Source organism: Haladaptatus cibarius D43 (assembly GCF_000710615.1).
Taxonomy (GTDB): domain Archaea; phylum Halobacteriota; class Halobacteria; order Halobacteriales; family Haladaptataceae; genus Haladaptatus; species Haladaptatus cibarius.
Genome location: NZ_JDTH01000013.1, coordinates 1 through 57671, shown reverse-complemented (window position 1 = coordinate 57671; position 57671 = coordinate 1). Strand labels below are relative to the sequence as shown.

Here is a 57671-nt window from a genome sequence, read left to right as displayed (position 1 = left end):
CCAAGCGAACATTTCGACTGGCGACGGCAAGCAAATCGCACCGCAGACGAACAACATCACCGTCATTGCGACCGACTCGAACACGTGGTTCGGCAAAGCGGGCGACGGCCCCCGCGCTCGCGCCGAACTGGTGGCGTTCAATTCGAACGGGACTGTTCTCTACTACAATGACTCGCACACGCGCTATTGGGACGTTGACCCGGTAGAGGGGACAGAGACGACCGTCGAGTTCCTTTACGCCGACCACCTGAACAAGTCGGAGTGTGGCACCGAGGTTTGTACTCGAAACGGAGTCGAGCGCGTCAACCTCTCTACGGGGGCGGTAACCGACGTTTACAGTCGCATCACACCCGGAAAACACTCGACTCGATGGCACGACGGCGACCGAATCAACGACTCGACCTACGCCATCGCCGATATTGCTCAAGACCGGGTTTTCGTCGTCAACACGACGACGGGGCTGCTTGAGTGGTCGTGGGAGGCCCAAAACGACTTCGAACCGACGAACAGCGGCGGGCCGTATCCCGAGGATTGGACGCATATCAACGATGTGGAAGTCCTCGAAGACGGTCGGTTGATGGTTAGCCTTCGCAATCACGACCAGATCGCCTTCCTCGACCGTGAAACCGGTTTAGTCGAGAACTGGACGCTCGGAACCGACGACCAACACGACATCATCTACGAACAGCACAACCCCGATTACATTCCCGAATCGCAGGGCGGCCCTGCCGTTCTCATCGGTGACTCCGAGAGCAATCGCGTGGTCGAGTACCAACGCGAAAACGGCGAGTGGAATCGGACGTGGATGTGGCAAGACGCGCAGATGCAGTGGCCTCGTGATGCAGATCGCCTTCCGAACGGTCATACCCTCATCACGGACTCGAACGGCAATCGGGTCTTTGAGGTAAATCAACAGGGAGACGTCGTCTGGTCGGTCGATATTGCGTTCCCGTACGAAGCGGAGCGTCTCGAAACCGGTGACGAGAGTTCAGGTGGCCAGAGTGCCAGCGCGCTCGGCCTCGTTTCGAAATCCACGGGCGAAAGTAGCGCAGTTGATACTGGTAAGCAAAACGGCCAGAAAGAAAGTATAGTTGGAAGCGCCTGGATAGAGATAAAGAATATCGTCCCGGGACGCTACATGAATGGATTCATGTACGTTCTGCCTGCGTGGATGGGTTCGACCGAAGTGTTTGCTCTCCTTGCACTCGTTTTTGGGTTGCTGGCGTGGGCAGTCACCGAATGGCGCTGGTCGTCTCGGTCGCTCACTATCCCGTGGACGGTTCACATCGAGCGGAGGGGATGACCATGTATGGACGAACTGCGGGTCAAACCGTGAAACGGGGAGATCTCTGATGTCGCACGGTATTACTGAACGACGAGAGTGGAGTCTCACAGCCAAGCTGACCGAACTGGCCAGTGACGAGCGAGCGTGGCTCGCGACGGCGATAGGAACCGCACTGCTCGTTCACTTCGTCTACCTGACAACACATCCCTATCCTGCTTACGGTGCCGGGTTGTATCTCCAGATTGCCGAAGAAATCAGCGCCCACGGCTACGGACTCCCGGAGCGCATTCCGCTCTACACGCGCGATGGCATTCCGTTCGCCTATCCGCCGTTGATGTACTACGTTTCGGCTGTAATAATGGACGTAACGGGTGTTGACCCGATTACGCTGAGCCGACTGCTCCCCGGATTCGTGACGGTGTTGTATCTCATTCCGTTCTACTATCTTGCACGCGAGGTGCTCGAATCAACGCCGCGGGCAGGCTTTGCGACGGTCGTCCTCGCGGTGACCCCCCCTGTCCTCCAATGGCATCTTTCGGCGGGTGGCGTCGTGCGGGCACCAGCGTTCCTCTTCGCCCTGACCGGCGCGTACACCGGTATAAGGATGTTCAAAACCGGAGAAACGAAATGGCTCGTCTCTTCGACCGTGTTGTTCGGGATGACGATTCTCACGCATCCAGTGTACACCGTCTTTTTCGGAACGACGTATCTCGTCATGTTCGCCTGCTTCAGTCGAACGCCGCGCGGCCTCGTCCGCGGGGCCATCGTCGCTAGCGGTGGTATCCTGTTGGCCTCGCCTTGGTGGCTCCAAATCGTCGCCACGCACGGTGCAGGAATTTTCACGGCGGCGTCCGGAACCCACACTGGTCTTGGCGGCGGCATGGGCCGTCTCCTCAACCAGTTCGTCTACTCGCTCGACCCGGAACTCCCCGTCATTTTCTTCATCGGGTCGTTTGCGGGGGCAGTGTATCTGGTCGCAAAGCGGCGGCCGTTCCTTCCACTGTGGCTGGTGGCCGCGGCGTTCATGCTCGGCAAACTACGCTTCCAGTTCCCCGCCGGAGCGATGATGCTGTCCATTCTGGTCTTCGAGGTCATCGTCCCGCGGGTTCGAAATTTGTCGGCGCGGACGCGCTACTCTCGGTCGGCACCATTGGTCGTCGTCATGGTCATCGTGCTGATTGTTTCCAGCGTCGGCGTCTCGTTCGCCGCAAGTGGTCTTAACTCCCATCACGACAGCACCACACAACCGGCGTTCATGGACGACGACGACATGGCGACGATGGAGTGGGTGCAGGAAAACACCGCATCCGGCTCCGAATTCGTCGTTCTCGGTGACGCCGCCGAGTGGTTCCCGCTCATGACCGACCGTCCGATTCTCGTCGGCCCGTGGGGCGTTGAGTGGGAAGGTCACGACAACTATCGGCATCATCTCGGCTTGTACAAGCGCATGTCGCGTTGTCCCGGAAAGGCCTGTCTGACGAAGAAAATGATAGGGAACGACGTTGACCCGAACTACATCTACGTGCCGAAGGGCCATTACACGGTGCGCGGTATCGACGAATACCAAAAGCCGTGGATGCGCGGCCATCTCGTTGACTCCGACCGCTACCATCTCGTCTACGAGAACGAGGGCGCGATGGTGTTCCGCGTCGACGAACCAATGAAACCGGTCGAGGTGCCGGAACACGGTCCGCAACCGGTGTGATTTTCTGACGGCTAGCGAACGTTCCTCGCGGAACCGAGCGTGCGTAATTTTCGCACGAAAGCAACCCTTTTGCCCGCCCCGGATGACATACGACCAATGTTCGGTACCAGCGGAATCCGCGGACCTGTCGGTGAAGTCGTCACGGGTGACCTCGCGCTGGCGGTCGGTCGCGCACTCGCTTCGACGGGCGTAGAGCGCGTCGTCGTCGGGCGTGACCCTCGTGATAGCGGACGATTTCTTTCGGATGCGCTTTCGGCTGGCTTGCGAGAGTGCGGAACTGATGTCGTACATCTCGGCCTCGCCGCAACGCCCACGGTTGCCCGGAGCGTCGAATGGCAGCACGCCGATGCAGGCGTCTCGATTACCGCGTCTCACAACCCTGAGACGGACAACGGCATCAAACTCTGGAATCCGTCCGGACAGGCGTTCGACGCAGACCAGCGCGAGGAAGTCACCCGCAGAATCGAGGAAGAGGACTTCAACCTCGCTGGATGGGACGAAACCGGCGACAAAACGCACTGGGACGGCGCACACGACCGACACGTCGAAACCCTCGTCGATGCCGTCGAACCGGCAGACCTCTCCGTCGTCGTAGACGTTGGAAATGGTGCAGGCGGAGCAACCGCCGACGCACTCTACGAACTCGGTTGTGACGTGGAGACGCTGAACGGACAGCCCGACGGCCGATTCCCGGCACGGCCGAGCGAACCCACTTCGGAGAACTGTCAATCGCTCTGCGACCACGTCATTGCAACCGGCGCAGACCTCGGTATTGCCCACGATGGCGATGCAGACCGTATGATGGCCGTGGACGAAAACGGCGAGTTCCTTCCGGGCGACGTTTTGCTCACGCTGTTCGCTCGTCAGCGGACGGGTGGAGGCGAGACGATTGCGACACCGGTGGACACCAGCCTCATCGTCGAGGACGTGCTTGCGGAGCAGGGTGCCGACGTGGTTCGAACCCAAGTCGGCGACGTGTACGTCGCCGAGCGCGCGACCGAACCGGGCGTCGTCTTCGGGGGCGAGCAGTCTGGTGCGTGGATTTGGCCCGACCAGACGCTCTGTCCGGACGGCTCGCTCGCGGCTTGCCGACTCGCGGAACTCGTCGCCGAAACGGGGTCGCTGTCGGAACTCGCCGCCGATGTCGGTGAATATCCGATTCGACGGAAGAACATCGAAGTAGAGGACAAAGTCGGTCTGATGGCCGCCCTCTCGGAATCGGTAACCGAGCGGTACGACGACGCCAACACCATTGACGGCGTGCGCGTTTCACTGGACGAAGGCTGGTTCCTGATTCGCGCCAGCGGAACGCAACCGCTGGTTCGCATCGCGGCGGAGGCCCGCGACCCGGCGGCGGCGAATGAAGTGTTCGAAACGGCGGATGCGTTCGTCGCAGACTACATGGAGTAGCTGTCTTAATCTCCGACTCTCGCGCTTTGTACTGTCTTTTTGCCCATTTCCACACAACGACCGACGTTTTGGTTCCGAATCGAATTTTAGTTGATACGTACCGTTCAGTGCTCTCGAATACGTTGCGCAGAAGGAAGTGGATGACAGCGTCCCTGTCGGCGACTGCCACGGCGACGACGGGACGTTTCTTACTACGGCCTCTGGTTAGTAATAATTTTCGGCTCGGTCGAAACCGGCACTTTCAGGCAAAATCACATGTCTGAATTTATTTTCTTTTCCGGGATGTTCTGTTTTTCTCAATTCCATGCTAGTATTTAGCATGACTATTTTGAGCAGCGACGAGGTGACCGTTCTCTATCTTAAATAATTATTCATGCTGTGTATGACGTTATATTATGCAATAGGATTTTATATGTATGCTTGACTTCGTTGTGCAAAACAGTGCTCGCACTGGTTCGTGCCCGTGAATTTCGAAAACTGCCACTCCTATAAAAAGCACCCGGCGACCACCCATGCCGGTTACTCGACTCCGCCTTTCGCGGTTATTCGACGGTCACACTCTTTGCCAGATTTCGCGGCTTGTCGATAGGCCGTCCGAGGTTTCGGGCGGCGTGGTAGGACACCAACTGGAGTTGGACGTTCGCCAGCAGTCCCGACCACATTGGGTGCGTCTCGGGAATTTCGAGGAACGAATCCGCGATATCCGCCGACGCGTGGTTTTTGCTCGCCACTGCGACGATTGGCGCACCACGTGCCTGCGCTTCCTCTGCGTTTTGCAATGTTTTCTTGTCGTTCTCACCGTTGAACAGCGCGAATATCGGTGTGTCCGGCGTTACGAGTGCCAGCGGCCCGTGTTTCAATTCGCCGGAGGCGAATCCTTCGGCGTGTTCGTATGTGATTTCCTTGAACTTCAGCGCGCCTTCTTTCGCGACGGCGTTGTTCAACCCTCTGCCGATGAAGAAGAACGACTCGCTCCCGGTGTACCGGCTGGCGATACGTTTCCCTTCCGTGGAGTCGAGTACCTTCTCGACGTTCTCCGGTAGTGCTTTCAGACTTTGGAGGAGGTCAGCTTTATCCTCCGGTGGGGTTGCAGTTTCGATGTCCTCGGCGAGGCGAATGGCGAGCATGGAGAGCGTCACTGCCTGCGAGGAGAACGTCTTCGTCGCGGCGACACCGATTTCCGGCCCAGCCCGAATGAACAGCGCGTCGTCGGCCTCGCGGGCCGCCGTCGAACCCATCACGTTCGTCACAGTGACGACGTGAGCGCCCTGCGATTTCGCTTGTTTGAGCGCACCGAGAGTGTCCGCCGTTTCGCCACTCTGTGTAACCGCGATGGTGAGTGTGCTTTCGGAAACCGGCCCGGGGTTGGAATCGACGTACTCGCTGGCGCGGAACGCCTGTGCTCGGATTCCCGCTCGGTTGAGCATCTGCTGGCCGTACAGCGCGGCGTGGTACGAAGTGCCGCAGGCGACGAAATGAACGTCGTCGATGCCGCTGAACGTGCCTTTGGGGAACTCTTCGAGATTGATTTCCCCATCCTGTACGCGGCCCTCGATGGTGTTCGAGAGGGCGTTCGGCTGGGTGTGTATCTCCTTGAGCATGTAATGCTCGTAGCCACCCTTTCCAGCGTCTTCCGGGTTCCAGTCGATATGTTCGACGTCGCGGTTGACCATGTTACCTTCGAGGTCGGTCATGGTGACGCCGTTCGGTTCGAGGATGGCGACGTCGCCGTCCTCGAAGTAGACCACTCTGTCGGTGTGGTCGAGGAAGGCGGGAACGTCGCTTGCCAGATAATATTCGTCGTTGTCCAGTCCGAGGATGAGCGGCGAGCCTTGTCGGGCCGCGTAGATGGCGTGAACGCCATCGACGAGTGCGGCGACCGCATAGCTTCCTTCGAGGTCACCGATGGTTTTTCGGAAGGCATCCTCGATGGTCGCCTCTTCTTCGAGATGTTGTTCGAAGAGGTGCGGAATGACCTCGGTGTCGGTGTCGCTCGTAAACTCGTGACCCTCCGATTCGAGGCGTTCTTTGAGTTCGGTGTAGTTCTCGATGATGCCGTTGTGAACGACGGCGACGTTTTCGGTTTCGCTCGTGTGAGGGTGGGCGTTCTCGTCGGTTGGTGGGCCGTGGGTACTCCAGCGAGTGTGGCCGATGCCGACGTTCCCTTTCGGAACGCTTCCGACGATGGTGTCTTTCAGTTCCGAAATCTGGCCGGAGCGTTTGTAGACCGAAATTCCGGAGCCGTTCTGGACGGCGACGCCAGCCGAGTCGTAGCCTCGGTACTCCAGATTTTCGAGGCCCGTGACGAGCTTCGTAATCGCGTCACCTTCGCCGATGCGCGCGATAATTCCACACATCTACGTCTCCTCCGTTTGAACTGCGGTCTGCTCGTCATGTGTTTTCGGGACGACTTGCCTCGTGATTGGGCGAGCCGTTCCGGAGCGAGCCGCCGCACGTCCGTTGCTAGTTGGGTGGTTCATGGGTGTGTCCTGTAGCCGCGTCGCACCGACCCGACTGCCGGGGCGACGACTGGCTCTTGTCTTCGACATTTCACCCTAACCCCATTACTATAGACTGATTAAGGGGGTTCCTTAGCAGGGCTGTAAACCATATTCCCGACCTCTCAGCACTGTTTCATTGAGTTTTAATGTAGTTAAAACAACAGCTATGGGGTTTGGTACTGTCTACAATTTAGGAAAATTAGAGCTCGAAACGATATTTATTGTTTTTCTCCCGTCGAAGAACCCATATTCCCTGGTTCCTGTCCATAGAGGATGACGATGTTCTTCCGACCGATGTTGATTTTGCTGATCTGCTGTTTGTCTTCCATCTTCGATAGCAGTCGGCTCACTTTCGACTTCGACCACCCGGTTTTTTCGATTATGTCGCTCTGTGGAAGTCGACCCCCGTTCTCTCGCAGGAGAGAGAGGACGCGGTCGGCGTCGGTCACCACGTCGTTGGTTTGTGTCTGTTCCGACTTCGGTTCTACCTCTTCGCCGTCAAGTGCTCCGGAGAGCCACTCCGTCCCATTTCGTTGGAACAGCACCGCACCGCCGATGAGTAGGCTCAGCAAGACGAGATACAACCCGCCTGCGATGATAGGGCTTTTCGGATTCGTTCCGAATCGATGCTCGAACCCGTCGCCGAGTCCGTCATCGTCGGTATCTCCGTCGAGTGGGTCTGTACCGATTTCGACCTCTTTCCCATCGTTCAGGCCATCACCGTCCGAATCCGCCGCGAGCGGGTCTGTCCCCAGTTCTTTTTCCTCCCCGTCATCGAGTCCGTCGCCGTCGGTGTCCGCTTCGGCCGGATCCGTTCTCGCCTCAAGTTCTTTGGCATCGCTCAGACCATCGCCGTCCGTGTCAGGTTTCGTCGGGTCGGTACTGACGTTTAGCTCCGCAACGTCAGTTAGCCCGTCATTGTCGGTATCTGCGGCGCTCGCGTTCGTTCCGACTTCCCGTTCTCGCCCGTCGAGCAATCCGTCGGCATCAGTGTCGGGGCGGTTCGGATCCGTCCCTAGCTGTATCTCCTCTGCGTCTCGAAGCCCATCGTCGTCCGTATCCGCCTTTGCCGGGTTGGTTTCGTACGTGTTTATTTCTTCGCCGTCACCGAGGCCGTCCTTATCGGAATCGGAGGCCGTGGCGTTGGTTCCGAGCTCTATTTCCCTCTCGTTTAGCAGTCCGTCGTCGTCCTCGTCACCGGACTTCGACATGATATATACCGGCATCGTCTCCCGTGCGACAACGTTTCCGCCGTCCTCTACAGTGACAGTCGCAATCCGCTCGCCGCTCATATTCGGAGCTGAGCCGAACGTGAAGTTGACGCGCTGTGTCGAATTAGAACTGAACGACACATCTTTGCACGCGACCGTATCCGTGGTGTTGTTTTCTGGCGCTCGGTATCCTGTGCAGACGTTGTAATTACCGGAACGATTTCCGGTGTAGACGTTCACTGTCAGATTGTGCGGCTCTGACTGCCAGAGATATGTATTGTTCTCGCCAGTCTCGGCAACGCCCGCCCCCGCGTACGTGACACTTTGAATGACGAATTGATTACCCGATGTCTGTGCGACTGTCGCCGCGGGTGTTACGGTGGCGAACAGAAGTAGGCACGTATAGAATATTACGAATGGCCTGTTTGTCATGTTCATTTCGAGGTCGGTGTACCGGTTTCAGAGTGTGAACCGTCCTGTGTTTGGTATCTCTGCAACGAGTATTTTTCCTTTGGGGTTGAATTTCTATTGTATATATTTTTTGGATTTAGTCAGGTCTTTTGAGCTATCTACGACCATTCACGCTTCTACTCATGAAAATCACCGGTACGGAACCTGTATCAATCTCTTTTTATATACGTGTTAGTTGGGAACTAACACGATATTCGGGACTATTTATCGACCCACTAGGGTTCGAACTCACGCAAATCGCTGGCCGACAGTCAACGACCAGAACATTCCGAGGATGAGAAATCCGAGCGCGCTTTGTGGAAGAAGCGCAAACGGCGTGACGCCGAGCGTCGTTCCAGCGAGGACGGTTGCGCCGAGTCCGGACGCACCGAGGTAATATCGCTCCCAGTGGGTGTCCTCGTCGTCTTCTACTTCTTCGTCAGTGGTCGGCTGGGTCGGTTCGAGGTAATCGTACAGTTTGTCCGCGAGGGGGGTTTTTCGAACCGTACCGCGACTCTGGTCGTACTCAATGACGCCTTCCTCGTCGAGTTTCGGGAGATGAGACTGATACAGAGGGATGTAAACTCGTTGGCGCTCGCTGGACGAGAGGGTCTGCACCGTGATGTCGTTTTCCCACGCCGCGACCTGCTCCGCGATGTCACGCATCGAAACCTGTTCGTCCGCATCGTGTAGATACCGGAGGACGTTGCGGCGTCGTTCGTTCTGAAGGAGATGATAAATCTGATCTTCGCTCAACTCTACGTGCGCGTCCTCGTCCGTGGGCGTCTCGGACTGGTTCCCAACCTGTTGTGTCGTCGTGCTCATGTTTCGTGAGTTACTGGGACGGATAATAAAGCGGGAACCCCCTCCCGGACGTTGCAAGCTCTTTCCCGCATCGTTCTTTCCAGTTCGATTACCTTTCGAACCGTTGTACCGAGTTTATCTCCGCGCAGTCTATCGATTTCTAACCTACACTTATTTTCATACTATAGTGGACATCGGATTCCTATTGAGGTGGTCAGAATGCGCTTCTTTGTACTGCTTCCGTGTCATCTGTTCGAATTTAATTATTGTTGATGTATCAAACTATGGTACTGACAACCATGTGGTTATCCACCACGAAAAATAATTGGCGAAACACGCGTTTTCGGGCGTGAGGGGCTTAGCCACTGTATAATAAAGCCTACAGGGTTTCATGGATTGAAGTGAGGCTCGCGTCCGACCGGACTATAGGGTACCACACCTCCGAACGCCCTACTACCGGTCGCTTCGGTGCCTGAAAACGGCGTCGAAGAGCGAACGACGGAGGAACATCATCATGAACTCGACGATAGGAGACATCGACAGCCAGCCGGACCATGCTGGAACCGAGGAGAGCGACGCGAAAGACAGTCGAGACGCGACGATTTGTGTTGTCGGTCTTGGCTACGTTGGCCTTCCACTGGCGGTCGGCTTTGACCAGGAAGGATACAGCGTCGTCGGTTTCGACATCGACGACGGAAAAGTCGAAACCCTTCGCGGTGGCACCGACACGACGGGCGACCTCGGTGACGACACGATTGCCGAGAGCGAAATCACGTACACGACCGACGAGGCGGACATCGCCAACGCGGACTACGTGATGATTACGGTTCCCACGCCCGTTGACCAGAACGAACAACCCAACCTCGATTTCGTCGAGAGCGCCGGACGCACTGTGGGCGAACACATGTCCCCCGGAACGACGGTCATCCTCGAATCGACCGTCTTCCCGGGTGCGACCCGCGAAGTACTTGTCCCCGCAATCGAAGCCGCTTCCGGGCTGACGTGCGGCGAGGACTTCTACGTCGGCTACTCACCCGAACGCGCGACGCCGGGTGACCCGGAACACGGACTGCGCGACGTGGTGAAAGTCGTCGGTGGCATGAACGACGAAGTTCGTGACGACGTCGCAGACCTCTACGAGACGGTCATCGACGCGGGTGTCCACAAGGCCGCCTCGCTGGAAGTTGCGGAGGCGAGCAAAGTCGTCGAAAACGTCCAGCGCGACCTGAATATCGCCCTCGTGAACGAACTTGCGATGGCGTTCGACGGTATGGACATGGACATCGACACGCGTGCAGTACTCGAAGCGTCGGGCACGAAGTGGAATTTCCACAACTACCGCCCCGGACTGGTCGGCGGTCACTGCATCCCAGTTGACCCGTACTTCTTCATCCACCGTTCCAAGCAGGCTGGCTACGCGCCACACCTCATCGAACAGAGTCGAAACGTGAACGAGGCGATGCCCGCACACGTCTCCAACATGATGATAAAGGAGCTGAATCGTGCGGGCAAGACGCTCCGAGACAGTCGTGTCCTCGTTCTCGGACTCACCTACAAGCCCGACGTGGCCGACATTCGCACCTCGAAAGTGGACGGAATCATCCGACAACTCCACGAATACGACATCGAGACGATTGGCTACGACCCACACGGGGACAACGACCTAATGCGCGACCAGTTTGGTATCTCGGTGCAGGACACGGACGAACCGGAGTTCGAGAAATTTGACGGCATCGTCCTCGCTACGCCGCACCACGAGTTCTACGACCTCGATTTGGAGGCGATTGCAGGCCGGATGAACGAGAAGCCTGCTTTCGTGGACGTAACCGGTGCATTCGACGAGGAAGCGGTTTCTGAAGCCGGATTCTCCTACCGGAGGGTGTAGGATGTACGAAGGGCACACGATAGGCGTCGTCGTGCCCGCGTACAACGAAGAAGGGTTCGTCGGCGATGTCCTCGATTCGCTTCCCGACTTCGTAGACCGCGTCTACGCTGTAGACGACGCCTCGACTGACGGTACGTGGGACGAGATTCGTGAGTACGCTGCGGTCGAGCGCGCGCCGCGCGCTGGCGTGAGTGACGACACCGACGGACAGGTCGTCGCTATCCGGCACAACCAGAACCGCGGTGCTGGCGGGGCCATCAAGACCGGCTACCTCGCCGCGCGCGACGATGGAACCGACGTGACGGTCACCATCGACGCGGACGGTCAGATGGATCCCTCGATGATGACGCGATTCCTAGACCCTATCGTGGCCGGTGAGGCCGACTACACCAAAGGAAACCGACTCTCGAACTCCGAGTTCCGGAGCGCGATGCCGCGGTTCCGCCTGCTCGGCAACTGGTTGTTGACCGGATTGACGCGAATCGCCAGCGGCTACTGGGATATTACTGACCCGCAGAACGGCTACACGGCCATCTCGATTTCGGCACTGGAGGCAATCGACCTCGAAGAGATGTATGAGTACTACGGCTACTGCAACGACATCCTCGTCAAGCTGAATGTGGCGGGAATGCGAGTCGCCGACGTGGACATGCCTGCGGCCTACGGCGATGAAGAGAGTAGCATCGAGTACGGCGACTACATCCCGAAGGTGTCGCTCATGCTGTTGGGCAACTTCTTCTGGCGATTGGGTTCGCGCTACCGCACCCACCCGCTTGGAGTCGCCTACGCACTTGGTATCATCGCGGCGCTTGCTGGCGTCGTTCACGGGTTCAGAGCAGTCGGCTCCGCCGTCACGGGAGCGGAGAACGACGACGCGCAGAAGTCGCTCACGTCGCTCGTGCTCGGCGTGGTCGGCATCGTCGCCGGAGTCGTCCTCGACAGGAGGGAGAACCGATGAGGGTGTTCGTGACGATTCAACATCCGGCGCACGTCCACTTCTTCCGGAACGCGATTTCGGAGTTGGAGAGCGAAGGCCACGACGTTCACGTCTTCGCCCGCGAGAAGGAGATGGCGGTGGAACTGCTTCAGCGATACGACATTTCACACGAAGTGTTGGCTGGCACTGCGTCCGGACTGTCACAGTTGGCGCGCGTGCAGGCGACCTACGAGGCGCGCTTGCTCCGCCGAGCAGTGCAGTTGAAACCCGACGTGATAACCGCTATTGGCGGGGTCGCGGCGGCCCACATCGCAAAAGTCGTCGGCGCGCGGAGCGCCATCTTTTACGACACGGAACACGCGAAACTCATCCAAAACCTCGCGTTCCCGTTCGCTGATGCCGTTTATACCCCCGACTGCTACACGCGAAGCATCGGGCCGAAACAGGTTCGATACCCCGGTTACCACGAACTCGCGTATCTCCACCCGAACCGCTTTACGCCCGACTCGACCGTCGTCTCCGACCTCGGACTCGACCCAGACGACAAATTCGTCGTGCTTCGACTCATCGAGTGGGGCGCGTCCCACGACGTTGGGCAAGGTGGTTTCGGCGACGTACAAGACGTGGTCGAACGACTCGAAAACGCGGGTGCCGAGGTGCTCATTACCTCGGAGCGTTCGCTTCCATCGGAACTCGAATCGTATCGTGCGACGGTCGAACCCCATCGAATGCACGACCTGCTGGCGTATGCCGACCTCTTTATCGGCGAAGGTGCGACGATGGCGGCCGAAAGCGCAGTTCTCGGCACGCCGGCCATCTACGTCAACACCCTCACGATGGGCTACACGAACGAATTGGACGAACGCTACGGACTGCTGTTCAACTATCAAGACGACGACCGCCACGCATTAGCCCTCGACAAAGCAGTCTCTATCCTCGAAGGTGACGAGGACTGGGACGAACATCGAGCGCGTCTGCTCGACGATAAGGTCGATACGACCGACGTAATTTTGCGTGCGGTTACAGGCCGCTCTCGGCAAACGGACGGCCAAACTCACACATCTGGCGCAGAGGTTTAAGTACTATGACGGAACTACGAATCGACGGACGGAGGCAATAAGATGTTCGGACGAGTGGCTGGCTGGCTGCAAAAGCGGCGATTCGACGTGGATGCCGCGATTATCGGCTTCATAATCGCACTGGGGCTGTTACCACTGCGGTTTTTCGCTTCCCAGATTTACATCCAAACGATTCCAATCGTCCTCGGACTGGGCTGTGGACTCTACCTTCTCGCAGTTCGGAATGGCCGCGAGTCGATGGATGTATTCCCGTCACTTTCACGCCCAGTCGCACAGTTACTACCGAGTTTCGTCTTCGTGACGACAGCGGCGATGGTCGCCGTCGCGCTCTACTCGGGCGAGCGGTCGTTGCTCTTTCACGGCCTCTCCGGCTTCGCGGGGACGCTCATCGTACTCCAAATCCTGTTCACCGACGATGAGGATTTCCTGCCAGCCCTGCTGCTCACCCAAATTCTCGTCCTCGCGTTCGTCATCCGATTTATGGCGGTGTACACCACGCCGACGTACATCGGAATCGACATCTGGACACACGTGGCGGATTTGTCGCAGGGTATCCTCGACGAGCGTTCGCTCGCTTCGATGGAAGGGAACAAACACATCGCCGCACCGCTGTACCACGTACTCGTCGCGTCGGCGGCGATGCTGTACGATGTGTCGCTCCGCAACGCGCTCTATCTCTCCGTCGGCATCGCAATGCCGATGATAATTCTGTTCGTGTACGGGGCGACTAAACTGCTCGTTCCGGCGCGGTGGGCCGTGTTCGCGGCCATGCTCTACTCGATTGGCGACTACGTCATCGAGTGGGGTATCCACATCATCCCAACGAGTCACGGCCTGCTGTTCTTCGCCGGTATCCTCTACGCTCTCATGCGTATCATGGAACTGGAATACAACGCGCGAGATTTCGGTCTGCTCGTGTTCCTTTCCATCGCCATCATCCTGACACACCAAGTTTCGACGTTCATCATGCTCGTCGTGCTGTTTTCGGGATTGGCCGCGCAGTTCATTCTACGACTCGGCATCTTCCGACAGACGACGGCGCGGAGGCCGGGCGTCTACCGAAAAATCGAACCGGTCAACCTCGCGGGACTGTTGGCGTTCGACATCGGCCTCATCACGTTCATGTGGTCGTTCACGCCGTACAACGGGGATTCGTTCCTCGAAACCGTCCTGTTGTACCTCGGGCAAACCATGCGAGAGAGCTTCGGATTTATGAATCTCGTAAATCCGGGCGACAGCGCCGCTGGTATCGCACTGCCGCCGCCGACGTTCATGGACAACGTGGCGACGTACACCGAGACGATAGGCTTCTTGGTGCTGTTCGGCCTGACCGTCGTGGGCTGTCTGTACGTCCTCCGGCGCAAACGCATCTCACACTCCGTGTTCACCCTGTTGTTCGCAACCGTGGTGATGACCGGGTTCACGCTCGGTCTGCCGCTGTTCGGTATCCGAAACTTCATCCCGCAACGGTGGTTCGCGTTCCTCTACGCGCCGATGGCTATCCTTGCCGCGCTGGGCGTGGCCTACCTCGTCTACAACCTCAACCGGAACGTCGCCGTGGCTACTCTGCTCGTCGTCGCCCTCATCTATCCGGGCGTGATGGTGATTTCGGGTCACGGGACGCTCGACAGTCCCGTCTTCGAGCAGGAGCAGACACGGTTGACGTACACTGAACAGGAGGTCGCCGCCGTCTCGACTATCGGGACGATGACCGGGTCGCCGGACTCCTCGAACATCCTACCGCGGCAGGTGCTTCGCACTGACCATCCGTATCAGACGGTGTTCGCCAGAACAGGGGCGTATCCAGCGGCTCCGTTCAACGTCTCGGTAGATGGGGGGCCGACTGACCATCCCATCACCGTCTATCGGACGTATCAGTCTACAGGTGCGCCGAACTACCGTCTCGTCAACGAGAGCGAGAACGCAAGTGTTCCGATCAGCCGAACGATTCCGAGAGAGGATGTCTGTCGTCCGAGCCAGAGTGTGCTCTACAACAACGGCGATGTGACGATGTGTGCGAATCAGACGATCTGATTCGCTAACGATGTAAATTCTTTTCTCGCACCCGAGAAGACGGAAAGCCATGCAGGGACAACGCGTTCTCGTGACCGGTAATACCGGATTCATCAGGTCGAACCTCGCTAATCATCTCGCAGAAGCGAACGACGTTGTCGCCGGAGACGATGGCTATCTTGGAACCGACGTGGAACCCGAATACGTGGAAAATCCGATTTTGGGGTTTTGTTTGGCTTCTGTTTTTTCCGCACTGGTGTCGAGAGTACGTTTCGGACTGCGCGCATACACACCGGATTTCCGCTGCTTTTAGTCGAACCTGTACCACTAGCGAAATTCAAAAACTTCATTCTTTAATCTCTGACAGAGTATATAGAATACAGAGTAATTTTATCTTAGTAGTTATAGATTTTCCATTATCGATCGTCTATTTTGGCACGATACACTCGGTCAACGAAAAGCAGAGGAAATCCGGTGTGTTCCTCTCCGCAGCTATATCATCACCCCATTCGTGTTATCTTTGACAAACCATCGCATCTACTGTGTCTTCTGTCTCTCTCTATCCGGAATACACACACCCCACTCTGTCCAGTGTCTCGATGATACTGTTTCGACTTTTCATTCTTCTTCCCTACCCTCACGCCAGAAGACACTGGACACGATGGGGTGTGTGTGAGAAGCCACAGAAGACACTGGACAAAGTGGGGTGTGGTACAACAAAACCAATCCGTCTTCGTCGCATCTAGAACACTTCGTCTATTACCCGCTCAAACCGTTCGAACTAAGCGACGAGAAGAAACCGTCGTCGGTCGTCGTGGTAGTCGTTTCTCCGGGTTGAGTCGTTCCACCCGTCTCGGTCGTGGTGGTTCCCGGCTGTGTCGTCCCAGCCGAGGTCGTGGTTCCCGGTGCCGATGTCGTGGTGGTAGTGCCGGTTTCCGGCGGTTGCGTCGTCTGCTCGCCGCCATTGCCGTTGCCAGCATTCCCGTCACCATCTCCTGCACCACCGTTCCCTGCGTCACCATCGTTGCCGTTCTGATTGTCTCCGCTGTTGCCGTCACTCTGGCCGTCTCCGTTCCCACTTCCGCTGTTTCCTTCGTTCTGGTTCTCGTCCGAGCCGTCTCCCGTGTCGGAGTTCCCTTGCTGTGGTGGACTCTGCTCCGAGAGCCATACTGGATTCGTTAGGTATGGTTCCCCGGACGGATTTCCTTTGTAGAGTTGGAGGAGAATCCGGACGTTGTCGCCGGAGATGGACTGGTCGCCGGTGAGTGTCACTTGCCCCCTCGCTCCATCGGCGACCGTCACCTGCTGTTCGTCGAACTGGGACTGTTCCGTGACACTGCCATCCTCGACGCGCTGAAGCACTGCGACGACGGTGTACTGGGTTCGTTCATTTTCGTGGTTGATGACGTTGGCCGTCACACCATCGTTCCCGAGGTCGGCCTGATACAGCGTATTCGTATTGCTGTCTATGTTCTGTGTGTCCACGTAGAACTCGGTGAACTGCTCTCCCTGCGGTGGGTTCAGCACTGCAAATCCGAGGCTCGACGCGACCAACAGGAAGCTAATGACGATGCCGATGTTCAAAATCGTCATCGTCCGACCTCCCGAACGTCTCCCCGACGAACTAAACAGCAGACCCGGCAGTCCGGGAGTGTACCGTCGCTCTGTCGGAACGCGCACCCGTCGAGCGAGCGCGACGAGCGTAAAGAAAGCCGTGAAGGCGAGCACTCCCACCAAAATCGGTCGCAGTCGAATCCCCCACGGCGTGAAGTTCGCTATCGCGGCGACGATTGGAACCACGGCAACGCTTATCGTTACGGCGAGTCCGACCCGTTCGGGGCCACCGAGCGCGTATGCGGCATCGTTTTTGTCGTTCCCGAACGTTCGGCCATCTGACTTCCCGCCTTCGGGAAAGAGCGCCGAAATAAAGACGTACCCTGGAAGAAAGACGACGAGCGGGAGAACCAGCGCGACCTGCGCTCGACCGCCAATTCCGGCGTACGCCGCGAAACCTCCGATACCGGTCAGAACGAGGGCTAGTAGGAGGTCTGCGAACCACCAGCGGCTATTCGTACTCATTGTAATCTCAGTAGCGTGAAACGGGTTTTATTATACGGCTCCTAATCAGTTCTCGGATCGAATTTCGTCCGCTCCGCCGTCTTCGCTGGGCATATAGAGGACGTCAGTCGGGTTGACTGCCGTCTCCGAGCACTGTGCGACCCAGCCGACCATATCGTTGATTCGGAGTTTGTGGCGCGAGGGCAGCTCGTGAATCGTCTCGTGTTTCGGGAACAACCGCTGGTCTAAGTTGTATCGGTCGTATATCTGTTGTCTGTCCGGCCACGCCGGCTCGAACGACTGCACGAACGGGAGCTTTCGCCGTGCGAATCGCTCCATCTCCGACAGGAGCGTGGACATGTACGGTCGGTCTGGTGGCCGATGGCGGAAAAGTCCATCATCTAACTGTCGAATTGCGCGGATGAACGTCGCCGTGGTTCGGTATCTCGGCGGCGTCTGCAGGTGCCATTCGAGCAGTTCCGTATCTGCCGCGATGAACGATTCGAGGTAGTTGTCCGCGAGATGCGTCCGGAACGGAATCGTTGGCTGGTTGCTGATGCTGAACAGCGACAGCGCGTTCTGCACCGAGTCGGTACGTCCCCAACAGCGGTCGAATTCGCTTGCGATGGCGTTGCGCACGAACTCTCCGGCCGCATCCGAATCGTCCGCATACTGCTCTGCAACTTTCCGGCTTCGGTTGGGAAGGAACCCAAAGTTGTCGAGTGAGGCTTCGACGGGGTCTGGGTCGTCTTCCATCCGCTTCAGCGGAAGCGTCTTGCCGAGTAGTTCGAATTCGCTTCGTTTGTGGCCGAATCCGCGCAGAAGCGTGTCGAACAGCAGTCCGTGGTACATCGTGTCCACTTCGATGTCGTTGTTGTAACCCGCGTGGTGGATGTGAATGGACTCTTTGATACCATTCGTATCCCGCACTTTCTGCTCGCCGGGCATGATGTAGCGGTCGTTCGTCACCAGCGTCGTGTGGTCTACGTTGTACTGTTTAGCCAGTCTGCGAGCGACTTTCACTTCCTGTGCGTCGGGCATTCCGACCGTGTAGCAGTGTTCGATTTCGGGGAATTGCGACAACAGCGTCCGCGAATCGTACCCCGCCGACAGCAGCAGTCCTTTCTTGCCGGGCTGACGGGAACGCCGTCGAATCGCCCGTTGCATGCGGTCTGCAAGCTCGCCCGCGTAGTCCATCTCCTGTTCGTCGTAGACGAACCGGTCTAAGTCACCGACCTCGTCGGCCGTCAGATAGCCGTCGAAGGAGGTGCGGTGGAGTTCGTGAAACAGCGTCTTGTTTCCGAGAATGACGCCCATATGGAGGAACTCGCCGACCGACTGCCTGCGCATGGTCGGGTTATCGACGGTTTTCGCCACTTCCGCCGCGTCGGAGCCGAACACCCGAACGCCGGGGTCGTCCGTGTAGAAACATTCCCACGAACGAATCATGTCGGTGAGAACCACCGCATCGCCCTCGTGTTCGATGAACGCGAGGTACGACCCGTTAAGCGCCTTGATGGCGTCTTTTCCTTTCTCCGAATACTGTTCTAGCAACCAGCGAGCAGGCTCCGTCCAGCCACGCTTGTTTGGATATGCCTCTCCCCAGATAACACACGAACCGAGTTTGCCGGAGTAGGAGGCACTTCGTCCGGGAATACCGAGTCCGGTATCCCGAATCCCGACGGTCGCAACGTCGCTCGTTACGACATCGTCGAACTCGCGCTCCGAACGAAATCGCTCGAACTCGTCCCGGTCACCGAAGACGCCGAATATTTCTTTATTCATCGTTCACACACCTCAGTCGCCACCGTTTGGTGGTCGTCCCGTGCCACGGCGGCACGTAATCGTCCGCCGATTCCGTCTCACGTCAGTTGTCTGCGCTCGTGTCACGGTTGGCTCTATTTCTGCTATCGTGTCTATGGCGGTTAACTATACACAGTATAACATCAGGAAGATTGTGTTTAGGAACATCTGAAACAGTGCTCGGTATCCGACAGCAGCCGAAACGCCCCCGAAGAACATCCTCGGATGGTGTTCTCTCCTCTTTTTCTGCTTTCAATCCTACTTCTCCGCTATCGGACTCCTCCGTTCGAATCCGTGTCGAGAACACGGTGTCGTGGACGATGGAACGACCTGTCGGAAAGTCGGAAACTGGCTTGCTCATCAATCCGGCTGATTTTTCGCCTGTCGTCCTGCGCTACTATCCGGTCGTTCGTCCTCCGTACCAACCGTTTCGCACTGTTATGCGCCTGCTAAAACGGGTTCTACTCGCTTTCCCTCGCCGCTTATCCGTGATATATATTTATGCCTCGCCTCCTGTGATTTCTCATATGCTTGATTTGGAGCGCCGGGCCGCCCGAAGTCACCTGTGGAACTTCTGTAAACGGGTGGGTATCGCGCCAGTTCTCGCAACCGGTTATTGGCACACCAAGCTCGCGCTCCATCTCTGGTCCGCATCGGTCACTGTTGGTGGATATACGGCGGAATTTGCCGCGGACACGCGAACCGAGTATCAGCGCGCTACCTCTCTCGTCGGCGAACGCGCTGTCGTGGAGTCACTGCTCTCGGACGTTCAGGAGTCCGATGTGTTGTACGACATCGGTGCCAACATCGGAACTCACACCTGTTTCGCCGGGAAACGGCTGGAAAGCGGCACGGTCGTCGCATTCGAACCCATGCCGACCAACTCGGTTCGACTTCGGCACAACCTTTCTGCTAACCTCCCGACGAGTCGGTGGCAGGTCGCGGAACTCGCACTCTCGAACGAGGACGGTTCCGGTACGCTCGCAGTGGAAAGTGAGAATTACGGCGAGGGGCGACACGCTCTCTCGGCGGACGGCGAACTCGAAATCGACGTCGTTCGGGGTGAAACGCTGATAGAAGAGGGCCGCTACCCTGCACCGGATATTCTCAAAATCGACGTTGAGGGGGCGGAACTCCAAGTTCTCGAAGGATTCGATGATCGACTGGCAGACGTCCGTCTCGTCTACGCGGAACTCCACCACAACCTGAGTGCGGAGTACGGAACCTCGACGGAAGAAATCGAAGCATATCTCCGTGACTACGGATTCGAAGTCGAGCGACTCGGCGAGCGTCCGGACGCCTATCACATCCGCGCCGTCAAATCGCAAAACTAGTCTACCGCGCCGAAATGCTATCGCAGGGATGTCGGTACAGCGATGTGAAACACTGGAATGGAGTTAGAAGTCGTTGCCCCAGCCGTCATAACCGTCCGAACTGTTGTCCTCGATTCCGTTTTCGATGTTGCTCTTTTTGACGTAGATGTCTTTGGCATCGTCCGTGATGCGAAGTCCCTCGTTGCCGCTTCGTGAGCGTGCCGAGACGCCCTCAATCCACGTTCCCGCCCCGTCGTCAACGATTGCGTTATCTTCGGAGACGTAGTCGCCTTCGTAGATGAGACAGTCCTTTCCTCGGTTCGCCAGTGCACGCCGACCCCAACCGCCGCCGTGGTTGACGTTTACACTGCGGAATTCACAGCCATCACGCTTGTTTTCGATGGCCGCTCGGGTTCCCGTCGTCGGTGCGTCTCCGGTGATGGTGACGTCTTCGAGGTACACTGGGTCGTCGCCGTCCTGAATTTTGATGGCTGGGCCGCCACCTACCTCGTGTTCGATGTTCGTCCGCTTGATGCGGGTTTGGCCTGCGGAATCGCGGATGGAAATCGCTGGAGTTGGGTCGTCCGTCCGCGCCGTCACTGTCGAGTCGGTGACGTAGCAGTATCGTGCACCGTGTCCGATCCAAATCGCGGGGCTTTCGCCGACGCTCGTTTGGAAATCGACGTTCCGTGCGACGAGGAGAGTTCCTTCCTCCATGCGGAGTCCACGTTGGGCAATGCCGTTCGAGTCGTCGAGGTCAACGACAATCGTTGCGTCCTGAATGTAGCTGTTGTTTCCGCCGAGTCGAACGTTTGCGCCCGTGCTGTTCTGGAATCGTCCACCCTGTATCTGGATGGAGCCGGAACCGTTTGCGGCGTACAGACCGTTGTCCGGGAAACTTCCGAGATGACAGTCACGGAAGGTCATCGTCCCTTCGTTCTGATTGCAAAGGATACCGGTTGGGCCACGCCAGAGGGCATCACTCGGCGTGTCGCCCGACCAGTCTGCACCGTCCGGTGCTTCGAATCCCTCGACCAGTCCCTCTCCGTCCGGGTCGGTGACGGCGAACCGTCCCGGCCCGAACGTTCCGCTGTCGTGTCGGCCGATGATTTCGATGTCGCGTACCATCAGCCCGTCGTCTACTTCGGCTTCGATAACGCGGATACCAGTGTCGTCCCTCGTCTGGTCAACCGTGAATCCTTCCACGCGCAGGGCGTGTCCGGGGTCATAGTGAACTCCCAGTCGGAAGAGGCGGTAGTTTCCATCTCCCCCATCGTCGAAGTCGTGGTAGTTCGCGGGAACGAGTTCCGCGTCGTCGCCGACGAGTCCGAAGTTGTCGAAGCCGGTGAAGCGGAACTGCTCGTCCATGTAGTATCGTCCCGGCGGGAAGTAGAGGAGCGTATCGTCGTCCGCGTGCTCCCGGAGAATCGGTGTAATGGATTCGTCTCCATCGTTGTCCGCCCCCACATCCGTCACGTCGATGACGGTCCCGTAATTGTCTTCATATTCTGAAGGATTTGCCGACGCGGTCCCCATAACCGCCGTCGATGCAGCAACCGCACCAGTGAGCTTGAGATAAGTTCTGCGAGTCGTTGCGTTTCGATTACGCTTGTCTGACGCCATCAAAATCTGCAAAACGACCGTATATATTAATTATCTGGTGCCTAGTTCATTCCCTCCCCGTTTTCCCTCTGTTGGAAACGTTGTAAACGGTCTCTCGCCCGGGAATTTTCCGTGTGTATAATTGTTTACGTCCGGTTCTTAAGCGCCATATAAGAAAATACCTATGACTGTTCTGGTAAAGTAGCGATGAAACGACAGACACGACGTACGTTCCTGACGACGGTCGGAGCGGCCGGTACTCTTGGTCTTGCTGGCTGTTCCGGTATCGGTGACTCCGGCGGCGATACGACCTCTCCTGACGGTACCGACGGCAACGGAACGTCCTCCACGACCGATGGTAAGAACCCCTCCAATGGGGACGATCCGCAGAGCGGGCCACAGACGTTCGAGAACTTCGAAAAGCTCGGCCCGTGGAAGGCGGTTGACGGCCACGGGAGCCTCAAAAAGAGTACGAAGCAGAAAGTCGAAGGCTCGCAGTCGGCCCACGTCGTCGGTAGCCAGGACACCAAACAGGGACAGATTCACCGCATCAACTTCGGTGGCAACCCAGCTGATTTCAGCAACAAGAATCTCTCTCTCGCTTTCAAGTGTACGACGCACGACTTCATGAAAGTCGCCGTCCAGTTGTATGCACCCGACCGTGGTCACATCGTCGAGATGAAGCGAACGCTCTACGGCCCGAAAGGAAAGTGGGTTCGCGTTAATCTCGGCGTTACCGGCCATAATGACCCGAAGAACATCGACCTCTCGAAGGTGTATGAGGTTCGTATCATCGGCCGCCCGAGCGACCCCAACACGAGTACGCCGATCGAGTTCTTCGTGGACGACCTCAAAACGGTGCCCGCCCCGAAAAAGGGGATGGTGATGCTGACCTTCGACGACGGCCTCGAATCGCAGTACACGAAGGCGTACAAGATGATGAAGGAGTACGACTTCCCGGGAGTGGACGCCGTCATCACCGACGCCGTCTACGACGACGGGTTCCTCACTCGAATCCAGATGAACGAGATGGTCGAGGACGGATGGGATATGATCGCTCATCCGAACACGCAGGCAACTCCGTTAGACCAGCGCTCGAAAAAGGAGCAGGAAAGTCTGATGAAGGAGTCAAAGCAGTGGCTCAAACAGTACGGCTACGACGGCCACAAATTCATGGCCGTCCCGAAAAACGTCGTCGGGCCGAACACCTTCGACCTCGCAAAGAAACACTTCGATGTGACGATGTCGTTCGGTGCGTCGCCCAACGCACTCCCTGCCATCAAGAAGAACACCATCATCTCGCGGATGTACGGTGAAAACAACATGCAAGCGACCAAGGAGTCTATCGACTTCGCGGCGAAATATAAGCAGTTGTCGCCGCTTATCTTCCACAAAATCGGTGGCGATGGTCTGGCCGAGAACAAGTTCAAGGAAATCCTCAAATACATCAACAAGAAAAACGTCGAAGTCGTCACCCTCTCCGACTTGGAAAAGAAGGGTATGCTCATCTAAGCGCGTCGTCCCGTAACCTACGTCGTGCTTTCTCCGCCCACTCCCCGAACAGCAGTGCGTCGATGCTGCGCTTTCTACCGTTTTTTCGCTGTCCTACTGTTTCTCCGCTCGGACGAAATACTCCACTCCGCGGTCGTGTATCGTTTCGACTGTGAACCCGCACTCTTCCAGTGCTGTCAGAACGTCGTCTTCGTCCGCTCCGTATTCGTCGAGGAACGTCGGATGGACTTCGCAGTACACCAGCCGACATTCGGGTCGTGAGAGCGTCGCTTCGAGGCCGCGAATCGCGTCTAGTTCTGCACCCTCCACGTCGAGTTTGATGACTGTCGGTGGTGGCACTTCACCCGTTTCAACCAACTCGTCGCCATTTTTGAGAACGACCTGTTCGGTTCCGGTTTCCGAAATCTGCGCGACTCCGTCCGTTGAAAACGTCGCTTCACCGTTTTCGTCCGAAAGTGCTTCCAGTCGCACGTCGGCCTGCAAACCGTTGCGTGTGAGATTTGCTTCGATGTGCATCGCCTTCTCCCTTCGCGGTTCGAACGTCACGACCTCCCCCTCGGAGAGCGCCGTCGCGGCGAGACAGGTGTAGCTACCGATGTACGCGCCGACGTCGTAGAACACGTCGTCCGGCTCCAATCGGGAGAGGAGGTCAGCGAGGACGGGACGTTCGTCTACCAGCGTCCGATAGTGACGAAAGTCGTCTGCCGTCGAAGCGTGAAAGGTTGTGCTGACGCTACCCACTTGCTGTGTGTGCGTTCCTCCACTGGTTCGAAAGAGCAACTGCCAGTAGGCACGAGAGAGTGTCGATTGGAGTCCGAGACGTTCGATAACGCTTCGGGCGGGCGGCGTCGAGAGCGCACGTCTGCCCATCTGAACCATTCCCGTAGTAATCTTTTTCGAAGACATCGCTTTCCCGTGAATTATCAGCCGAGACTGATATATCCCTGGGCCGATACTGGACTTCGATTCCGTATCGTCCGACCTTCAGTTCATGCTCCGTTAGTTCATATTCCGGTAGTCGAACGCGAGAAAAATGAGTCCGCAGTCATCCGATGAACTGCCTTGTCCATCACAGTCTAACGCTAAACCAACCGTCGTCGGTCGTGTTTGTCTGCGTGGTCGCCGTACTCGACGTGATTTCCGTACCTAACGTCATCGTGGTCGATTGCGTGGTTTCTGTGTTCGTCTGTGCCGTTCCGGTTTGCGTCGTTTCGGTCTGCGTCAGACTGTTGGACTGTGTCGTCGAGTTCGTTCCCGCCGTGTCCGTCGTGGTTGTGGTAGTCGTCTGTTCCGTCGTGGTGGACGTTGTCGTACTCGTTGTGGATGACGTGGTGCTGGTCGTCGTTTCCGCCGGTGTCGTACTCGTTGTCGTCGGTGGTTCGCTAGTCGTGCTTGGTGGCGCCGTGCTCGTCGTTTCCGGCGGTTCACTGGTCGTACTCGGTGGGGCCGACGTACTCGTCGTGGACGGTGGGTCGGACGGCTCTTCCGTCTCCTCCGTCGTCTCGTCGGGTGCTTCCTCCGTGGTTTCCTCCGGTGGTGTCGTAGACGGCGGTTTCGTCGTACTCTCCGGCGTCGTCTCTTCTTCTGTCGTCGAGTCCGTCGGAGTCGTTCCGTCCGTCGTCTCGGTGACTGTCGTTGTTTCCGGCGGTTCCGTGGTCATTTGCGGTTCATTGTCGGAATCGTCGCCGAGCACTCCCAGTCCGGGGTCGAGGAACGCATACCCAATTCCGGAGACGAAGAGCAGGACGCCGACGACGACCATCATTTGCTGCATTGAGTTGGATGACATCTTTTTAACCTTGTTTCGAAGCATTTCAGTGCGCGAACAGATGGGTTCTGGAAGGGACGAAAGCATATCAAACACTTCGTCGAAATCGAGTGCTCCCGTCCCGAAGGCGAAAAACAGGAACACTGCGAGGCCGAGCGGTGGCACGATAAGTATCGACAGCGGGAACTCGGTTCCCAGCAGGTTCAGGCGCACGTCCAGTAGCCGGGAGAACAAGAATACGGGTGGGAAAGAGAGCACTGTCGCAGCGAAAACGCGTCCGAGACGAGCGTCCGACAGTGGGTCGAAACCGACTTTCCGAGCACTCCAGAGGTGGAACACGAACATCAGGCCGTAGCCGATGCTCGTGGAAATCGCGGCACCGTGCATCCCATATCGTGGAATGAGGAGGGCGTTCAATGCGAGGTTGATAGTTGCCGCGGTTCCTGTGGCCGCAATCGGATATTTGAGGTTCCCTTTCCCCTGTGCGATGGCGAGGATGGGTCGCGCGACCGCGAACCCGAGCGCACCCGGGAGGAGCAAGAGTAGGGGAATCACTGCGGGCATGTACTGCGAACCGAAGTACACTGGGACGGCAATGTCCGCGAGCACCGCCAAACCGAGCGCCATGATAGCTGTGAGAAGGAACGTGTATCGCGTCGTCCGCGCTGCGAGGTCGGAAATCTTCTCGGTTCTGTCGTTCGACCACAGTTCCGAGGTCGAGTGGACGAAGACCGTTTGAAGCGCCAGCGGAACGAACCACAGGAACTCCGCAAGCTTGAGCGCCGCCCGATAGTAGCCGACCTGCACGTTGTCCGCGAGCGCCTGCAACATTAGAATGTCCACGTGGTAGAGCGACATCAGGAGGAAGATCAGCACGATAGACAGCGAATTGAATGTCAGCATCGTGCGTCGCGGGAAATCCTCCGGCGTCGGGCGAAGGAGGCTTCGCAGGGAAACGCGCCGGAAGATGAGATAGAACCCGATGACTGCGACCGCGGTCGCGGCCGCAATTTTTCCGACGAGTGCACCAGCAACCGCGATTTCGAGCAGGCCGCGGTCTTTCATCACGTAAACGAGTGGAAGTGCGACGACGACGAACGCAACTCGCTGAACCACTTTTAACGGCTCGGAGTAACGTTCCAAGCCGAAGCCCATCAGCGTCCGGCGGCTGTACGCCCGGAGTTGGCTCGCAATGGTCATCACCGTGAGCAGGTAGAAGTACAACTCGTACTGTTGTCCGAATATCCGCCCGACGACGCCGCTCCAGGTTGCGAGCGCGAGAATCCCGGACCCGACGACCGCAAGGAGGAGCGCGAGTCGGAAGTAGAATCCGACGACGTACTCCTCCCAACAGTCCATGTCACGTTCTTCGGCGATGAACTTCCGAACGCCGTCGGTTACCCCGGAACTGACGAGAATCATGAACAGCGAGAACACCGAGATGACGGTCGTGTACACACCGACACCTGCTGGTTCCAGCAATCGATACAGAATCGGAGTCGTAAGGATGCCGATAACGAGCGTGAGCACTTTCGTCCCGGCAACCGAGATGACGCCACTTAGAATACTTCGTTGCACAAAATCACCGTCAGTGCGCTACTCATCGTAACAGCACCTATCATCACAGTATCTCTATGGGGACTTTATTATGAATCTGCTAGTCGCTCAGGCGTAGCCGAGATCCTGAAGACGTTGCTCGACATCGACCGATACCTCGTCCATATCTTCCCCTTCCTCCCCTGTCGTAATAGTCCGTCGGTCGCCGTTTTGATGGACGAGCCACGGAACCGTCGTCAGTTGTGGGATGTAAATACCGTTCGGGTGGCCGTACTCGGCCATCGGAAGCGGCCACGACCGTTCGCCGAACGCTTCGCCGTGGTCTGCGGTGACGACCGTCTTTCCTTTGAACGTGTTCAACAACTGCTCGACGTGAGGGTACACCATTTCCAAGTTCTCCTCGTATGCCTTGTAGAGAACGTCGATAGGGACATCGACCTCGCCAGCCATGACGCGGTTCCAAAAGTCGAGCGAGTCGAGGTCGAGGTATTTCTTCCCAGTCGGCCCGATGAACGGGTAGTGTGGCTGAATAAAGTGGACGACGATTCGCTTGTTTGGGAACTCCTCGGCGGCTTGTTCCGCGATTTCAGTGACCGTCTCCGGGCGAACCGTTCTAAACTCTTCGTCCCAACCCTCGTCTTGCCAGATGTTGATAACTTTGTGGAGTTTCACATCGACTCTGTCACGCTTGCGATACAACTGCGGGTTAGCAGTCACGTAAACCGTATCACGAAGGTCTGCACCGTCGAAATACGTGTAGAGGAAGTCAGGAGTTGAACTCGAATTGGTCTGTCTCGACTGGAGTTCCCCGGGGAGTTTGTGTGTTTTCTCGAACGTATCGTATCTACACGCATCGAGAATAATGAGGTTGTCCCAGTCTTCGTCGAAGAACTCGACCCCGTCTTCGTCGGGACCTTTCTGCTGGTAGTAGTACTTATTCAGTTCTCGAACGACCAGATGTGGTTCCCTGAGACCACGACGAACACGTCGAACCGTATCAGAGATATTCATGTATCTCTGAGCAAGATACGTTTCTATATTATTATACGTCTCTTAAGCCCTGTCTACCTGCAATCGCGGAAAGTTAGAGGCTAAAGTTATTCCCCCAGCCGCTTGCTTCGCCGCTATCGTCGCGGATTCCGTTGACGATGTTGTTCTTTTTGATGTATGCGTTATCGGACGAACTCGACAGTTTGAGTCCGGGGAGATCTCGTTCGGAGCGGGAGTAGATTCCTTCTATCCACACGTCGTTGCCGTGGTCGATGATGGGATATTCGCGGGAGCGGTAGTCACCTTCGTAAATCAGCACGTCGGAAGCCGTGTTCACCAATGCTCGGCGTCGTGACGTGCCCATCTGTTCGACCGCAACGTTTCTGAACTGCGTTCCGTCGCGCTCACAGCGAATCGCGGCACGCGCGCTCTCGTGACCGCCCTCTCCTTTAAACACGCAATTTTCGATGTAGGCAGGCTCGTCGCTGGGTTCTATCCAGAGTGAAAATCCGCCGTCTGCTTCGTGGACGAATTTCGAGTTCTTGATTCGCGCTTTTTTGTTCTTCGATTGGAGAACGAGTCCGTGAACGACGTCGCTTCCAGACGTTCGAAGTTCGACGCCGTCGAAGACGAGAATATCCACGTCCATCGTTTTGATGGCATCGCCGTTGGGGTCGCTGACTTCGATGTCACAATTTTCTATGCGGAGGTAGTTACTGCTCTCGACGCGAAGCGCGTGTTGATTTCCGCGGCCGCTGCTGTCGTCCACGATTATCTTCGCGTTTTTCACGACGCTGTTGTTGCCACCGACACGGACGCTCGCGGTCTGGCTGTTTTTGTAGAGACCACCGTCAACGATGACTTTCCCGGAACCGTTTGCGGCGTACAGACCGTTGTCCGGAAACGCACCGAGTGAGCAGTCTTTGAACGCTATCGTCCCTCTGTTCCCGTTGTTACAGATGATACCCGTCGGGCCGCGCCAGAGCTTATCTCCCGGTGTGTTTTCCGACCAGTCGCCGCCGTCCGGCGCGTTGAAGTTCTCCACGACGCCGCTTCCGTCGGGGTCGGTGACGACGAAACGTCCCGGACCCCATGCTCCGCTGTCGTGTTCGCCGTGGACGTTGACGTTTCGAACCGTCAAATCGTCCTCGACGGCGGCCTCAAGAACACGAACACCGGTGTCGTCTGCGGTTTGGTCGATGTTGATGTCCTCGAACAGGAGGTCACGTCCGGGGTTGTAGTCGATTCCGAGTCGGAAGAGGCGGTAGTTCCAGTCACCGCCGTCGTCGAAGTCGTGGTAGTTGTCAGGGACAATGGTGACGTTGTACTGGCCAACGATGGCAAAGTGCTCGAATCCGGTGAAACGGAACTGCCGGTTCATGCGGTAGCGTCCCGGCGGGAAGAGAAGCATCGTGTCGTCGTCTGCATACTCTTCTAGCAGGTCGTTGATGGGTTCGTCACCGTTCGGGTCGGCACCGGCGTCTTCGACCATATTGACGACCGTTCCGTAGTCGTCCAAATATCCGTGGTGTGCACTCACTCGGTCGGACATCGCTTGCGTGCCCGCGGCGCACAGCCCTGCGGCGCTTACGCCTTTCAAGAAGGTTCGTCGAGTCGTTCCCTTGTTCGATTCCGTGTTGTCAGTGCAGTTTGCGTCCCGTGTGTCGATTTTGTGAGTCATTCTGTCTCCCAGCGCGTTAGTGACAACCGTCGAGCGAGTGGCACGCCGTGGCGACGTACCGAAATATCCGCACCCTGTGGGTCCTGACGGTCTTCGAATAAACATACTAGAACCTTTCGGCCAAAGTCTGTGCCTTAGTATTTCCACCCTTTAAGTTCTATCACCATGACAACATCTATCATAGTGGCTGTTCACTTGTAGAATAGTCAGTAGTGATTCACTCCACTACTGTCCATCATGTCGGGGAAAATAGATTTTTGGCTACAGTTCGAGCAGTTCGGCGTAGAGATGCGCAATGTCTACACAGACGCGCTCCCACGTGAACTGTTCTGCGTGTGCTTCGATTCCATCGCGGTTCCAATCCTTCTGAAGCGCGCGCACGACAGCATCCGCGAGTGCGTTGTGATCTTCCGGGCTGTCGATGAGGAAGCCGTGGTCTTCTGAGGTGACGACTTCTTCGCTTCCACCGTTTATCGTCGAGACGACGGGTGACCCGCAGGCCATCGCTTCCAACTGCACGAGGCCGAAACTCTCGCTGTAACTCGGCAGGACGAAGGCGTCGCTGGCACTCATCCAGTATTTCAAGTCCTCGTTCGACACGTAGCCAAGCAGACGGACGCGATCGTCGAGTCCTAACTCCTCGATTCTTGCTTCGAGGTCGGCCCGCATTCCGCCGTGACCGCCGATTGCACAGACGACTTCACCCTCTGCTTCGACGATTTCGGGCATCACGTTGATGAGATGCTGGAACCCCTTCCGTTCTTTTAGATGGCCGAGCGCGAACAGTAGTCTCGTATCCTCCGGGACACCGATTTCCGCCTTCGCCTCGGCCTGCGGCACTCGGCGAAGGCGGTCTTGGCTGAAGCCGTTCGAGATGTAGTACACGTCGTCGTTGAACCGTCGAAGCGTGTCTTGGTCTTGCTGATTCACGCGAACGATGGCGTCGGCGTCCCGCCACGTTCGATTTATTTTGTCGTTCGAGGATTCGAGTTGCTCCACGAACAGGTCATGATTCTCATGAACTGTGAGAACTGACGGAATACCGAGTTGCTTCCCGAGGACGGTTCCGGCGTAGCCAGCAGTCCACGTTAGATGGGAATGAATCACGTCGAACTCGACGGCGAGGTTGGCGAGCGTCCGCTTTAACTTCAACACGTGTTGGTCGCCGAGATATCGGCGGTGAAGGTCGATAGGGAGATAAAGCAGTGGTGTGCTGACGACCGTCACGTTGGCCGGTTTGTCTTCGACGTTGATTTTCGCGCTCTTGCTGAACGGTTTCGCGTAGTCGATGGGGAGATATTCGGCGACGTCCGCGAACCGGTTGTATCGGACGAGAACGTACACTTCGTTGAAATAGTCGGCGAGCACGTCCACCTGCCCCTTGACGAAATGGTTGTAGCTGTGCGAGACGATGAGCAGGTTTTTGTCCGCCAGTCCGTCCAAATCGTGATTTCGCGGTACCTCACCTTTTTTGAGTGCATCCTCCGTTCGTGGCACGTCCCCCGCGTCTGGCGGTTCGGTGACCTGCGCGTGCGTGTCGCTCGACATACTAGATGGGAAGCGTCCGTCGATGTTTATTATCGGGTGGCTAAGCGTGCGGGTTCTTCTCAGCGATAGACACCGCCTGAAACCGAACGAAACGGTCGTTCGTTCGGTGTACTGGTACGCCTACTGAAACTTTACGAGGTCTATAATTAACCGGGAAAGGGGTGATAGACTATTCATGTTACCGGTGGAACAGGGCGGCCGACCACCGACAGGGACGGACTTGTATGAATACGGATAGACTCCTCACGGCCGGAATCGCGCTGTGTTGTATCTTTGCTATCGGCACCTCCGCTTCGACGCTGGGGTCGTCGGTGGACACCAACCCCGACGATGTCATCGATGTCAATTACGAGTCGCTTCCGATCAATCCGGACGATGCAGGGGAGCTGAAACAGGAAGCACAATCGAAGGGCGAACCGCAGTCGGCGAAGTCACAAAACGACCAACAGCAGTCACAATCGAATCAGAAACAGCAGTCGAGCGCGACCAAACAGCAACAGAAGCAAAAGCAGTCCGAAAAGAACGCTTCGAAAGAGCCGTTGGATTTCCTCGACCGGCTCATGGAACTGCTTCAACAGCTTCTGCAACTGCTCATTTGGGTCGTTCCGTTCGTCGCAGTTGCCGGAGGGATCGCACTCGGCGTGCGGTTCGGCGGTCGGCTGTTTGACTCCCCGACCGAACCGAATAGTTCGGCTCGGTCGCGCAGGCCGCCACCGCCGGAGCCGAATCCGTCGAACGAAATCGAACGGGCGTGGTGGTCGATGGTCAAACGGTTCGGCGTCGAGCAACCACACACCAAGACGCCGGGCGAGTGCGCCCGCGAGGCAGTCGATGCTGGTGCGGACAGAACCGCCGCAGAAACGCTGACGCAAACCTTCGAGGAGGTGCGGTACGGCGGTGCGCCGATCACCGACGACCGCCTCAGCCAAACTCGAAATCAGTCCGACAGACTGGGAGGCGGACAATGAATGGTCGTCGTATCCTGTTCGGACTCTCCGGAGCAGTTGCAGTTCTGATGGCGGTCGCTGGCGGCCCCGGAACGCTTCCGGTTCGAGCACTATTGTCGCTCCTCGGCAACGACTATCTGCTCGTCGTCGCCATCGGCGGATTCGGCCTCCTCGTCGCAATTCCGGTACTCGCGTCGGGACGAGATGGAAATCTGGTTCAAGCCGAAATGCCCGCCCCGGAGGAACCGGTGACGGTTCCGTCCGCGGGATACACGTTCGACGAAACCGTCGGGTCGTGGCGGTATCGCCTGCCGCTCGTGGGTCGAAGCCAGCGAAAAAACGTCCGCGAACGGCTTCGAACCGCGGCCATCGAGACGCTCATGCGGGCCGAAAACTGCTCCCGTGAGGAGGCTCGCGGGCTGGTAGATTCCGGAGAATGGACGGACGACCCCGCCGTGGCGTCCTATATCGGCGATTCCACGGTTTCGGGCGCTGGCGTCGGCACTCGTTCCGCCGTACTCCTGCGGGGACGGACGTGGAACCAACACTGCGCCCGAAGAACCGCCGAAACCATCGCCAAAACGGGTGAAATGGCATGACGGAAACGCACCGCTGGCGCGGCGTCATCGCGCTGTCGCTGGCCGCGGGCGCAGTCGGACTCGCCATAGACCGCCCGTCGATGCTCCTGCTTTCGGTTATCGGCGTTGTCTTCGCCGCGTATCCCCACGTTCTCTCGGAACCAACGCCGAAACTCCGCATCGAGCGACGACTGAGCAATAGCACGCCTCGCCCCGGCGACGAGGTGACGGTCACCGTCACGGTGACCAACGAAGGCGGGTTTCTTCCCGACGTTCGAATTGTAGACGGCGTACCCGCGCTACTCTCCGTTTCCGTCGGTTCGCCGCGAAAAGGCGCAGTTTTCTGGCCGGGGCGGTCGGTCAGCTTTTCGTACCGTGTCGGCACCAAACACGGAAAACATCCGTTCGAACCCGCCACGGTCGTCGCGCGCGACATCAGTGGCGCATGGGAGGTCGAGACGACCATCTCCGCTGACACCGAACTCGACTGCACCGCAACCGAGGCAGACGGCCCACTACGCGATCAAACCCTCGACCAAGTCGGACGAATCGTCGCGCAAAAAGGTGGCAGTGGTATCGAATTCTACCGCACCCGGGAGTACCGTGCTGGTGATGCCATGCACCGAATCGACTGGAATCGGTACGCCCGAACTGGCGACCTGACGACCGTCGAATACCGCGAGGAGAACGCGGCAACCGTCGTGCTGTTGGTCGACGCGCGCGCCGTCGCATATCGGGCCGCAACCGACGAACCGCACGCTGTAGCGTACAGCGTCTCCGCCGCCGAACAGTTGCTTGGTTCACTCCACCGCGACAGAAATCTCGTCGGCCTTGCCGCGTTCGGGCGGGAAGCCTGTTGGCTCGAACCCGGTGCAGGACGAAGCCATCGCGCGAAGGCACAACGACTGTTGGCAACCCATTCCGCCTTCGCCTCGATACCGCCGACGGAGGAGCCAGAACACGAAGAACAGGTCGAACAGCTTCGGATGCGGCTTTCGAGCACGACACAGGTCGTCCTCCTGTCGCCGCTTTCCGACGACGCAATCGTCGAAACGGCCCGGCGACTGGACGCCTACGGCCACCGGGTGAGCGTCATCAGTCCGGACGTGACCGGCGAGGAAAGCGTCGGGCAGCGTCTCGCCGGTGTCGAACGAGAAAATCGACTCAGTGCGCTCCGGAAGTCCGGTGTGCCGGTGGTCGAATGGAAATCCGAAACGCCGCTCGCCGCGGCGCTGATGAACCGGCCACGGAAGGTGAACGCATGAGTACAGCAATCGCAACCCGGCGACCGACTCGGCTGGCCAGCGCGCTCGCGGTCTGTGTCGCGCTGGCCGCGATGTGGAAACTGAACGCATCAACAACCGCGTTGGCGCTCGAAGCGGTCGGCGTGACCGCACTCACCGGAGGTTTCGGCCTCTGGCGACGCGACTGGAAAATCGCCGGTGCGTTGGTCGGAACGCTCGGCCTCGCAGGATTCGCTGGTGCGGTCGGCGTCGCGTTTTCGGGAGTCGTCGGAATGAGTGGAATCATTCGATTGATTCCGGGGCTGTTCGGCATCTTCGTCCTCGCGCTCGCGCTCGTCCCCGTGCGCGGAACCGGGTCACGGACGCTCGTGAAAGTTGGCACGGGACTCGTCTTCGTCGCCGTCCTCGCGTCCGGCATCTTCAACGCGGTTTCGCTCGGGGCGCTCTTACTGGCGGGGGCCGCAACCGTCGTTGCGTGGGATGCCGGAGAACACGCGATTAACGTCGGCGAGCATCTCGGCCGTGGTCGGGAAACGCGCGAGACGGAACTCGTGCATATCGCCGGGACGGGACTCGTCGCACTGCTTGCGGTCGAAACCGCGAAATTTTCCGGTGGGGTCGGCCCGTCCGGACTTTCGCTGGGCTCGCTGGTACTCCTACTCGTCGCCGTCGTCCTGCTCGCGGTGGCGCTTCACGATTAGGAAGTCGATAATAAAGCCCCGAGGAGACGGACGTTGGAGCAACGAATGGCCCCGACTGTGAGCGTTATCGTGCCGACGTACAACCGGGCACATTCCCTGCCCCGAACCGTAGAGAGCGTCCTTTCGCAGACGCTCGAAAAGCTAGAACTCATCATCGTGGACGACGCTTCTGACGACGACACGGCAGACGTCGTCGCATCCTACGACGACGAGCGAATCCGCTTTTTCGAACACGAAGAAAATCAGGGTGCGAGTGCTGCGCGAAATACGGGAATCGAACACGCCGAAGGAGAGTACATGGCGTTTCTCGATTCGGACGACGTCTGGCTTCCGACCAAACTCGAAAAGCAAGTTCTCACTCTACAACTGCGGTCGGACGACTGGATTGCGGCCTACTGTAAAGCGGAAACCGTCTATCCCGACGGGCAGAATCCGATTATGAAGTGGGCGACACAACTGATTTCGCGGCGGAACAAAACCGAAGGTGCGGAAGGTGGCAAGGAACTCATTGGGCCACTGCTAAGCGACAGTCTTCACACCAGCGCCGGTTCCACCCTCATCGTGGAAAGCGACATTGCGCGAAAAATCGACGGCTTCGACGAGTCGTTCGACCGGTTTCAAGACCCCGAGTTCCTCATCCGCGTCCTCAAACACGGCAAACTCGCCTGCGTGAACGAACCACTGCTTCTCCGGTACGAAACCGGGTCACCACCGGCAGATGCGGTGGCGAAGGCGGACGAACACTACCGACGAACCTTCGCCGAGGAAGTCGAGCGTCTCGAACAGCAGGGTATCGACGTCACGGGTGCACACAACTACATCCTCGCCAGACACTATCTGGACGAAGGGCAGTTCCGTACCGGGTTCCGGTATCTACGACGGTCGAAACGACCTGAACTGCGCCAAGTTCCGGGACTCATGATGAACCTGTACTCTGGCGCCAGAGCGAACATCGGATGACGACACACGAGCCACGGTACGCTCACTACTATCTCGGGCTGTCAGTAGTTTCGACACTACTGTTCGGTTGCACCGTGCTCAACCTCGGGCCACTCGAACATCTCACGATGATGCAATCAACGGGCGTCGTCATCGCGTTGTTCACTGCGCTGACAGTCGCTCAATCGCTATGGGGAAGTTAGACACTCCCTAACATCTGTCGTATTCCATGACTCAGTTAGAAACCAGTATGAATTTTGAGTAATATTTTGCTTCGTTCAAATCGTACAATCGCAAGACGTAAACGGAATGCAACGGCTCGCAAGGAAGCGAGAGGGTCGGTTTGCTTTATGTGCTATCCATGTCTGCCCTGTATCAAGACAATGAGCGCTACGACGCAGACTCTCTCTGACGGCCCGTCGTTGCCGAACGACGACGACCCGGACGAACTCTCGAAGGACAAAATTTTCCACATCCTCCAGACACAGCGCAGACGCCATGCGCTTCGCTACCTGAAAGAACACGACGGCGCGGTCGAAATGCGCGACCTCGCGGAACAGGTCGCCGCGTGGGAGAACGACACGACCCTCCAAGCGCTCGCCTCGGACGAGCGCCAGCGCGTGTACATTGCCCTCTACCAGTCGCATCTCCCAAAACTCGACAACGAGGGCATCATCGAGTACAACCAAAGCCGCGGCATCGTCGAACGCGGCCCGTTGGCAGACCAGTTCGACCCGTACCTCGACACGACGACGGTCGGCAGTACCAACGTGGACGATGCGGCCGATGCCGAATCCGAAATGGACGATGACCGCTGGTTTAGCTACTATCGCTGGGCAACCGCGGCGAGCGCCGGAACCTTCGCCGCCGCGTGGTTGAACGCCCCGCTTCTCTCTGCCGCTCCGACACACGTCCTCGGGGCCTTCGTCGTCTGTCTCTACGCCGCTATTTCGAGTGCCCAGTTTGCGCTTCGATAGTCACGGGTTCCGTTGTTTCAGATTCACCGCTTCTAACGTTTCCAACCCCAACACAGTCCCGAGACGACTACGAACAGCCTCCGGCTTTCTACTTAGGTGGTAGTCGAATGGTTCTACCGTTCAGAGACGGAAATCGAACGTATAAAAATACATACATGTTTTAATAAATTCAGATTTTAATGCGTTAGTTTTGTCTGACACAGAACTAAATGCCGAAGGTACTAAACCTCGCTCTACGTACTCGAAAAAAATGTATCTCGGCTTCGGGAACCGTGACCGGTGGACGCTCTATGCCGTGTTTGTCGTCGTTCTCGTCGTTGCCGGTTTCGCTTCGGTTCCGATGTCCGTGGGTGGGCAATCCGAATCGGATGTCGGTCGTATCGTCACCGTCAACCAAACTGGAACGGCCGTCGTTGCAACGACAGCTGACACGACATATGTTTGGCAATCCGAACCGTACACCGCCAACGTCACGTTTCAAATAAACGCCAGCGAAGACCAGTACGCGGTCTGTCTGTACGAGCGTCGGGGGAGTGGTAACGCCGAAGAACTCGACTGTCGAAGCACGAAAATCGGAAATGGTTCGACCGCAACCGTCGAACTCAACGGCTCGACAGCGGTTGAACCGGGCGAGCGAACGATTTTCTTCCGCGTCAGACCGACGTTCAACAACGATGCGCCTACGATAGACAACCGCAGTATCAACCAAACCGTCATCACGAAGAGCGGTGACGTGGACAACGACGGACTGGAAAACGAGTTCGAGGTCAATCAGAGTGAAACGGGATGGAACGAAACCGCGTTCCGCAACTGGGATATGGACGGCGACGGCATCCCGGATGGTCAGGAGTACGACAACCCGCGACTCGACCCCACGAAAGCCGACACAGATAACGATGGGCTTCGTGACGGACTCGAACTCAATATCGACACAGACCCAAGCGACCCCGATACGGATGGGGACAAAGTCGACGATGGAACCGAATACAACGACCCAAATCTCGATCCGAACGACCCAAACGACGCCACCAACACGACTGCGGCGAATCCGGGAGATGAGGACGCGCAGTCGGGTGGCATTTCAGGCGTTCAGTTGCTGCTCGTCGCAATCGTCGGTATGGGTGTCGTCGGTGCGGCGGCACTCCTTTGGAGAACGAACAACGACGACTCCGACCCACCGGTATCCGTAACAGAAGTACGCGACACGAACGAAACGCCACCGCCCGAAGAGGACGCAGACGAGTCGGAAGACATCCTCACCGACGAAGGCGTTGTCCTCCAACTACTCCGGGAAAATCGCGGGCGGATGAAGCAGGTAGACGTCGTCGAGGAGACGGGCTGGTCGAAGTCGAAGGTGAGCCGACTGCTCTCACGGATGGAAGACCGCGGAGATGTCAACCGCCTTCGCGTCGGACGCGGGAACATCGTCTATCTCGATGGGGCGAAACCGAGCGGTGCACGCTCCCCACATGAAGAAGATTCATATAGTTAAATAGATATCAAAAAATCGCATGACAGTGTTGCGGGACGGTTGGAACAATCTCTTTTTGCGACACTGTTCCATTCCGTTTCACACCATTAACTGCTGGATAATAATAGTGGTATCCTGAGAAGGAGAGAATACAATGTCGATAGACATGAGCGCATCTCGAAACGTCGATGACAGCACGATGGCCGACACCCAGTGCCGGAACTGCGGTTCGTTCGTAACACCACAGTTCACCCGCGTGTTCGGAAATAATCAAAACGAGGTCTTCGGCTGTTTCGAATGCATGACTGCTACTGAAGTGAAACGAGGCCGCGCAAACCACCCGGACAAAGCTGACCGCGCCCGCGAGGAAATGCGGTAGTGTCCGAGTACGGCCCTTTCTTCTCACATCATTCGCAGTAGTACAATATCAAAGAGAGCAGCGGACGCTACTTGTCCCGAGTCACAACGTCACCCGGAAGCGTCGTCGCTCCCGTCGAGAGCTTCAGCCCCGGCGTGAGACTGGTGTTGATTCCCGTTTTGACCTCGTCGCCAGCCACCACACCGAACTTTCGTCGGTCGGTCGAAACGCGGTCACCTTTCACGGTGAACTTGATATTCGCATCGTCGTGGCGGAGATTCGCCACGTTCGTTCCCGCACCGAAGTTCACGTCGCGTCCGAGGACGCTATCGCCGACGTAAGAGAGGTGTCCGACGGTCGCACCGGGGGAGAGAACGCTGTTTTTCACTTCGACGCTGTGGCCGACTTTTACATCCTTGCCGACGAGCGTCGCCCCGCGAATGTAGGCGTTCGGTCCGATGCTCGCGCCCGAACGAATCAGTGCGGGGCCTTCGATGACGACACCCGCTTTCACCGTCGCGCCTTCCTCGACGACGACGGTTCCGTCGATGACAGCTTGGTCGCTCACGTCGCCCTGAACGTCGCGTTCGAGTTCACCAAGTTTCCACTCGTTCGCTTCGAGCAGTTCCCACGGACGACCAACGTCGAGCCATCGTTCCAGTTCGACCGGCGTTACGTCGTACTCCTCGATGACTTGCTCGACCACGTCCGTAATCTCGAACTCGCCGCGCTCGCTCTCGCCCACGTCGAGCCAGTCACGCGCTTCCTCGGGGAAGACGTAGGCCCCGGTGTTTGCGAGGTCGGTCGGTGGGTCGTCCGGCTTTTCGACAATTCCAGTCACAGTGTCTCCATCCGCCGAAATGACACCGTAGTTCGACGGGTCATCAACCCGGAACGTACCGACGCTCGGGCCGTTGCTCAGAAGGCGCTTCACGGCGGGCGTGTCGTAGAGATTGTCGCCGTTGAGAACCGCAAACTGCCCGTCGATGTGGTCGCGTGCAGAACGTACCGCGTCCGCGGTGCCGCGCTGTTCTTCCTGTATCGCGTATTTGACCGGGATTCCGGCGTACTCTTCGCCAAAATGTTCACGAACCGTCTCCGCCTCGTATCCCACGACCAGAACGAGTTCGTCGGCCCCTGCTTCGACGGCGGCGCGAACTGTGTGTGCGACCAGCGGTTCCTCCGCGACCGGCAACATGGGTTTCGGAACCGACCCGGAAAGCGGTCGCATTCGTGTCCCTTCACCCGCCGCAAGAACGATTGCCTGCATGGCAGTACCTTCCGCTAGAAGGCGTATAATTATTCACGGGCTAACCGTCAGACTACACGAAGGCGGTGTCGCGCTCGGTCGAAAGAATGTCGCGGAAGGGGTTCGACTGTTCTCTGGGCGGAAGGTCGTTCCACACGTCATCGGTGTCGTAGGTTCGCCCGAACTCCATGTACTCTCGTGCTAGCCAGAGGGCGTGGTTTTGCGAACCCAATCCGGGGAGAAGGGCGCGTGTCAAGCCGTTCCGTTCGACCACTGCCTGCCACTGCTCGCCGACCCGTCGGCAAACTACCGTCTCGGTTCTGTCAGTCCACTCGATACCGCCGTAACCATTGTGTTGTAGTCGGAACTCGTCGATGCGAACCGGAATCGACTCATGGAATCCATCCGCCTCGCGGACGACGTGACTGACGACCTGTTTCATTTTCGCACCTCGATTGCGTAGCAGTCCCGAAACATCTTGACCTATCATTCAAAATACACAGTCAAAGAGGTTAGCCTTCGTGTGCCCATCTTTTATATGGGGTTGGATGTATTAACAATATTCAGACAGGAACCGAATAAAACCGCATGACAGCACCGGTATGTTAGCTGTCCGGTAGTGAATAAAACGGTGTGAAACCGTATTCCCCCTTTTTGTCTCCGGACTGAATACGACCAGATGACATGAGCGCGACCGAAAGCCGCCACAAGGTTTCCGACTTGGTCGATGCGTTCGTCGGCCTCCGAATCGAAGACCCCCTCCGAATCACGGTCAGCGACGTAGACATCGACTGCCACGTTCACGACATCGACCGGACGAACGACCGCTTCACGCTCCTCCTTGAGACGTTCTCGGGCGACTACCTCCGCGTCGAGACGCAGTGGGCGCGCGGCTGGCTCGACCCGCAGGTAGACCGTCTCAAGCCCGTTGCGGAAGAACGACAACCACTCGGTGAACTACAGGGTATCGAACTGACGTGAGAACAGAAAGCTCTCGGAACGCGATAGTACAGAAAAGTGCGTAAAGACCGGTATAAGAGTAGGGCGGCTGTGTGAGCCGTTCGAGGAGGGTTACTGTGGTTTTGCGAGGCGTGTAATCTCGACCATGAGGTCAGAGCCATCTGCACAGCGGAAGGTCCACGCACGGTCGAACGCGACGTTCGACCGGTGCGCATCGCGGAGGAGGGCCGATAGTTCGGTTTCGAACGCTTCCGCGCGCATTTTCGGCGCGTGCTTGCCACACGGTCGTGTGATTCCAGACTGTCCAGCCAGTCGTGTCACCTCAACCATCAGGTCAGGGTTGTCGTCATCGTAGCGAAATGTCCACGAACGGTCGAACGTGACATCGCCGCGTCCGGCGGCAGCTAGCAGACTTTTCAACGAGGCTTCGAATTCTTGGGGGGCACTCCAGAGAGGGGCGCTATCAGTTTGGCTCATTTTCGCTTTCCTCGATTCGGCCATACCACCGGGGGGTAATAAAAACCGAAACTCGTCGTGCACCGTTTCGGATCGTTTCAAACCCCGAGATATGGTTTTTTGAGGCTTATATCTCCCAAATCACCCACCTGAAACTTACCGTCGCGTCGAAACTCGACCCAACTGTTCGGTCAACAGTTCATTGATAGATTGTGGGTTGGAAACGTTTCGAAAGACGAGGTCTATGGTACCAGACCCCGCAGTGTAAACGGTGACATCACCGTAGTCGAATATTCGTTCGGAAAGTGACTGAGAACAGGACGTGTTTTGCACTCGGTCGAGTCGTATCTGTGTGACATTTGTGGAAAGAATACCACTTTTGTGATATATCTCTTCAGTTGTGAGAACGTACCACTCGCTTCGCCAGCGAAGAAACGGTGGGACGGCGACGATAAAACCGAGTGGAACGAGGGCGATTGCAAGCCACCGCGCCGGGCCGAAGAAGTCGCTTCCCCCTACGCCTGCACCGAGCAGAATAAAGATGACACCGGCCAGTACGGCCGGGACGATGTTGTACACGCTTCGATGGCCGGCCCAGAGAACCTCCTCGTCCGGCGTGAGGTGAAGCCACGAGGAGTCGAAATCGTTCGTCATCGTATGCCACAACGAGGGCCGCGAGTACCTTACACTTTGTCGCGCGTGAAAAAACGATAACAGATTCGGGGAACGACGCGCTATGCGCGTCTCGACTCGATGTAGCGCCATGGGAGCATACCGAGAAGAAAAACGAGACCACCGGCGAGAAACAGAAAAACAGGCGGTAAAACCAGCGCAAAGTACTCTTTGTAGCCGATTCCAACCCAACCGAAACTGAACGGAGAACCTGCGTGGAGAATGTCTTGCCACACGAGCAACTGAAGGACACCGCCGGCGAGCAGTAGCAGGACGACGCCACCGAACAGTTCGTGAGAGGGACGACGAGACATATGGATACGAATAGTTGAGCAGCTAAAAAGATTACTCAAATATGATACAGAATTGGACCGTATGCACGGGCTATTTTTCGCGTATTCGTTCCATCAACCCAGACACGTACTGGGCAATCGTCAGCCCGAACACCACTCCGATGAGTCCCAATCCACCCCAGAGTATCAGCGTCGATTGGAGGTCGCCGGTCGTCGCCAACGGTTCTATGTCGAGCATATCGAGGTCGTCGCTTCCATCTCCAGCATCATCCGCGCTTTCGCCGGATGCCTGCCCGCCGTTCGAATCACCGACGCCGGAACTACCGGAATCGACGGTCGAATCGTCATCGACACTGGCTGCGATAGTTTGCAGTTCCGGGGTTGCAGCGGTCGTCACGTGCTGGTCGAGCCACGAGTTCATCGGTTGACCGGACACCTCCGCGACGATGCTTTGGAAATCGGCGTAGGATACGGTTCCCTCGTGGCCGTTCATCCGGTCGAACACGTCGAGCAGGCTCTTTTCCCCGTCAGTTGCTTGCTGAATCTTCGCATCAAGCGCCCACAGTGTATACGCACCGCGGTAGTAGGGCACTTCGCCGTTTTCCCACGAGTTCGACTTCGAAAGCACAGATTCACCGAAATCCTTCGCGGTGAGCGTTTGTGCCACAGCAGACGGCGACGTTCGGCCCTGTTCCATCGACAAATCGGACGCGAGATAGGCCGCGCTGGCTTCACGGAACCACGTCATATCCTCGCCGAGTTCGAACGACTGACGCGTGTGGACGTACTCGTGAATCCAGAGGTTTTGCGGGTCGGAGAGCCGAGCATCCTCGTGAACCCACAGTTCGTCCTGTTCCGGCGAGGCGAATCCGCCACGCCAACTGGGGTCGGGAAGGACGAAAGCCAGCACTTCGTCCGGCGACTTGCCCGGCATGGCTTTGCTCGTCGCCGTCCACGATTCGAAAACGTCAGCGGGAGACTCCGCGGGATTCGCACCCTCGACGACGACCATCTTAAACCGCTGGCCGTCTGCGCGATGGGTGTGTTCTTCGTAGTCGCCAACGTAGGTGAAGGCCGACCCGAGAACGCCCGAATCGGAGAACTCGACGGTCGAATCGTCGGAATCATCTTGAAGCGGCTGACGGTACTGCCACTCATCACTCCCGTCAGACATCCACGCAACCGACAACTGCGGCGTCGGCGAGAGTATCCAGTCGTTGGTGGCGGAAAACTCCCGACCGTTTCCGCCGTTTACGTCCGCGGAGACGGTGACAGAGGGTGATTCCGTTTCGCCATCCCAGCGAAGTGCGTGGTCGTCGTTTTGCGTTTGACCGCTGACGAATCCATCGGAAGAGACGACGGTTCCGGTGTAGTTGATGAGCCAGAACGATTCCGTTTCCGCCGGAGCGTCGAAGTCGAGTTGATACTGTACTGTCGTCGAATCGTCCGCGGGTCGTTCGATAGAAATCGAGACATCCGGAGGTTCCCCTGCTGACTGTGCCGTCGCGGGAGGCGCAAACGCCCCAGCGACGAGCAGGCACACCAACACCAGCGATACTGTCTTTCCGGAAACCCAACCCCCGAGTGCCATCGACTGTGATGGCGTCGGACAGTCGTTTTGTTATACATCGCCTGACTCAGATGGAAGAAATTACAGGTGCAGTAGAACGTATAGCAGCGCGGCCGTACTACCATTCTGCGACACTTCCAACGTCGTAAAGTACGCTCTCGCGTGCATCGGCGAGAATTTCAGTTGCGGATTTATCGACAGCACTGAACTCTTCCCGGAGTGGCTCGTCGGCTTCGGGGTCGCTCAACGAGGGTTTCGAAAATACACAGTGATTATATGTGTTTTCGTCCCAGAGATAGCCAAACGTAAATCGCTCGCCTTCGATACGCCACACATGGACGAGTTCGAGAGCCTAAAGGGCTTTTACGACCGCTATCCCGGAGAGTGGGCGGCGTGGCGCAAAATCGTGGACACCGTCGAGGAGACGGGCCGCGAGTTCGGCTTCCGCGAAATCGACGCGCCGAGCGTCGAACCCACCGACCTATTCCGGGTAAAGTCGGGCGAAGACATCGTCGAGGAGACGTACAGTTTCGAGGACAAAGGTGGGCGCGAAGTTACCTTGATTCCCGAACAGACGCCGACTCGGGCGCGGTTGGTGCAACAGCGCAAAGACCTCGGAACCCCGATTAAGTGGTTCGACACCTCGAAACGCTGGCGCTACGAGGCGGTACAAAAGGGCCGCGACCGCGAGTTTTTCCAAACCGACTTCGACATCTTCGGCGTCGAATCCGTCGAGGCCGACGCGGAAATCATCGCCTGTGCTGGCACCATCTTCGAGAAACTCGGCGTGGCGGACTCTGTCGAGTTCAGACTGAACGATCGCAAACTGCTCGACGCACTGCTTCGCGGAATCGGCGTCGGCGAGAGCAAGGACGTGATGCGCGTCATCGACAAGAAGGAGAAAATCAACAGAGAAGAGTTTTTGGACAAGCTCGAAACCGAGGGTGTTGACCCGGAAACGGCCGAAGAAATCGACGAACTCACCGCCATCAGCGGCGAGATGGAACGCGCGCTGGTCGAACTTTCCGATAAGGCTCCCGAAAGCGAGGCCGCAGACGAAGCAATCGGGCGGATGCACGAACTCTACGATGCGCTTTCGGCCTACGGCGTCGAATCGATGTGCACCTTCGACCTCTCCATCGTGCGCGGGATGGACTACTACACCGGCCTAGTGTTCGAGGCGTTCGCCACCGAAAGCGACCTGCGCGCTCTGTTCGGTGGAGGCCGGTACGACGACCTCATCGGCCAGTTCGGAAGTCGAGACGTTCCGGCAATCGGGTTCGCGTTCGGCTACTCGCCGACGATGCACCTGATGAAGGAATTGGGAGAGTGGCCGGAAGAAGACGTTTCGACCGACGCCTACGTCCTGTCTGTGTCCGATTCCGTGGGAGAAATCGGATTGGAGTACGCGATGGGGCTTCGTCAAGGCGGATTGACGGTCGAAACAGACCTCACCGACCGCAGTGTCGGCGAACAGTTCGGCTACGCCGACCGCATCAACGCCGAATATACGGTCGTCGTCGGCGAGCGCGACCTAAACGAGGGTGTCGTGACGGTACAGAACATGGAGTCGGGTGAGGAAGAGCAGGTTCCGAAGGATGAGGTCGTCGAACACGTCCTCGACCTGCTGTAGGCGATTCTTAGTTTCTATTTCGTCGGTGGAATCGAGCATAGAGGGGGTAAGCCGTGAGTTAGCAACCGGCGATGACTGAGTAATACCACTAAATTATATTTCTGGGAAACTGACGGTCAGTCATGGCGTTCAGCGACCAACTACTGACCGACGGCGAAGCCCTCTGGAACGCACAGAAAGAACACCCGTTCGTGGTCGAATTGGCCGAGGGAACCCTCGACCCGGCGGCGTTTCGCCACTGGGTCGAACAGGATTACCGGTACCTTCTCGATTACGCTCGCGTGTTCGCCATCGGCGGGTGCAAGGCGCGCGACGAGGAGACGATGACCCACCTACTCGGGATTTCACACGCGATTCTCGCCGACGAGTTGGAACTTCATCGGGAGTTCGCCGATGAGTACGGAATTTCACGAGCCGAACTCGAAGCAGTCACAAAAGCGCCGACGTGCGTCGCGTACACGAACTACCTTCTTCGAGTTGCCTACGAGGGGTCGCTCGCTGAACTCGCCGCGGCGATTTACCCGTGCGGACAAGGCTACCTCGACATTGCAGACCACATGGCGACCATCGCAGAAGAGGAGCATCGGTACACTCCCTTCATCGAGAAGTACACGAGCGACGAATTTCGAGAATCGGTGGAATGGATGCGCACGTTCGTTGACCACTGTGCCGAGGAATACCCGGGAGAACAGCAAGCGATGAAAGAGGCGTTTTTGACGAGTACGCGTCTTGAAACAACATTCTGGGGAATGGCGTATCGGCGGGAAACGTGGGATAGCCCAAGATAGCAAATCCATCCAAAACAGCAAAACCAGCAAAATCATAAAATACATACAAACTGGTAAAATTGGCAAAACTGTCAAAAACGGCAAAACTGGGAAATATATACAAATTTCCAAAATTAGCAGCTCTACCGCGAGTTCGATGAATCACTTTCACCGAGCAGTAAACCGCTTGCTTCGGAGAAGACTGCCTCTCTGGTGGTAACGATGTCGAACACGCCCGATTTTACTTTCACTCCACGTAAGACTCGAAGTTTTGAGTAGGATAGTTGTAGGCAGAAATATGAGTACACACGACATCGATACCCCGATGGCGAAGTGGCGCTACACCTGCCCGAACGGGCACACCAGTTGGGAACCGACCAACAGCCACTTCTGGTGCCATCAGTGCAGTCGGGTTCCCGACATCGACGCGGAGTTCTGGGAACTCCACGACAGAAAAACCGGTGAGAACCTCACGCGCGAGAAGGTGGTTCTGGATGGCTAAAGCCGAACAGTCCGATGGCAGTCAGACCGGTATCGTCAGCCGTAAACGACAGGTGTGGAGACTGAAATCGAATCCAAGTAGATACGTGACGTGTCAAAATCCGACGTGTAAGAACGACCACGTCGACCCGAAATTCGTTCGGATGTTTGGGGCAGAGGGTGTGGTGTTCGCCTGCCCAGAATGTACTCCGTGGGGCGCGTTGAAGCACGGTGCCGCCGCAAGTCCAACCTTCGAACGCCGGGTAAGCCTTTGACGCGGACGGGAAAGCCATTTTTCCGGTGGGAAACTGTTTCTTCTCAGCTCGGCTGTGGAGCGGCTTTACTCCACAGAGCACACGGTTTTACTTTCACACCGGGTAAGGGAAATTTCTTTTTTATCTCGTCACTATAGTAAAAGTGCGGGGCGGTTGCCCGCACAAGAGGTTGGGCATGCGCGACTGCTATCCCCCACGCGTATCCCAGATTTTGTTTCCACCCCCAACGGGCGGTCACTCCGCCCGTTCACCGAACTGCATCCCCGTGATTTCGAATCTAGCACCGCCGTCGTTCCCTTCGGCGACGTCAATATCCCAACCGTGAGCTTCGACGATTTGTCGAGCGATAGAAAGACCGAGGCCGGTTCCGTTGTCGGTCGTGTACCCGCTCTGGAAGACGGTATCGCGGTGTTCCGCCGGAATCCCGGGGCCGTCGTCCTCAACCAGAATCCCATCGGAAAGGCGCTCAACGCGAACGGTTACGTCCTCGCCGACGTGTTCCACGGCGTTTCGAAACAGATTTTCGAACACCTGACTCAGCCGGTCAACGTCGGCCGAAATCTCCCCACCGACGTTTTCCAACACGAGGGTTGCCTCGGGGGGGGCCATCCTCGACCACGCGCTTTCGATGATGTCGTGGAACTCCGTCCGCTCCGTGTCCTCGATGGCCCCTGGCCTGCGCGCGAGGTCGAGCATTTCGTTTATCATCCGCTCCATTCTGTCGTGTGCTTCACGAACTTCATCGAAGGCGTCGTCGGCGTTTTCTAACTCCGCAACCCGAAGATACCCCTGTGCGATTCCCAACGGGTTCCGAAGTTCGTGTGCGAGCATGCTCGCAAACTCGTCCAACCGTTCGTTCTGGTGTTGGAGTTCCTGTTTTCTGCGCTTGTGTTCGGTCACGTCGCGGAAAATACCGATTATCTCCGGGCGCTCCGTGTCGAACTGCATTTGCGCCGTGTTGATTTCCGCATAGCGTGTCTCCCCATCCGGCGTCATATACGTCACCGAATACGGTGGGAGTTGGTCGTCATCTTCCTGTCCACAAATGTCCGCGGTCAGTCGTTCGAGCGAATCGTTGGGGAATGCGTGAATGTTCTCTACGCGTTCGCCGAGAACGGCAGTTCGTTCGAGTCCGGACACTTGACAAAACGCGTCGTTGACGGACTGTATCCGACCGTCCGCATCGAGGACGAAGACGGGGTCGGGCGCAGTCTGAAACAGCGTTCGAAACCGCTCCTCGCTTTGTTCTTTCTCACGTTCGATTTCGACCGAGAGCCTGCGTCGCTCCAACAATCCGTCGATGCGCGCCTGTAGTACCGCCTTCTCGATGGGTGTCGTAATGACTTCATCGACACCCTTCCACACTTCCGGTGTTCGTGCCGGAGAGGTAGTCGATGTGACCAGCAAGTAAGGAAGGAACGTCGGCAACGCCGACTCCTTTCGAGCGTCGAGTTCGTCGCGGTAGCGGCTAAATGACGTCTCGTCCACGATACAGAGGTCGAACGTGGTTTCAACGCCGTTTTCAGGGAGGATGACTTCGTACTCGGAGTTCAACCAGTCGGCCAGCAACCGTCGGTTTCGCCGATGGTCGATGAGCAGGAGAATACTTCTGGCGGAAAGTTGTGTACTCATCGGTTGATATTCGTTCATCGGTAGTTGTTCGGATTATCCATATCTAATCATCGTGCGATGGAATCTGCTCCGGATTGTCGGCCAGTTGGAGTGACCCGTTCAGAACGCCGTGAAGTCCTGTGATCGGTTCACCGACCCTGATACCCTGTTCCGTAATGTGAAATTCACGGAGGGTTCGTTCGAAGTCGCTCGTTCGTTTCTTCAGCACGCCGATAGCCTTTCGCATCCGGCCCAGTGTCTCTACGTACTGAAGAAAAACGATATTGTCCGCGAGATAGCTGACGCCAGCGTCGGTCGCCGAAAACTCGCCAGCGACCGTGCTCGTCTGGTCAACGAGGATGACGGTCACGCCCATATCCTTCAGCGACCGACAGAGTGAGTGGAGGCGTCGGGTCAGATCACTGGACTCTCCACGAAGAGAGAGGCGATAGCCGTCGATGCCGTCGATCATCACAATGTCCGTGTCGTTTTCCTCGACCTCCCGACGCACTTTGCGAGCAAATTCGAGCGCGGACAGGCGAAGTGGCTCGACTGCTTCGATGGCGAGCGACGCTTCCCGCGCCATGGATTCGACCTGAATTCCGATGGAGTGACAGCGTCGGCGAAACGTTTTTTCTGTCTCCTCGAACAGGTAGATAACCGACCGTTCACCCCGGCCTGCGGCCTCCTTCATGAACTGCGTCCCCAACGTCGTTTTGCCGACGCCCGACGGCCCACTCAGGATGGAAATCGTTCCGCGTTCGAAACCACCGTGAAGCAGTTCATCGACTTGGGGAAGACCGGACGAAATCGGGTCGGCGACGAACTCTCGCCCGCGGTCGTCGTGCGAGAGTTCGGGATAGACGATGATGCCACCCTCCTCGATGCACATCGTATGGTTCCCCCGTCGAATCGCCGAGCCACGAAACTTCGGCACAGTTATCGTTCGGTTGGCGAACGTCCGTTCGAGTTCGATACTGCCGTCGGACAGATACTGCAAATCGTTGTCCGACGACTGTTGGGTGTTCTGCGAGGTAAACAACACCGTAGCGCCCTGTTCTTTGAGAAAATGCATCAGGGAGATAACCTGCCGACGGAACTGGTACTGACTCGACGTGAGATGGCGAAGGCGGGTAATCGGGTCGATGAACACTCGATCCGGGTCGATAGACTCGACCTGTTCCGTAATCGTTCGCGCCAACGGTTCCTGCTCGACTTCGGTCGGCGTGAAGATATCGTAGGATTGTTGGTCAGTGAAGACGTTTGAATCAGGACTCAAATCGAGGAACTCGACAGCAGAAAGGTCGATACCGAGCGTTTCTGCGTTCTTCCGGATAGTGTCCTCGGATTCCTCTAAGTTGGCGAACAACACAGATTCGCCCGCCTCAGCACCGGCGGCGAGATAGTTCATCCCGAGAATCGACTTTCCCGTTCCGGGGTCACCTCGGACGAGGTAGTTCCGTTCCGGAATGAGTCCACCATGCAGTATCTCGTCCAGACCGGACACTCCCGTTGAGATGCGCAGTAGGCGGTTCCGCGTCATAGATGTGCTTATTGTGGCAGATTTAGAACCGCAACTCATAGTTCTATCGGATGTTAAAAACCACAGAAAACTGAAAAATGCCTACTCTTCAGTTTCGGGTGCGTCGTCTCGTTCCGATGACTGCATCAGTTTCGACCCGGCGGTGTTCCGGTCGTAGAACTCGGCGTGGAGGTCGTCGTCGTCCAGTCCCATCGCGGTGTCGGACAAGTCGTTCCGAAGGGTTGCCAACCTCGTTTCGAGGGCGGTGTACTCCTCGTTTTCGGCAAGTTCGTCCGGATCTTTTCGTTGCTCCAGCGCCGCTCGTTTCGAAGACAGCGCCATCATCTCCTGTACCTGCGAATCATAGGCGGTACGAGTTTCGAGTGAGGCGACGACTTCCCAAAGTTGCTCTGGGTCGGAAACAGGCTTGCAGATGTAGTCGTCGAAGCCGAGTTCGAGAATATCGAAGTCGGGTTCTACCGCGGTCACCATCGCAACGCGGCAGTCGATACCTCGTTCGCGGATTTCGCCGAGAACCTCCCGTCCGGAGCGATCGGGCATCCGCCGGTCGAGGAGAACGACATCGACGGAGTCGTCTATCTGCTCCAGTGCCTCGGTTCCATTGTACGCCTTTTTGATGTCGTAGGAATCTTCGAGCCACCGAGCATGCAAGTCGGTAATCGCATGTTCGTCGTCAACGATGAGAACGGTGGACACGTCAGACATTGGTTACGTGGGGGTTGAATATCCTCGCTATATCAAATGTAGCGATATGATTCGTACGTGCGAAGTTCCTTCGAATATAAATCATGGACGAAGCACCCTTTATTACAACTAATGTACGAGTCTTCCGCAAACTTATAAAAGCGTTTCGATATCATCACCAAAAACAGGCGGAAAACGGTTAGCTAACCGACTGAAACCCACCCTCACCGGTAACTACAATAGCTTCGAAAAAATGTGGTTTTGTAAATAGATGAGCGTTCTAACCGAGTTCACGGTACCTGCGAAAGAGTTTATTCTGCGAGAAACGCTGGAGGCAGTTCCTGACGTTCGAATAGAAATCGAGCGAGTCGTCGCGGACAGTCAGCACGTGACCCCATATTTCTGGGTGACCGGTGAACAACTCGATGCGTTCGAATGTGCGCTTGAGGCTGACAAAAGCGTCGAGGCGGTCATCCAACTCGAAGACCATAGCGACAAGCAGTTTTACCGCGTTGTCTGGCAACAACGAATCGGAACCATCTCGCACGCGGTTTCGAAGGCGAAAGCGACGATTCTCGAAGCGACAAGCGAAGGGCGCGAGTGGAACCTCAAGTTGCTGTTTCCCGACGAATCGTCACTGACGGATTTCCACGACTACTGTACGGAACATTCGCTTTCATTTCAGCTAACGCGTTTATACGAGTCTCGACACCCCGACGCACTGGGTAAGTACGAGGTGACGACAAAGCAACGAGAAGCGTTGCTGGTCGCGCTCGAATCGGGCTACTTCAGCGTTCCGCGCGATATTACCTTGGAGGACGTTGCAGTCGAACTTGACATCTCGCCGAACGCACTCTCGACGCGTCTCCGTCGTGGGCACGCAAACCTCATTACGAACACACTTCGACACGAAGGATGACCCTGCATTTGCAAGCCCATGTTTTTTGCTAAGAGGGTGGATAATAAGGAGTGTTAATGTTCACACACTGCCTTTACAGTAAGTTACTGTATGGCTTACAACGAACGCGAGTTGTCGGTCGCAACTCGGGGCAGGCATGAACAAGGAGAGCCGGACAAGTGTCGCAGAGGCAAGCGTGTGCGTACTCCCATGTCCGTCCGCGAGTTTTCGAAACGGCTCGGCATATTCCCCATCCAGAAAAATCGGAACGCCGAATATAGACGAGGTAAAACAGCCACAAATGAGTGACTCGTTGGTCGAAATAATGGGGTTTCACAGACAAAGGATACGGTCGGGTAGCACGAGATAAAGGGGGAAAACTATACATTGATAGTCGGTTATATCGAACAAGCAACTGAAATTACAGCCACTATACCAACATGTCGTCTTATGTATGGGACATAACATAAATGAACGTTCGTAAAATAAAAAAAGAACTCGAAGACGCCGCAAACGTCCTCGTACTCGCGCCGCTGACGCCAGACGGCAATCAGGCCCACATGGAGCTTGTAGCTTCGACGCCGCCGAACGATGCCAATATCGCGGCAGTCACCTACACACAGCCACCGGATCAGTGGCTCGGTGACTGGCAACGAAGCATCGGTCATCTACCGCAAGAGATGCGTTTCATCCACGCGAGCGGCATGAGTCAGCCGTCGGACTTCGACGAACAGACGCCCGATGGGGTAACAACGGCAGTCGTCGACCCGACCGACCCGATGGAAATCATCGTTCCTCTGAGCAGCCATCTAAAATCGTGGACTGACGACGAGGAACAACCGGTAGTATCGGTACAGACGCTCACCGTCCTCCTCGAATACGTCGATTTCGACACCGCATTCCGCTATCTCCACATTCTCACACACCGCATCCAAGCCGCCGGAGCAGTCGGCTATTTCCAGATGGATCCAGACATTCACGACCCGGAGACCATCAACACGCTAAAAACGCTGTTCGATATTGTCGTCGAAATTTCCGAAGACGGTGCCGAATGGACGACGACGCCCGCCTACACCCCACAGGAAAGCACGACGGAAACCGAGCAGCCAGCGGACGAGAAAATCGAAGCTGAACCACAATCCGACGGCCCGCTGGCTTCGATACGGACGGTTTTGTCCGGGCTGTTCGAGCGAAACTCGTCCGACGAACCGGAACCGGAACCGGAGCCTGAACCCGAAACCAACGTCGCGGGTGAATCGGTGGGTGTCGAGCCGGAGCCGCAACCGCCTGTCGGCAATCTTGCAGACGAGGAGATGCTGACGGACGAAGAGCGAATCCGTTCCTTGCTCATTCAGTACGGAGGTCGGATGAAGCAGGCAGATATTACATCGGAAACCTCGTGGTCGAAATCGACCGTGAGCAGAAAACTCTCCAAGATGGAAAACAACGACGAGATTACTCGCGTCCAGATCGGACGCGGAAACCTCGTCTTCCTGAACGGGTCGGAGCCGGAAGCGTCGAAATCACCGTTCGAAGCCTAACTGTCCTGTTCGATGGCAAACGTACTGGCGATTAGCTGACCAGTCGCGCGCCGCAGTTGCTGTGAAATCGCCGACGTAGAGACATCGAGTTCGTTCGCAAGCTCTCCCTGCGAAATCTCTCGCGGAATGTTGTAGTAGCCGGACTGGTACGCAGTGAGAATCGTATCCCGCTGGTGGCCCGTCAGCCTCGTTCCTTCGATTTCCGCACTCGGATTGGCGTCGTACAACTGCTGAACCCGAAATTGAACGTCCGACTCCAAACACCGTTCTCGAAGTTCGATAAGTGGTTCGCGCGCGAGTAGTTGCACCCGGATGACCCAGCCACCGTTTCCGCTCGTCACGTCGAGTGTCCGAAGACCGAGCTCCGTAGTCGTAGAGAAAACGGATGTCGCGGACGACGTCGTTCGGATTCGGTACACTCGCTGGTCGGCAGTCGCGGAAAAAAGCGTTACCTCACGAACAGTGGGGTCTGCCTCTATTTCACGCTCGAATTTCGCAAAATCAGTTCCGACAACAGAGACGAAGGCAAGCGGAGTATCCGCGGTCGGCACTTCTTCCATCTGAATCGTTACGTCTGGAACCGATTCGATAGTCGGAACAAGAGTCAAATCGTCACGAGCAACGAAAATTTCGGCGAAAAGCGTTCTGGGAGAGTCGGGAGAGGTGGCGGTTTCGACACCGTCCGACGACTCCTCCGTGTCGTCCAAGGCGCCGTCAGAGTTGGATGCACCATGTGCCATTGTTAGAAGGAACCGACTGTTGTTCTGGTTATTCGATTACCGTGCATTAAACTTTAGGAAAATATGATTCCGACAACGAACAGTGTACGGCAACCAAGACTTTCAGGGTGGAGAACAGCTCGAACCTGAATCGGCCGGAAAGCAGTGCGCTGGTGAATTGGTATTGAAACGCGAGGGAGTCAATGTCATGAGCGCTAGTGACCCTCGCGGCCGGATATTGTGACACCCCGCCTCCGCGCTGGGCATTTATCACTAGGTGATTACTCGTGATTACTATAGAGACGTTAACTTTTGATGCACGTGAGGACGTATTTCGACACCCAAGACAGCCTGCTGAGATAGAATCGGTGGGTTTTGTTCCCGATTGTTGCAACGGACGGGGTGCGGGGGACATTGGACAAGTTGGAGATAGCATAGGCGTTATTTCGGTGTGAATGTTCCGACAAGTGCTGCCAGAATAGTGGCAGGGGAAACATACTATGAGTGAAACCCCGAGAAACGGATGAAACGGCCGGTTTTAAGCACGGATTTCAAGTACCTGAAATACAGTATAATACCAATTCCAATATGTGTTACTGAACAAAACAGATAAATTTGGATTACATCTTATATGAGTGCTAAGGAACCTAGCAATCTATCGCAACCGTTCGCAACAAAATGGGAGAGCATTATTGGTTTATTACCCATTCTGTCGATAATTCATTCGTCATGAGCGCTGCAGAGGTTCACGCGGAAAGCGCGGAAAGCGCGGAAACGCACGTTGTCGATGAGGATAGCCTCGACATCGAACTCTCGAAGGATAAGATATTCCATCTCCTTCAGACGCCGCGTCGGCGTCACGTCCTCCGATACCTGAAAGACCACGAAGGGACTATCGAGATGCGCGACATCGCAGAACAGGTCGCCGCATGGGAGAACGACATCACCGTACAGGAACTAACGTCCGACCAGCGCCAGCGCGTATACATCCCACTGTACCAGTCTCACCTGCCGAAACTCGACGAGGAAGGCATCATCGAATACAATCAGAGTCGCGGAACCGTCACGCGAACCGAGATAGCGAACCAACTCGACCGGTATCTCTCCACGGACGATGAGAGCGATAATGTGGACGACGACACCGACGACGAGATACAGTGGGAAGCGTACTACCTCGGCATCTCCGTATTCAGTACGATTCTCCTCGCCGGTTCAGTTCTTGGCGCACCTGTGCTTGCGACGCTCCCGACCGTCGCTATCGGTGGCAGCATCGTCGCCATGTTCGCACTGGTAACACTCGCACAACTCGCTTCGGAACGGAGCGAAAAGTAGACGACTCCCCTCTGTAGTGGCCCAGAGGCCACCTCCAAACCTCACCGAACGTGAGGTGTAAGCTCCGCTTCTTCATCTTTCATCGCGTCAGTAAGTCCATCTGTGAGTTCGAATACCGCTTCCATGTGCGCTGTTTTCGAATGGTGAATCGAGGTCGGATGAACGCCAGTTTTCTCGTAGTCGGGTATTTCTATCGATCCATCATTTCTAATTTCGTACTGATTTCGTACCTCTGCCAGTAGGCCGTGGAGGTGAATGAGCTCTTGTTTCTTCATATCATGGCTGATGTGGTGGTTCAACCGTAATATTATCTTGGGCCGGGAACAGACATATATTCCAGCGTTTTTCCAATCGCGGAACGAAATGGAATGACAATATTTTGTCTAGACCAGGTAGTTATCAGATTCGAAAGTACACCCCAAACCCCGTTTACACCCGATACAGCGCGCATTATCATGCGCTTAACTAATACCGTGTAGACATAACATTGAGCCGAACATGTACGACCTGACTGGCTTCCAGCGCGACCTGTTGTACGTCATCAACGGTTTGACCGAGCCGCACGGACTCGCCATCAAGGAAGAACTCGAAGATTACTACGAAAAGGACATCCATCACGGACGTCTGTACCCCAATCTCGACACGCTCGTCGATAAAGGATTGGTCGAGAAGGGCCAAGTCGACCGCCGGACGAACTACTACACCCTCACTCGTCGCGGCCAGCGCGAGATAGAGGCACGCGGCGAGTGGGAAGCGAAGTACGTCAGCGAAAAAGAAACGGCCGAACTCGCGGACTAACACCACTACGCGTCATTCATTGCGGTTCATTTTTAGCGCAATATATCCGTCGTTCCTATTTAAAAAGCGGAAATGCTAACGCATAGACTTTGGAACCCTCCTTGTCATGTGTAAGCCAGATGGCCATCAGGCTTGAATGAGCGCACATCTATGCCGGGAAATTACGACATGAAAAAACGGGTTGATGCTATCGAACGTTGCGCGTACTGCCGAGACTATGTCCCGGTGACGCGTATCGAAATGGAACTACACGAAGACGACACCTATCTCAAAGCGAGTGTAGATGTCTGCGAAAACTGCTTGGACGAACCGAGATAAGTCCAGTTTCGGAGGGGGAAACTTCGGCGGATTCTTTTTCACCGCCACAGTTCGTGATGTCGAGAGTCGTTCAGCATCCTGAGCGAGTTACACGGAAATAGAGTGGGAAATCGACACCATCCAAAACGCCGCTAAAACCACGGCGACTGTGACCGTAGCAGGAAGCAGCGAAAACAACGGAGCGTTGAGTATCGCGCCGAGAAACAGGAGCGTTCCAGCCCCGGAGACGCCGAGATAGTACGCGTTCCACTGGCGACTGTCCTCGTCCTCGGTCGGTTCGTCATCCACGTCGAGGTAGCACTCTAGTTGCTCGGAAAGTGGTGTTTTTCGGACAATACCGCGGTTCTGGTCGTATTCGATAATGCCTTCCTCGTCGAGTTTCGGCAGGTGGGACTGATACAGTGGGATGTACGCGCGCTGACGCTCGCTGGACGAGAGGGTCTGCACCGTGGTATCGTTTTCCCACGCGGCGACCTGTTCTGCGATGTCGCGCATCTCGACCGGGCCGTCTTTATCTCGAAGGAACCGGATGGCATCCCGTCGACGCTGACTCTGAAGCAGGTGAAACACATCGTCCGTCGAGAGTTTGCGCTCGACGGACGGTTCGCTTTCTGTAACTGGATTACTGATGCGCTCGGTCGCTCTCTCCGTCGCGCTCATGACAGTAACAACCAAATTGTTCTACGATATTAAACCAATGACGCACTCCCAGACTGTTTCAAACTGTTTCAAACAGTGAAAATATACGAAACCAGGTGGAACAGCATTCCGAGTTTATGAGGCTACTACTCATAGACTGTATTGAATGAGCCAGGCCGACCACATTCCCGCCTGGGCAGCCTCTCCCGAGGAGTTTGAAGCAACGCTCGAAGTACTCATCTCGACGGCACGAGAGAACGGAGTCGAACTCGACCAGTCATGGACGTTCCGCCACGAGGGGATGGAACGCGACGACATCATGGTCGAAATAACGAGCCTCGCACCGCGGCCAGAACTGGCCGACACAACTCCGACCCAACCGAGCGTTCCCACTGGGACGACGACGACGGACTTCAAAACCGCACTCGGAGAACTGCTCACAAAAGGACAGGATGCAGGAATGACTTTCAACCGTTCGTGGACGTTCCGAGATACGAACCCGGACAGTAACGACGTGATGGTCGAGGTTTCACAGTTGGCGAAACCGACAAACTGACCACGCAAAAACCACCCGAAATGTCGTTTTGCTATCTCGTTTTCCAGTAGTTCGGTAGCGGCATCGGGTTTTCGAAGTTATTATCACAGTTTTTGTGTGGTTGTCACTCACAAGGTTTCATCCGGGGGTTTAAATGTTGGCTGTGAGTATAGAATAATGATGAAACGGTCCACTCGCCAACGGGAGCGCCGCGCGGAGCAAACCGAAACCGAGGAGGAGGGGGTCAAGGGGTGTCCCGAGTGCGGGTCGAAGAGCCTCGTCAACAGTGCAGATCAGTCCGAAATAGTCTGTGACGACTGTGGACTGGTCGTCGAAGAAGACCACGTCGACCGCGGGCCGGAGTGGCGCGC

Annotated in this window: 54 protein-coding genes and 1 pseudogene (1 of these 55 running past the window's edge); 30 read left to right on the top strand and 25 right to left on the bottom strand. The window is 56.8% G+C overall.

Going from position 1 to position 57671, the window contains the following annotated elements; genetic code table 11:
• The 3 genes from HL45_RS19735 to glmM all read left to right on the top strand — a co-directional run.
• Positions 1-1303, top strand: the 3' portion of a protein-coding gene (locus HL45_RS19735) for an arylsulfotransferase family protein (protein WP_233274874.1). 116 nt of this gene lie to the left of the window's left edge; 1303 of the gene's 1419 nt are visible here — the last part of the coding sequence; its start codon lies off the left edge, out of view; its stop codon occupies positions 1301-1303.
• Between the two features lie 49 nt (positions 1304-1352).
• The gene (locus HL45_RS19730) at positions 1353-2990 is read left to right on the top strand and encodes an ArnT family glycosyltransferase (protein WP_049972924.1); all 1638 of its coding nucleotides are present in this window, start codon (positions 1353-1355) and stop codon (positions 2988-2990) included.
• Between the two features lie 96 nt (positions 2991-3086).
• Positions 3087-4400, top strand: coding sequence for a phosphoglucosamine mutase (gene glmM / locus HL45_RS19725; protein ID WP_049972923.1), 1314 nt, complete (start codon positions 3087-3089; stop codon positions 4398-4400).
• A gap of 542 nt (positions 4401-4942) precedes the next feature.
• Here glmM and glmS read toward each other — a convergent pair.
• The 4 genes from glmS to HL45_RS19710 form a co-directional block, all read right to left on the bottom strand.
• Entirely contained in the window at positions 4943-6757 is a 1815-nt protein-coding gene (glmS, locus tag HL45_RS19720; RefSeq protein ID WP_049972922.1) for a glutamine--fructose-6-phosphate transaminase (isomerizing), read from the bottom strand.
• Positions 6758-6949, bottom strand: coding sequence for a hypothetical protein (locus HL45_RS20665; RefSeq protein WP_144240158.1), 192 nt, complete (start codon positions 6947-6949; stop codon positions 6758-6760).
• A 170-nt stretch (positions 6950-7119) separates the two neighbouring features.
• Positions 7120-8193: a helix-turn-helix transcriptional regulator gene (locus HL45_RS19715; RefSeq protein WP_233274873.1), complete on the bottom strand. Its 1074-nt coding sequence runs from the start codon at positions 8191-8193 to the stop codon at positions 7120-7122.
• A 618-nt stretch (positions 8194-8811) separates the two neighbouring features.
• Positions 8812-9387 carry a DUF7344 domain-containing protein gene (locus tag HL45_RS19710; RefSeq protein ID WP_049972921.1) on the bottom strand — a complete coding sequence of 192 codons (576 nt, stop codon included), beginning with the start codon at positions 9385-9387 and terminating at the stop codon, positions 8812-8814.
• A 493-nt stretch (positions 9388-9880) separates the two neighbouring features.
• On the opposite strand from HL45_RS19710, the gene HL45_RS19705 reads away from it, so the two are divergent.
• From HL45_RS19705 to HL45_RS20660, 5 genes and pseudogenes are all read left to right on the top strand, one after another.
• Positions 9881-11251, top strand: coding sequence for a nucleotide sugar dehydrogenase (locus HL45_RS19705; protein ID WP_049972920.1), 1371 nt, complete (start codon positions 9881-9883; stop codon positions 11249-11251).
• A gap of 1 nt (position 11252) precedes the next feature.
• The gene (locus HL45_RS19700; RefSeq protein ID WP_049972919.1) at positions 11253-12209 is read left to right on the top strand and encodes a glycosyltransferase family 2 protein; all 957 of its coding nucleotides are present in this window, start codon (positions 11253-11255) and stop codon (positions 12207-12209) included.
• On the top strand, positions 12206-13267 hold the full coding sequence (locus HL45_RS19695; RefSeq protein WP_049972918.1) for a DUF354 domain-containing protein: 1062 nt from the start codon (positions 12206-12208) through the stop codon (positions 13265-13267). The genes HL45_RS19700 and HL45_RS19695 overlap by 4 nt, the downstream gene beginning before the upstream one ends.
• A 42-nt stretch (positions 13268-13309) precedes the next feature.
• On the top strand, positions 13310-15301 hold the full coding sequence (locus HL45_RS19690) for a hypothetical protein (RefSeq protein WP_049972917.1): 1992 nt from the start codon (positions 13310-13312) through the stop codon (positions 15299-15301).
• A gap of 49 nt (positions 15302-15350) precedes the next feature.
• Positions 15351-15503, top strand: a pseudogene (locus HL45_RS20660) (NAD-dependent epimerase/dehydratase family protein); the annotation flags it as partial.
• Between the two features lie 536 nt (positions 15504-16039).
• On the opposite strand, the gene HL45_RS19680 reads toward HL45_RS20660, so the two are convergent.
• Together HL45_RS19680 and HL45_RS19675 are read right to left on the bottom strand one after the other, a co-directional pair.
• Entirely contained in the window at positions 16040-17359 is a 1320-nt protein-coding gene (locus tag HL45_RS19680; protein WP_049972915.1) for a DUF1616 domain-containing protein, read from the bottom strand.
• 45 nt (positions 17360-17404) lie between these two features.
• Complete coding sequence (locus tag HL45_RS19675) at positions 17405-19123, bottom strand: asparagine synthase-related protein (protein ID WP_049972914.1); 1719 nt, start codon at positions 19121-19123, stop codon at positions 17405-17407.
• Positions 19124-19668: 545 nt separating this feature from the next.
• Here HL45_RS19675 and HL45_RS19670 point away from each other — a divergent pair.
• A complete protein-coding gene (locus HL45_RS19670) occupies positions 19669-20475 on the top strand; it encodes an FkbM family methyltransferase (protein ID WP_049972913.1) in 807 nt (268 codons plus the stop codon).
• Between the two features lie 63 nt (positions 20476-20538).
• On the opposite strand, the gene HL45_RS19665 is transcribed toward HL45_RS19670, so the two are convergent.
• Complete coding sequence (locus HL45_RS19665) at positions 20539-21990, bottom strand: hypothetical protein (protein WP_049972912.1); 1452 nt, start codon at positions 21988-21990, stop codon at positions 20539-20541.
• A gap of 273 nt (positions 21991-22263) precedes the next feature.
• On the opposite strand from HL45_RS19665, the gene HL45_RS19660 reads away from it, so the two are divergent.
• On the top strand, positions 22264-23568 hold the full coding sequence (locus HL45_RS19660; protein ID WP_049972911.1) for a polysaccharide deacetylase family protein: 1305 nt from the start codon (positions 22264-22266) through the stop codon (positions 23566-23568).
• Between the two features lie 93 nt (positions 23569-23661).
• Here HL45_RS19660 and HL45_RS19655 read toward each other — a convergent pair whose 3' ends face one another.
• The 5 genes from HL45_RS19655 to HL45_RS19635 all read right to left on the bottom strand — a co-directional run bounded on the left by HL45_RS19655 (position 23662) and on the right by HL45_RS19635 (position 31112).
• Positions 23662-24474: an FkbM family methyltransferase gene (locus tag HL45_RS19655; RefSeq protein ID WP_084157200.1), complete on the bottom strand. Its 813-nt coding sequence runs from the start codon at positions 24472-24474 to the stop codon at positions 23662-23664.
• A 163-nt stretch (positions 24475-24637) separates the two neighbouring features.
• On the bottom strand, positions 24638-26914 hold the full coding sequence (locus HL45_RS19650) for an oligosaccharide flippase family protein (RefSeq protein WP_049972910.1): 2277 nt from the start codon (positions 26912-26914) through the stop codon (positions 24638-24640).
• 87 nt (positions 26915-27001) lie between these two features.
• Positions 27002-27904 (bottom strand): alkaline phosphatase family protein, encoded by a 903-nt coding sequence (locus HL45_RS19645; protein WP_049972909.1) that lies wholly within the window; start codon positions 27902-27904, stop codon positions 27002-27004.
• Between the two features lie 73 nt (positions 27905-27977).
• Positions 27978-29564, bottom strand: coding sequence for a twin-arginine translocation signal domain-containing protein (locus tag HL45_RS19640; protein ID WP_084157198.1), 1587 nt, complete (start codon positions 29562-29564; stop codon positions 27978-27980).
• Positions 29565-29825: 261 nt separating this feature from the next.
• Positions 29826-31112: a glycosyltransferase gene (locus HL45_RS19635; protein WP_084157196.1), complete on the bottom strand. Its 1287-nt coding sequence runs from the start codon at positions 31110-31112 to the stop codon at positions 29826-29828.
• 224 nt (positions 31113-31336) lie between these two features.
• Between HL45_RS19635 and HL45_RS19630 the strand changes: the two genes are divergently transcribed.
• The 9 genes from HL45_RS19630 (at position 31337) to HL45_RS19590 (ending at position 38348) form a co-directional block, all read left to right on the top strand.
• Positions 31337-32080: a DUF4129 domain-containing protein gene (locus HL45_RS19630; RefSeq protein WP_049972908.1), complete on the top strand. Its 744-nt coding sequence runs from the start codon at positions 31337-31339 to the stop codon at positions 32078-32080.
• Positions 32077-32658, top strand: coding sequence for a DUF7269 family protein (locus HL45_RS19625; protein ID WP_049972907.1), 582 nt, complete (start codon positions 32077-32079; stop codon positions 32656-32658). The genes HL45_RS19630 and HL45_RS19625 overlap by 4 nt, the downstream gene beginning before the upstream one ends.
• A complete protein-coding gene (locus tag HL45_RS19620; RefSeq protein WP_049972906.1) occupies positions 32655-33902 on the top strand; it encodes a DUF58 domain-containing protein in 1248 nt (415 codons plus the stop codon). Before HL45_RS19625 ends, HL45_RS19620 begins: the two co-directional genes overlap by 4 nt.
• Positions 33899-34582, top strand: coding sequence for a DUF7519 family protein (locus HL45_RS19615; protein WP_049972905.1), 684 nt, complete (start codon positions 33899-33901; stop codon positions 34580-34582). Before HL45_RS19620 ends, HL45_RS19615 begins: the two co-directional genes overlap by 4 nt.
• Positions 34583-34627: 45 nt before the next feature.
• Positions 34628-35542, top strand: coding sequence for a glycosyltransferase family 2 protein (locus HL45_RS19610; RefSeq protein ID WP_049972904.1), 915 nt, complete (start codon positions 34628-34630; stop codon positions 35540-35542).
• Complete coding sequence (locus HL45_RS19605; protein WP_049972903.1) at positions 35539-35724, top strand: hypothetical protein; 186 nt, start codon at positions 35539-35541, stop codon at positions 35722-35724. The genes HL45_RS19610 and HL45_RS19605 overlap by 4 nt, the downstream gene beginning before the upstream one ends.
• 180 nt (positions 35725-35904) lie before the next feature.
• Complete coding sequence (locus tag HL45_RS19600; RefSeq protein ID WP_049972902.1) at positions 35905-36498, top strand: DUF7344 domain-containing protein; 594 nt, start codon at positions 35905-35907, stop codon at positions 36496-36498.
• 250 nt (positions 36499-36748) lie between these two features.
• Positions 36749-37990, top strand: a complete 1242-nt coding sequence (locus tag HL45_RS19595; protein ID WP_049972901.1) for a helix-turn-helix transcriptional regulator — start codon at positions 36749-36751, stop codon at positions 37988-37990.
• Between the two features lie 133 nt (positions 37991-38123).
• A complete protein-coding gene (locus HL45_RS19590) occupies positions 38124-38348 on the top strand; it encodes a DUF7563 family protein (RefSeq protein ID WP_233274872.1) in 225 nt (74 codons plus the stop codon).
• Between the two features lie 67 nt (positions 38349-38415).
• Here the strand turns inward: HL45_RS19590 and glmU are convergent, their stop codons facing one another.
• Together glmU and HL45_RS19580 are read right to left on the bottom strand one after the other, a co-directional pair.
• Positions 38416-39597 (bottom strand): bifunctional sugar-1-phosphate nucleotidylyltransferase/acetyltransferase, encoded by a 1182-nt coding sequence (gene glmU / locus HL45_RS19585; RefSeq protein ID WP_049972900.1) that lies wholly within the window; start codon positions 39595-39597, stop codon positions 38416-38418.
• 52 nt (positions 39598-39649) lie between these two features.
• Positions 39650-40018: a hypothetical protein gene (locus HL45_RS19580; RefSeq protein ID WP_049972899.1), complete on the bottom strand. Its 369-nt coding sequence runs from the start codon at positions 40016-40018 to the stop codon at positions 39650-39652.
• Positions 40019-40260: 242 nt separating this feature from the next.
• On the opposite strand from HL45_RS19580, the gene HL45_RS19575 reads away from it, so the two are divergent.
• Positions 40261-40557, top strand: coding sequence for a hypothetical protein (locus tag HL45_RS19575; protein ID WP_049972898.1), 297 nt, complete (start codon positions 40261-40263; stop codon positions 40555-40557).
• A 90-nt stretch (positions 40558-40647) separates the two neighbouring features.
• Here the strand turns inward: HL45_RS19575 and HL45_RS19570 are convergent, their stop codons facing one another.
• From HL45_RS19570 to HL45_RS21855, 5 genes are all read right to left on the bottom strand, one after another.
• Positions 40648-41013 carry a hypothetical protein gene (locus tag HL45_RS19570; RefSeq protein WP_233274871.1) on the bottom strand — a complete coding sequence of 122 codons (366 nt, stop codon included), beginning with the start codon at positions 41011-41013 and terminating at the stop codon, positions 40648-40650.
• Positions 41014-41148: 135 nt separating this feature from the next.
• Entirely contained in the window at positions 41149-41646 is a 498-nt protein-coding gene (locus tag HL45_RS19565; RefSeq protein ID WP_049972897.1) for a PH domain-containing protein, read from the bottom strand.
• Positions 41647-41726: 80 nt separating this feature from the next.
• Positions 41727-41978, bottom strand: coding sequence for a hypothetical protein (locus HL45_RS19560; protein ID WP_049972896.1), 252 nt, complete (start codon positions 41976-41978; stop codon positions 41727-41729).
• 70 nt (positions 41979-42048) lie between these two features.
• Positions 42049-43548, bottom strand: coding sequence for a glycyl aminopeptidase (locus HL45_RS19555; protein WP_049972895.1), 1500 nt, complete (start codon positions 43546-43548; stop codon positions 42049-42051).
• A gap of 97 nt (positions 43549-43645) precedes the next feature.
• The gene (locus HL45_RS21855) at positions 43646-43774 is read right to left on the bottom strand and encodes a hypothetical protein (protein WP_267879607.1); all 129 of its coding nucleotides are present in this window, start codon (positions 43772-43774) and stop codon (positions 43646-43648) included.
• 87 nt (positions 43775-43861) lie between these two features.
• On the opposite strand from HL45_RS21855, the gene hisS reads away from it, so the two are divergent.
• The 4 genes from hisS to HL45_RS20985 all read left to right on the top strand — a co-directional run bounded on the left by hisS (position 43862) and on the right by HL45_RS20985 (position 46682).
• The gene (gene hisS / locus HL45_RS19545; RefSeq protein ID WP_049972893.1) at positions 43862-45160 is read left to right on the top strand and encodes a histidine--tRNA ligase; all 1299 of its coding nucleotides are present in this window, start codon (positions 43862-43864) and stop codon (positions 45158-45160) included.
• Positions 45161-45282: 122 nt separating this feature from the next.
• Positions 45283-45948: a thiaminase II gene (gene tenA, locus HL45_RS19540; RefSeq protein WP_049972892.1), complete on the top strand. Its 666-nt coding sequence runs from the start codon at positions 45283-45285 to the stop codon at positions 45946-45948.
• 277 nt (positions 45949-46225) lie between these two features.
• Positions 46226-46429 (top strand): hypothetical protein, encoded by a 204-nt coding sequence (locus tag HL45_RS19535; RefSeq protein ID WP_049972891.1) that lies wholly within the window; start codon positions 46226-46228, stop codon positions 46427-46429.
• Positions 46422-46682: a DUF7563 family protein gene (locus HL45_RS20985; RefSeq protein WP_158413737.1), complete on the top strand. Its 261-nt coding sequence runs from the start codon at positions 46422-46424 to the stop codon at positions 46680-46682. The genes HL45_RS19535 and HL45_RS20985 overlap by 8 nt, the downstream gene beginning before the upstream one ends.
• 234 nt (positions 46683-46916) lie before the next feature.
• On the opposite strand, the gene HL45_RS19530 is transcribed toward HL45_RS20985, so the two are convergent.
• The 3 genes from HL45_RS19530 to HL45_RS19520 all read right to left on the bottom strand — a co-directional run bounded on the left by HL45_RS19530 (position 46917) and on the right by HL45_RS19520 (position 50541).
• The gene (locus HL45_RS19530) at positions 46917-48314 is read right to left on the bottom strand and encodes a sensor histidine kinase (RefSeq protein WP_233274870.1); all 1398 of its coding nucleotides are present in this window, start codon (positions 48312-48314) and stop codon (positions 46917-46919) included.
• Positions 48315-48357: 43 nt separating this feature from the next.
• A complete protein-coding gene (locus HL45_RS19525; RefSeq protein WP_049972889.1) occupies positions 48358-49836 on the bottom strand; it encodes an ATPase domain-containing protein in 1479 nt (492 codons plus the stop codon).
• An 81-nt stretch (positions 49837-49917) separates the two neighbouring features.
• A complete protein-coding gene (locus HL45_RS19520; RefSeq protein WP_049972888.1) occupies positions 49918-50541 on the bottom strand; it encodes a HalX domain-containing protein in 624 nt (207 codons plus the stop codon).
• Positions 50542-50791: 250 nt separating this feature from the next.
• Here HL45_RS19520 and HL45_RS19515 point away from each other — a divergent pair, with 250 nt between their 5' ends.
• Both HL45_RS19515 and HL45_RS19510 read left to right on the top strand, forming a co-directional pair.
• Positions 50792-51439: a helix-turn-helix domain-containing protein gene (locus HL45_RS19515; RefSeq protein WP_049972887.1), complete on the top strand. Its 648-nt coding sequence runs from the start codon at positions 50792-50794 to the stop codon at positions 51437-51439.
• Between the two features lie 449 nt (positions 51440-51888).
• Entirely contained in the window at positions 51889-52959 is a 1071-nt protein-coding gene (locus tag HL45_RS19510) for a helix-turn-helix transcriptional regulator (RefSeq protein WP_233274869.1), read from the top strand.
• Here the strand turns inward: HL45_RS19510 and HL45_RS19505 are convergent.
• Entirely contained in the window at positions 52956-53699 is a 744-nt protein-coding gene (locus HL45_RS19505) for a helix-turn-helix domain-containing protein (RefSeq protein ID WP_084157194.1), read from the bottom strand. The genes HL45_RS19510 and HL45_RS19505 overlap by 4 nt on opposite strands.
• Before the next feature lie 708 nt (positions 53700-54407).
• Here HL45_RS19505 and HL45_RS19500 point away from each other — a divergent pair.
• Positions 54408-55010 (top strand): DUF7344 domain-containing protein, encoded by a 603-nt coding sequence (locus HL45_RS19500; protein WP_233274868.1) that lies wholly within the window; start codon positions 54408-54410, stop codon positions 55008-55010.
• Between the two features lie 41 nt (positions 55011-55051).
• On the opposite strand, the gene HL45_RS19495 is transcribed toward HL45_RS19500, so the two are convergent.
• Entirely contained in the window at positions 55052-55285 is a 234-nt protein-coding gene (locus HL45_RS19495) for a UPF0058 family protein (RefSeq protein ID WP_049972886.1), read from the bottom strand.
• A 223-nt stretch (positions 55286-55508) separates the two neighbouring features.
• On the opposite strand from HL45_RS19495, the gene HL45_RS19490 reads away from it, so the two are divergent.
• A complete protein-coding gene (locus HL45_RS19490) occupies positions 55509-55808 on the top strand; it encodes a PadR family transcriptional regulator (protein WP_049972885.1) in 300 nt (99 codons plus the stop codon).
• A 405-nt stretch (positions 55809-56213) separates the two neighbouring features.
• On the opposite strand, the gene HL45_RS19485 is transcribed toward HL45_RS19490, so the two are convergent.
• Entirely contained in the window at positions 56214-56786 is a 573-nt protein-coding gene (locus tag HL45_RS19485; RefSeq protein ID WP_049972884.1) for a DUF7344 domain-containing protein, read from the bottom strand.
• A 145-nt stretch (positions 56787-56931) separates the two neighbouring features.
• Here HL45_RS19485 and HL45_RS19480 point away from each other — a divergent pair, with 145 nt between their 5' ends.
• Complete coding sequence (locus HL45_RS19480; RefSeq protein ID WP_049972883.1) at positions 56932-57321, top strand: hypothetical protein; 390 nt, start codon at positions 56932-56934, stop codon at positions 57319-57321.
• A 159-nt stretch (positions 57322-57480) separates the two neighbouring features.
• The coding region (locus tag HL45_RS19475) for a TFIIB-type zinc ribbon-containing protein (RefSeq protein WP_275450979.1) at positions 57481-57671 on the top strand (191 nt) is incomplete at its 3' end.

Excerpts from the sequence above, each read along its gene's own strand:
- HL45_RS19730 (WP_049972924.1), top strand. The coding sequence starts at position 1,353 with ATGTCGCACGGTATTACTGAACGACGAGAGTGGAGTCTCACAGCCAAG.
- glmM (WP_049972923.1), top strand. The coding sequence starts at position 3,087 with ATGTTCGGTACCAGCGGAATCCGCGGACCTGTCGGTGAAGTCGTCACG.
- glmS (WP_049972922.1), bottom strand. The coding sequence starts at position 6,757 with ATGTGTGGAATTATCGCGCGCATCGGCGAAGGTGACGCGATTACGAAG.
- HL45_RS20665 (WP_144240158.1), bottom strand. The coding sequence starts at position 6,949 with ATGTCGAAGACAAGAGCCAGTCGTCGCCCCGGCAGTCGGGTCGGTGCG.
- HL45_RS19715 (WP_233274873.1), bottom strand. The coding sequence starts at position 8,193 with ATGAGCGGCGAGCGGATTGCGACTGTCACTGTAGAGGACGGCGGAAAC.
- HL45_RS19710 (WP_049972921.1), bottom strand. The coding sequence starts at position 9,387 with ATGAGCACGACGACACAACAGGTTGGGAACCAGTCCGAGACGCCCACG.
- HL45_RS19705 (WP_049972920.1), top strand. The coding sequence starts at position 9,881 with ATGAACTCGACGATAGGAGACATCGACAGCCAGCCGGACCATGCTGGA.
- HL45_RS19700 (WP_049972919.1), top strand. The coding sequence starts at position 11,253 with ATGTACGAAGGGCACACGATAGGCGTCGTCGTGCCCGCGTACAACGAA.
- HL45_RS19695 (WP_049972918.1), top strand. The coding sequence starts at position 12,206 with ATGAGGGTGTTCGTGACGATTCAACATCCGGCGCACGTCCACTTCTTC.
- HL45_RS19690 (WP_049972917.1), top strand. The coding sequence starts at position 13,310 with ATGTTCGGACGAGTGGCTGGCTGGCTGCAAAAGCGGCGATTCGACGTG.
- HL45_RS19680 (WP_049972915.1), bottom strand. The coding sequence starts at position 17,359 with ATGAGTACGAATAGCCGCTGGTGGTTCGCAGACCTCCTACTAGCCCTC.
- HL45_RS19675 (WP_049972914.1), bottom strand. The coding sequence starts at position 19,123 with ATGAATAAAGAAATATTCGGCGTCTTCGGTGACCGGGACGAGTTCGAG.
- HL45_RS19670 (WP_049972913.1), top strand. The coding sequence starts at position 19,669 with ATGCTTGATTTGGAGCGCCGGGCCGCCCGAAGTCACCTGTGGAACTTC.
- HL45_RS19665 (WP_049972912.1), bottom strand. The coding sequence starts at position 21,990 with ATGGGGACCGCGTCGGCAAATCCTTCAGAATATGAAGACAATTACGGG.
- HL45_RS19660 (WP_049972911.1), top strand. The coding sequence starts at position 22,264 with ATGAAACGACAGACACGACGTACGTTCCTGACGACGGTCGGAGCGGCC.
- HL45_RS19655 (WP_084157200.1), bottom strand. The coding sequence starts at position 24,474 with ATGTCTTCGAAAAAGATTACTACGGGAATGGTTCAGATGGGCAGACGT.
- HL45_RS19645 (WP_049972909.1), bottom strand. The coding sequence starts at position 27,904 with ATGAATATCTCTGATACGGTTCGACGTGTTCGTCGTGGTCTCAGGGAA.
- HL45_RS19640 (WP_084157198.1), bottom strand. The coding sequence starts at position 29,564 with ATGACTCACAAAATCGACACACGGGACGCAAACTGCACTGACAACACG.
- HL45_RS19635 (WP_084157196.1), bottom strand. The coding sequence starts at position 31,112 with ATGTCGAGCGACACGCACGCGCAGGTCACCGAACCGCCAGACGCGGGG.
- HL45_RS19630 (WP_049972908.1), top strand. The coding sequence starts at position 31,337 with ATGAATACGGATAGACTCCTCACGGCCGGAATCGCGCTGTGTTGTATC.
- HL45_RS19625 (WP_049972907.1), top strand. The coding sequence starts at position 32,077 with ATGAATGGTCGTCGTATCCTGTTCGGACTCTCCGGAGCAGTTGCAGTT.
- HL45_RS19620 (WP_049972906.1), top strand. The coding sequence starts at position 32,655 with ATGACGGAAACGCACCGCTGGCGCGGCGTCATCGCGCTGTCGCTGGCC.
- HL45_RS19615 (WP_049972905.1), top strand. The coding sequence starts at position 33,899 with ATGAGTACAGCAATCGCAACCCGGCGACCGACTCGGCTGGCCAGCGCG.
- HL45_RS19610 (WP_049972904.1), top strand. The coding sequence starts at position 34,628 with ATGGCCCCGACTGTGAGCGTTATCGTGCCGACGTACAACCGGGCACAT.
- HL45_RS19605 (WP_049972903.1), top strand. The coding sequence starts at position 35,539 with ATGACGACACACGAGCCACGGTACGCTCACTACTATCTCGGGCTGTCA.
- HL45_RS19600 (WP_049972902.1), top strand. The coding sequence starts at position 35,905 with ATGAGCGCTACGACGCAGACTCTCTCTGACGGCCCGTCGTTGCCGAAC.
- HL45_RS19595 (WP_049972901.1), top strand. The coding sequence starts at position 36,749 with ATGTATCTCGGCTTCGGGAACCGTGACCGGTGGACGCTCTATGCCGTG.
- HL45_RS19590 (WP_233274872.1), top strand. The coding sequence starts at position 38,124 with ATGTCGATAGACATGAGCGCATCTCGAAACGTCGATGACAGCACGATG.
- glmU (WP_049972900.1), bottom strand. The coding sequence starts at position 39,597 with ATGCAGGCAATCGTTCTTGCGGCGGGTGAAGGGACACGAATGCGACCG.
- HL45_RS19580 (WP_049972899.1), bottom strand. The coding sequence starts at position 40,018 with ATGAAACAGGTCGTCAGTCACGTCGTCCGCGAGGCGGATGGATTCCAT.
- HL45_RS19575 (WP_049972898.1), top strand. The coding sequence starts at position 40,261 with ATGAGCGCGACCGAAAGCCGCCACAAGGTTTCCGACTTGGTCGATGCG.
- HL45_RS19570 (WP_233274871.1), bottom strand. The coding sequence starts at position 41,013 with ATGAGCCAAACTGATAGCGCCCCTCTCTGGAGTGCCCCCCAAGAATTC.
- HL45_RS19565 (WP_049972897.1), bottom strand. The coding sequence starts at position 41,646 with ATGACGAACGATTTCGACTCCTCGTGGCTTCACCTCACGCCGGACGAG.
- HL45_RS19560 (WP_049972896.1), bottom strand. The coding sequence starts at position 41,978 with ATGTCTCGTCGTCCCTCTCACGAACTGTTCGGTGGCGTCGTCCTGCTA.
- HL45_RS19555 (WP_049972895.1), bottom strand. The coding sequence starts at position 43,548 with ATGGCACTCGGGGGTTGGGTTTCCGGAAAGACAGTATCGCTGGTGTTG.
- hisS (WP_049972893.1), top strand. The coding sequence starts at position 43,862 with ATGGACGAGTTCGAGAGCCTAAAGGGCTTTTACGACCGCTATCCCGGA.
- tenA (WP_049972892.1), top strand. The coding sequence starts at position 45,283 with ATGGCGTTCAGCGACCAACTACTGACCGACGGCGAAGCCCTCTGGAAC.
- HL45_RS19535 (WP_049972891.1), top strand. The coding sequence starts at position 46,226 with ATGAGTACACACGACATCGATACCCCGATGGCGAAGTGGCGCTACACC.
- HL45_RS20985 (WP_158413737.1), top strand. The coding sequence starts at position 46,422 with ATGGCTAAAGCCGAACAGTCCGATGGCAGTCAGACCGGTATCGTCAGC.
- HL45_RS19530 (WP_233274870.1), bottom strand. The coding sequence starts at position 48,314 with ATGAGTACACAACTTTCCGCCAGAAGTATTCTCCTGCTCATCGACCAT.
- HL45_RS19525 (WP_049972889.1), bottom strand. The coding sequence starts at position 49,836 with ATGACGCGGAACCGCCTACTGCGCATCTCAACGGGAGTGTCCGGTCTG.
- HL45_RS19520 (WP_049972888.1), bottom strand. The coding sequence starts at position 50,541 with ATGTCTGACGTGTCCACCGTTCTCATCGTTGACGACGAACATGCGATT.
- HL45_RS19515 (WP_049972887.1), top strand. The coding sequence starts at position 50,792 with ATGAGCGTTCTAACCGAGTTCACGGTACCTGCGAAAGAGTTTATTCTG.
- HL45_RS19510 (WP_233274869.1), top strand. The coding sequence starts at position 51,889 with ATGAACGTTCGTAAAATAAAAAAAGAACTCGAAGACGCCGCAAACGTC.
- HL45_RS19505 (WP_084157194.1), bottom strand. The coding sequence starts at position 53,699 with ATGGCACATGGTGCATCCAACTCTGACGGCGCCTTGGACGACACGGAG.
- HL45_RS19500 (WP_233274868.1), top strand. The coding sequence starts at position 54,408 with ATGAGCGCTGCAGAGGTTCACGCGGAAAGCGCGGAAAGCGCGGAAACG.
- HL45_RS19495 (WP_049972886.1), bottom strand. The coding sequence starts at position 55,285 with ATGAAGAAACAAGAGCTCATTCACCTCCACGGCCTACTGGCAGAGGTA.
- HL45_RS19490 (WP_049972885.1), top strand. The coding sequence starts at position 55,509 with ATGTACGACCTGACTGGCTTCCAGCGCGACCTGTTGTACGTCATCAAC.
- HL45_RS19485 (WP_049972884.1), bottom strand. The coding sequence starts at position 56,786 with ATGAGCGCGACGGAGAGAGCGACCGAGCGCATCAGTAATCCAGTTACA.
- HL45_RS19480 (WP_049972883.1), top strand. The coding sequence starts at position 56,932 with ATGAGCCAGGCCGACCACATTCCCGCCTGGGCAGCCTCTCCCGAGGAG.